General features: G+C 72.8%; 44 protein-coding genes, 9 tRNA genes and 1 pseudogene (1 of these 54 running past the window's edge). 23 read left to right on the top strand and 31 right to left on the bottom strand.

Features of this window, described 5'->3' with window-relative positions:
- A protein-coding gene (locus ACFTXQ_RS27505; protein ID WP_382645305.1) for an NAD(P)/FAD-dependent oxidoreductase crosses the window boundary here: on the bottom strand, positions 1-560 show its beginning. The gene continues 772 nt to the left of window position 1, outside the view; the window shows 560 of its 1332 coding nt (coding positions 1-560); its start codon is at positions 558-560; the stop codon falls past the left edge of the window.
- 427 nt (positions 561-987) lie between these two features.
- Between ACFTXQ_RS27505 and ACFTXQ_RS27500 the strand changes: the two genes are divergently transcribed.
- Both ACFTXQ_RS27500 and ACFTXQ_RS27495 read left to right on the top strand, forming a co-directional pair.
- A complete protein-coding gene (locus tag ACFTXQ_RS27500) occupies positions 988-1761 on the top strand; it encodes a TetR/AcrR family transcriptional regulator (protein ID WP_382645293.1) in 774 nt (257 codons plus the stop codon).
- Positions 1762-1945: 184 nt separating this feature from the next.
- Entirely contained in the window at positions 1946-3943 is a 1998-nt protein-coding gene (locus tag ACFTXQ_RS27495; protein WP_382645290.1) for a sigma-70 family RNA polymerase sigma factor, read from the top strand.
- On the opposite strand, the gene ACFTXQ_RS27490 is transcribed toward ACFTXQ_RS27495, so the two are convergent.
- Positions 3930-7295 (bottom strand): BTAD domain-containing putative transcriptional regulator, encoded by a 3366-nt coding sequence (locus ACFTXQ_RS27490; RefSeq protein WP_382645287.1) that lies wholly within the window; start codon positions 7293-7295, stop codon positions 3930-3932. The two genes, ACFTXQ_RS27495 and ACFTXQ_RS27490, sit on opposite strands and share 14 nt — an antisense overlap.
- A gap of 73 nt (positions 7296-7368) precedes the next feature.
- A complete protein-coding gene (locus ACFTXQ_RS27485; protein WP_382645285.1) occupies positions 7369-7875 on the bottom strand; it encodes a MarR family winged helix-turn-helix transcriptional regulator in 507 nt (168 codons plus the stop codon).
- 159 nt (positions 7876-8034) lie between these two features.
- On the opposite strand from ACFTXQ_RS27485, the gene ACFTXQ_RS27480 reads away from it, so the two are divergent.
- Complete coding sequence (locus ACFTXQ_RS27480; protein WP_382645282.1) at positions 8035-9282, top strand: MFS transporter; 1248 nt, start codon at positions 8035-8037, stop codon at positions 9280-9282.
- 13 nt (positions 9283-9295) lie between these two features.
- On the opposite strand, the gene ACFTXQ_RS27475 is transcribed toward ACFTXQ_RS27480, so the two are convergent.
- Entirely contained in the window at positions 9296-11563 is a 2268-nt protein-coding gene (locus ACFTXQ_RS27475; protein ID WP_382645280.1) for an asparagine synthase-related protein, read from the bottom strand.
- A 629-nt stretch (positions 11564-12192) separates the two neighbouring features.
- Here ACFTXQ_RS27475 and ACFTXQ_RS27470 point away from each other — a divergent pair.
- The 4 genes from ACFTXQ_RS27470 (at position 12193) to ACFTXQ_RS27455 (ending at position 17406) form a co-directional block, all read left to right on the top strand.
- Positions 12193-13827 carry a sporulation protein gene (locus ACFTXQ_RS27470; protein ID WP_382645278.1) on the top strand — a complete coding sequence of 545 codons (1635 nt, stop codon included), beginning with the start codon at positions 12193-12195 and terminating at the stop codon, positions 13825-13827.
- A gap of 44 nt (positions 13828-13871) precedes the next feature.
- Positions 13872-15107: an L-2-hydroxyglutarate oxidase gene (lhgO, locus tag ACFTXQ_RS27465; RefSeq protein ID WP_382645275.1), complete on the top strand. Its 1236-nt coding sequence runs from the start codon at positions 13872-13874 to the stop codon at positions 15105-15107.
- 144 nt (positions 15108-15251) lie between these two features.
- The gene (gene trmB / locus ACFTXQ_RS27460) at positions 15252-16064 is read left to right on the top strand and encodes a tRNA (guanosine(46)-N7)-methyltransferase TrmB (RefSeq protein WP_382645302.1); all 813 of its coding nucleotides are present in this window, start codon (positions 15252-15254) and stop codon (positions 16062-16064) included.
- Between the two features lie 43 nt (positions 16065-16107).
- Positions 16108-17406 carry a PrsW family intramembrane metalloprotease gene (locus ACFTXQ_RS27455; protein ID WP_382645272.1) on the top strand — a complete coding sequence of 433 codons (1299 nt, stop codon included), beginning with the start codon at positions 16108-16110 and terminating at the stop codon, positions 17404-17406.
- Here the strand turns inward: ACFTXQ_RS27455 and ACFTXQ_RS27450 are convergent.
- The 3 genes from ACFTXQ_RS27450 to ACFTXQ_RS27440 all read right to left on the bottom strand — a co-directional run bounded on the left by ACFTXQ_RS27450 (position 17403) and on the right by ACFTXQ_RS27440 (position 20188).
- Complete coding sequence (locus ACFTXQ_RS27450; RefSeq protein ID WP_382645271.1) at positions 17403-18449, bottom strand: M23 family metallopeptidase; 1047 nt, start codon at positions 18447-18449, stop codon at positions 17403-17405. The two genes, ACFTXQ_RS27455 and ACFTXQ_RS27450, sit on opposite strands and share 4 nt — an antisense overlap.
- Positions 18450-18741: 292 nt before the next feature.
- Positions 18742-19914, bottom strand: coding sequence for a PP2C family protein-serine/threonine phosphatase (locus ACFTXQ_RS27445; RefSeq protein ID WP_382645299.1), 1173 nt, complete (start codon positions 19912-19914; stop codon positions 18742-18744).
- A 200-nt stretch (positions 19915-20114) separates the two neighbouring features.
- Positions 20115-20188: transfer RNA gene (locus tag ACFTXQ_RS27440), tRNA-Met, on the bottom strand.
- 301 nt (positions 20189-20489) lie between these two features.
- Here ACFTXQ_RS27440 and ACFTXQ_RS27435 point away from each other — a divergent pair.
- A complete protein-coding gene (locus ACFTXQ_RS27435) occupies positions 20490-21743 on the top strand; it encodes a hypothetical protein (RefSeq protein WP_382645268.1) in 1254 nt (417 codons plus the stop codon).
- A gap of 83 nt (positions 21744-21826) precedes the next feature.
- On the opposite strand, the gene ACFTXQ_RS27430 is transcribed toward ACFTXQ_RS27435, so the two are convergent.
- The 6 genes from ACFTXQ_RS27430 to ACFTXQ_RS27405 form a co-directional block, all read right to left on the bottom strand.
- A tRNA-Lys gene (locus ACFTXQ_RS27430) sits at positions 21827-21899 on the bottom strand.
- 150 nt (positions 21900-22049) lie between these two features.
- Entirely contained in the window at positions 22050-24161 is a 2112-nt protein-coding gene (locus ACFTXQ_RS27425; RefSeq protein ID WP_382645265.1) for a DEAD/DEAH box helicase, read from the bottom strand.
- 311 nt (positions 24162-24472) lie between these two features.
- Positions 24473-25057: a hypothetical protein gene (locus ACFTXQ_RS27420; protein ID WP_382645262.1), complete on the bottom strand. Its 585-nt coding sequence runs from the start codon at positions 25055-25057 to the stop codon at positions 24473-24475.
- A gap of 86 nt (positions 25058-25143) precedes the next feature.
- Positions 25144-25518 (bottom strand): fluoride efflux transporter CrcB, encoded by a 375-nt coding sequence (gene crcB / locus ACFTXQ_RS27415; protein ID WP_382645259.1) that lies wholly within the window; start codon positions 25516-25518, stop codon positions 25144-25146.
- A complete protein-coding gene (locus tag ACFTXQ_RS27410) occupies positions 25515-26006 on the bottom strand; it encodes a CrcB family protein (RefSeq protein WP_382645256.1) in 492 nt (163 codons plus the stop codon). The genes crcB and ACFTXQ_RS27410 overlap by 4 nt, the downstream gene beginning before the upstream one ends.
- Positions 26003-26353, bottom strand: coding sequence for a metallopeptidase family protein (locus ACFTXQ_RS27405; protein ID WP_030012899.1), 351 nt, complete (start codon positions 26351-26353; stop codon positions 26003-26005). The genes ACFTXQ_RS27410 and ACFTXQ_RS27405 overlap by 4 nt, the downstream gene beginning before the upstream one ends.
- A gap of 127 nt (positions 26354-26480) precedes the next feature.
- On the opposite strand from ACFTXQ_RS27405, the gene ACFTXQ_RS27400 reads away from it, so the two are divergent.
- The 3 genes from ACFTXQ_RS27400 (at position 26481) to ACFTXQ_RS27390 (ending at position 26762) form a co-directional block, all read left to right on the top strand.
- Positions 26481-26553 (top strand) — tRNA-Glu (locus ACFTXQ_RS27400).
- 39 nt (positions 26554-26592) lie between these two features.
- Positions 26593-26666: transfer RNA gene (locus tag ACFTXQ_RS27395), tRNA-Asp, on the top strand.
- A gap of 22 nt (positions 26667-26688) precedes the next feature.
- Positions 26689-26762: transfer RNA gene (locus ACFTXQ_RS27390), tRNA-Phe, on the top strand.
- A gap of 40 nt (positions 26763-26802) precedes the next feature.
- Here the strand turns inward: ACFTXQ_RS27390 and ACFTXQ_RS27385 are convergent.
- From ACFTXQ_RS27385 to ACFTXQ_RS27375, 3 genes are read right to left on the bottom strand one after another with little or no spacing between them, the layout of a single operon-like run.
- Positions 26803-27639: a cytochrome c biogenesis CcdA family protein gene (locus tag ACFTXQ_RS27385; RefSeq protein WP_382645253.1), complete on the bottom strand. Its 837-nt coding sequence runs from the start codon at positions 27637-27639 to the stop codon at positions 26803-26805.
- Entirely contained in the window at positions 27636-28361 is a 726-nt protein-coding gene (locus tag ACFTXQ_RS27380; RefSeq protein ID WP_382645252.1) for a DsbA family protein, read from the bottom strand. Before ACFTXQ_RS27380 ends, ACFTXQ_RS27385 begins: the two co-directional genes overlap by 4 nt.
- Positions 28362-28409: 48 nt before the next feature.
- Positions 28410-28802 carry a hypothetical protein gene (locus ACFTXQ_RS27375; protein WP_382645249.1) on the bottom strand — a complete coding sequence of 131 codons (393 nt, stop codon included), beginning with the start codon at positions 28800-28802 and terminating at the stop codon, positions 28410-28412.
- Positions 28803-28913: 111 nt separating this feature from the next.
- Between ACFTXQ_RS27375 and hrpA the strand changes: the two genes are divergently transcribed.
- Both hrpA and ACFTXQ_RS27365 read left to right on the top strand, forming a co-directional pair.
- On the top strand, positions 28914-32837 hold the full coding sequence (gene hrpA / locus ACFTXQ_RS27370; RefSeq protein WP_382645246.1) for an ATP-dependent RNA helicase HrpA: 3924 nt from the start codon (positions 28914-28916) through the stop codon (positions 32835-32837).
- A gap of 69 nt (positions 32838-32906) precedes the next feature.
- Positions 32907-32980, top strand: a tRNA-Asp gene (locus tag ACFTXQ_RS27365).
- 622 nt (positions 32981-33602) lie between these two features.
- Here ACFTXQ_RS27365 and bldC read toward each other — a convergent pair.
- Positions 33603-33809: a developmental transcriptional regulator BldC gene (gene bldC, locus ACFTXQ_RS27360; protein WP_003949541.1), complete on the bottom strand. Its 207-nt coding sequence runs from the start codon at positions 33807-33809 to the stop codon at positions 33603-33605.
- A gap of 566 nt (positions 33810-34375) precedes the next feature.
- A complete protein-coding gene (locus tag ACFTXQ_RS27355) occupies positions 34376-35218 on the bottom strand; it encodes a hypothetical protein (protein WP_382645244.1) in 843 nt (280 codons plus the stop codon).
- A gap of 209 nt (positions 35219-35427) precedes the next feature.
- Between ACFTXQ_RS27355 and ACFTXQ_RS27350 the strand changes: the two genes are divergently transcribed.
- Together ACFTXQ_RS27350 and ACFTXQ_RS27345 are read left to right on the top strand one after the other, a co-directional pair.
- A complete protein-coding gene (locus ACFTXQ_RS27350; protein WP_382645241.1) occupies positions 35428-36522 on the top strand; it encodes a Leu/Phe/Val dehydrogenase in 1095 nt (364 codons plus the stop codon).
- A 287-nt stretch (positions 36523-36809) separates the two neighbouring features.
- Positions 36810-37064 carry a DUF3073 domain-containing protein gene (locus ACFTXQ_RS27345; protein WP_215014111.1) on the top strand — a complete coding sequence of 85 codons (255 nt, stop codon included), beginning with the start codon at positions 36810-36812 and terminating at the stop codon, positions 37062-37064.
- An 80-nt stretch (positions 37065-37144) separates the two neighbouring features.
- Here the strand turns inward: ACFTXQ_RS27345 and purM are convergent, their stop codons facing one another.
- Together purM and purF are read right to left on the bottom strand one after the other, a co-directional pair.
- Positions 37145-38215, bottom strand: a complete 1071-nt coding sequence (gene purM, locus ACFTXQ_RS27340) for a phosphoribosylformylglycinamidine cyclo-ligase (RefSeq protein WP_382645238.1) — start codon at positions 38213-38215, stop codon at positions 37145-37147.
- 124 nt (positions 38216-38339) lie between these two features.
- Positions 38340-39857: an amidophosphoribosyltransferase gene (purF, locus tag ACFTXQ_RS27335; RefSeq protein WP_382645236.1), complete on the bottom strand. Its 1518-nt coding sequence runs from the start codon at positions 39855-39857 to the stop codon at positions 38340-38342.
- A 148-nt stretch (positions 39858-40005) separates the two neighbouring features.
- On the opposite strand from purF, the gene ACFTXQ_RS27330 reads away from it, so the two are divergent.
- Positions 40006-40101, top strand: a complete 96-nt coding sequence (locus tag ACFTXQ_RS27330) for a putative leader peptide (protein WP_350325720.1) — start codon at positions 40006-40008, stop codon at positions 40099-40101.
- Between the two features lie 116 nt (positions 40102-40217).
- Positions 40218-41642, top strand: a complete 1425-nt coding sequence (locus ACFTXQ_RS27325) for a sulfatase-like hydrolase/transferase (RefSeq protein WP_382645231.1) — start codon at positions 40218-40220, stop codon at positions 41640-41642.
- Positions 41643-41648: 6 nt separating this feature from the next.
- Here the strand turns inward: ACFTXQ_RS27325 and ACFTXQ_RS27320 are convergent, their stop codons facing one another.
- From ACFTXQ_RS27320 to purS, 6 genes are all read right to left on the bottom strand, one after another.
- Positions 41649-42467, bottom strand: a complete 819-nt coding sequence (locus ACFTXQ_RS27320) for an META domain-containing protein (protein ID WP_382645229.1) — start codon at positions 42465-42467, stop codon at positions 41649-41651.
- 38 nt (positions 42468-42505) lie between these two features.
- Positions 42506-43297 (bottom strand): sterol carrier family protein, encoded by a 792-nt coding sequence (locus tag ACFTXQ_RS27315; RefSeq protein ID WP_382645226.1) that lies wholly within the window; start codon positions 43295-43297, stop codon positions 42506-42508.
- Between the two features lie 9 nt (positions 43298-43306).
- Positions 43307-44572, bottom strand: coding sequence for a hypothetical protein (locus ACFTXQ_RS27310; protein WP_382645223.1), 1266 nt, complete (start codon positions 44570-44572; stop codon positions 43307-43309).
- Positions 44573-44681: 109 nt separating this feature from the next.
- Positions 44682-46931 (bottom strand): phosphoribosylformylglycinamidine synthase subunit PurL, encoded by a 2250-nt coding sequence (gene purL / locus ACFTXQ_RS27305; protein WP_382645220.1) that lies wholly within the window; start codon positions 46929-46931, stop codon positions 44682-44684.
- The gene (gene purQ / locus ACFTXQ_RS27300; RefSeq protein ID WP_382645217.1) at positions 46928-47608 is read right to left on the bottom strand and encodes a phosphoribosylformylglycinamidine synthase subunit PurQ; all 681 of its coding nucleotides are present in this window, start codon (positions 47606-47608) and stop codon (positions 46928-46930) included. Before purQ ends, purL begins: the two co-directional genes overlap by 4 nt.
- Before the next feature lie 2 nt (positions 47609-47610).
- Positions 47611-47862: a phosphoribosylformylglycinamidine synthase subunit PurS gene (purS, locus tag ACFTXQ_RS27295; protein WP_008740952.1), complete on the bottom strand. Its 252-nt coding sequence runs from the start codon at positions 47860-47862 to the stop codon at positions 47611-47613.
- Between the two features lie 323 nt (positions 47863-48185).
- Between purS and ACFTXQ_RS27290 the strand changes: the two genes are divergently transcribed.
- The 6 genes from ACFTXQ_RS27290 (at position 48186) to ACFTXQ_RS27265 (ending at position 50986) form a co-directional block, all read left to right on the top strand.
- Complete coding sequence (locus tag ACFTXQ_RS27290) at positions 48186-48503, top strand: Lsr2 family protein (protein WP_362309594.1); 318 nt, start codon at positions 48186-48188, stop codon at positions 48501-48503.
- 88 nt (positions 48504-48591) lie between these two features.
- Positions 48592-48663, top strand: a tRNA-Gly gene (locus tag ACFTXQ_RS27285).
- A gap of 77 nt (positions 48664-48740) precedes the next feature.
- Positions 48741-48816: transfer RNA gene (locus ACFTXQ_RS27280), tRNA-Gly, on the top strand.
- Between the two features lie 237 nt (positions 48817-49053).
- Positions 49054-50283 (top strand): sensor histidine kinase, encoded by a 1230-nt coding sequence (locus ACFTXQ_RS27275; RefSeq protein WP_382645214.1) that lies wholly within the window; start codon positions 49054-49056, stop codon positions 50281-50283.
- Positions 50280-50891, top strand: coding sequence for a response regulator (locus tag ACFTXQ_RS27270; protein WP_382645211.1), 612 nt, complete (start codon positions 50280-50282; stop codon positions 50889-50891). The genes ACFTXQ_RS27275 and ACFTXQ_RS27270 overlap by 4 nt, the downstream gene beginning before the upstream one ends.
- Before the next feature lie 22 nt (positions 50892-50913).
- Positions 50914-50986, top strand: a tRNA-Gly gene (locus ACFTXQ_RS27265).
- A 53-nt stretch (positions 50987-51039) separates the two neighbouring features.
- Here the strand turns inward: ACFTXQ_RS27265 and ACFTXQ_RS27260 are convergent.
- The 5 genes and pseudogenes from ACFTXQ_RS27260 to ACFTXQ_RS27240 form a co-directional block, all read right to left on the bottom strand.
- On the bottom strand, positions 51040-51945 hold the full coding sequence (locus ACFTXQ_RS27260; protein WP_382645208.1) for a phosphoribosylaminoimidazolesuccinocarboxamide synthase: 906 nt from the start codon (positions 51943-51945) through the stop codon (positions 51040-51042).
- A gap of 74 nt (positions 51946-52019) precedes the next feature.
- Positions 52020-53507, bottom strand: coding sequence for a N,N-dimethylformamidase beta subunit family domain-containing protein (locus ACFTXQ_RS27255; RefSeq protein ID WP_382645206.1), 1488 nt, complete (start codon positions 53505-53507; stop codon positions 52020-52022).
- Between the two features lie 183 nt (positions 53508-53690).
- Positions 53691-55460: a hypothetical protein gene (locus ACFTXQ_RS27250; protein WP_382645203.1), complete on the bottom strand. Its 1770-nt coding sequence runs from the start codon at positions 55458-55460 to the stop codon at positions 53691-53693.
- Between the two features lie 289 nt (positions 55461-55749).
- Positions 55750-57003: a phosphoribosylamine--glycine ligase gene (gene purD, locus ACFTXQ_RS27245; protein WP_382645200.1), complete on the bottom strand. Its 1254-nt coding sequence runs from the start codon at positions 57001-57003 to the stop codon at positions 55750-55752.
- 60 nt (positions 57004-57063) lie between these two features.
- A pseudogene (locus tag ACFTXQ_RS27240) lies at positions 57064-57671 on the bottom strand (DNA polymerase III subunit gamma and tau); the annotation flags it as partial.

Here is a 57671-nt window from a genome sequence, read left to right as displayed (position 1 = left end):
TCGGGCTTGATGTTGTGGTAGTACCGCGCGGCGTAACGGGCCATGTCCTCCAGTTCGCCGAGGGCCTCGACGCCGGCGTATCCGCCGCCGACGAAGACGAAGGTGAGGGCGGCGTCGCGGAGGGCGGGGTCGCGGGTGGAGGAGGCGATGTCCATCTGTTCGATGACGTGGTTGCGCAGGCCGATGGCCTCTTCGACCGTCTTGAACCCGATGCCGTAGTCGGCGAGTCCCGGGATGGGGAGGGTCCGGGAGATGGAGCCCGGGGCGAGGACGAGTTCGTCGTACTCGATCTCCTGCGGGCCGGCGCCCTCCTCCGGGGTGGCGAGGGTGGAGACGGTGGCGGTGCGTTTGGCGTGGTCGATGTGCCGGGCCTCGCCGATGACGATGCGGCACTTGTCGAGGACGCGGCGCAGCGGGACGACGACGTGGCGGGGGGAGATCGAGCCGGCGGCCGCTTCGGGGAGGAAGGGCTGGTACGTCATGTACGGATCGGGGGTGACCACCGTGACCTCGGCTTCTTCGGATCTCAGCTTTCGCTGGAGCCGGAGTGCCGTGTACATGCCGACGTAGCCGCCGCCGACGACCAGGATGCGCGTGCGGGGCGGGGTACCGGGGGCCGTGCCCCGGGAGTTAGCAGCCTTCACCACCCCATGACGCAACGTGGCCGGGAGTTTGTCCACAGGCCTGACAAATTGTGTGACCGGAGGTGGGGGTGGGGCGGGGTGGAAGCGGACCTTCGGTGGGACTGGAAACGCCCAGGTCAAAGGGTGCGGAACGGTTGATTCCGAGGGCACGGATCGGAAAAGTGGGGGTGAATGCTCCGATCGGGCGGTGCTCCGTCCGGGGCTGCCTCTTCTGAATTGACTCTGGCTCAACTATGTTCGTATCTCGTCGAGGAGTAGAACCGGGCCCACATGACCGTGGCCCCCTCGACGTGAAGGCGGGGAGTGTCTCCGGGGGGAGACAAATGATTACCGGGGGAAACATATGAACATTTCCGATTTCCATGGTTCTGCGACCGCACTCTCGGTCGAGAACAACGGTCGCGGTATCGCGGGCGGCACCACGCACGGCGTGGGCCGGTCCACGCCGCTGCGCGTCGACGCACAGCGCAATCTGGAGCACGTCCTGCGAGCGGCCCGCGAGGTGTTCGGCGAGCTGGGCTACGGGGCTCCGATGGAGGATGTCGCGCGGCGCGCGCGGGTCGGCGTCGGGACGGTGTACCGGCGGTTCCCGAGCAAGGACGTGCTGGTCCGACGGATAGCCGAGGAAGAGACCGCCCGGCTGACCGAGCAGGCCAGGACGGCGCTGGGCCAGGAGGAGGAGCCGTGGCAGGCGCTGTCGCGCTTCCTGCGCACCTCCGTGGCCTCGGGCGCCGGGCGGCTGCTGCCGCCGCAGGTGCTCCGGGTGGGTTCGCCCGGCGAGGACGGCGTCGAGGAGGCGGAGGCGGCGCGGGTTCCGCACCAGCGCCAGGCCGTCACGGCGGGCACCGCTCCCGAGCTGCGGGTCGTGGGCGCGCGGGCGCCGATCGAGGACGAGCCTTCGGACGACGCCGGCGCGGGTGCGCTGCTGGAGGTCGTCGGACGGCTGGTGGACCGCGCCCGGGAGGCCGGTGAGCTGCGTACGGACGTCACGGTGGCCGATGTGCTGCTCGTGATAGCGACGGCGGCGCCCGCGCTGCCCGACCCGGCGCAGCAGGCGGCGGCTTCGACGCGGCTGCTCGACATCCTGCTCGAAGGGCTGCGCTCCCGCACGGCGTGATCGGCCGGGGCGGTGCGCCCGGCTCGTTGTCCGCGTTCGTCATCCGTGGCGGGTTCGTCAGTACGGCGATTCGCCGAATTGTGCCCGGATGAGTGGAAGGTGAGCAGACGGGTCCGGCGCGCGCCCTCCGTGTGACACGCTTGAACGGTGGACCGGTTCAGTGTGTCGTGCGGGGGCTGCCGCGATGGGCGTTGACGGGCGGGACGAGTCACTCGGGGGCGGCGTCGGCGGCGAGGCCGAAGTGGCCGGTCTGCCCGCCCGTCAGGTGCCGGCCCAGCGCGAGCGCGGCGGGCGGCATGCCGTCGGCTCGGGCGGCGGGAGCGATCTGCCGCCGTCCGACGGTGACTTGATCGCCCGGATGCGGGCCGGTGACGACAGGGCCTACGAGGAGCTGTTCCGCCGCCACGCCGATGCCGTACGGCGCTACGCGCGCACCTGCTGCCGGGACGGGCACACCGCCGACGACCTGACCGCCGAGGTGTTCGCACGGACGCTCCAGGCGGTACGGGGCGGGGCCGGCCCCGACCAGTCGGTGCGGGCCTATCTGCTCACCACCGTGCGCAGGGTCGCCGCGGCCTGGGCGAAGACCGCCAGGCGGGAGCATCTCGTCGAGGACTTCGCCGTGTTCGCGGAGCAGGCGGCCACGGGTACGGAGGGTGGCGGCGGGCTGTCCGGGCTGGCCGGGGACGACACGCTCGAACTGGGTGCGGATGTCCGGGCGATGCACGAGGCCGAGCAGTCACTCGCGATGCAGGCCTTCCGGAGCCTGCCCGAGCGGTGGCAGGCCGTGCTGTGGCACACCACCGTCGAGGAGGCTTCGCCGAGTGCGATCGCGCCGCTGTTCGGGCTGAGTGCCAACGCGACGGCCGTGCTGGCCAGTCGTGCCCGTGAGGGGCTCAAGCAGGCCTATCTGCAGGCCCATGTGAGTTCGGCGCTGAGTGAGGGCGGCGACTGCGCGCGGTACGCGGACCGGCTGGGCGCCTACGCGCGCGGCGGGTTGCGGATGCGGGCGGAGCGGGGGCTGCGCAAGCACCTGGAGGAGTGCGCGAAGTGCCGGCTGGCCGCCGGGGAGCTCAAGGACGTCAACGCCGGTATTCCGGCGCTGCTTCCGGTCGCGGTCATCGGGTGGTTCGCCGCCGGGTACGCGGCCAAGGCGGCCGGGGTGGTGGCCGGTGGGGCCGTCGCCGCGGGAGGGGCCGGGGCCGCCGCGGCTGCCGCCGGCGGCGGGTCGACCGCGGGGGCCGGGGCCGCGGGTGGTGCTGCCGGTGGTGGTGCGGCCGGTGGGGCTGCCGGGGCGGGGGGTGCCGGTGGGGCCGGGTCCGGGGTCGGGGGTGCCGTGGTCTCCGAGGGGCTCGGGCTGCCGGCCAAGGCTGCCCTCGCCGCCGGGATCGCGGTCGCGGCGGCCGCCGGGGTGGTGTTCGCGCTGGCCGGGGACGACACCGAGCCTCAGGTCCAGGCGAAGCCCGCCCCCCGTGCGGTGGCGCCGGTGCTGCCGGATGCGCCCGCCCCGCCGACGCCCGAACCGAGCCCGCCCGTCGAGGAACCGCCGCCCGTGCAGGGCTCCGTACCGCCGCGGCCGGGCGGGACGCCGTCGGCGCCGGCCGCTCGCCCGGCGCCGGCGCCCTCGGCCTCCGCGTCTCCCTCGCCCTCGCCCTCGCCGAGTCGCGAGAAGCCCGCGCCGTCGCCGAGTCCGTCGCCGGTCAGCCCTTCGCCGAAGCCGACCCCGCCGCCTCCGGCGAAGCCGCCGCAGGGGTACCAGCTGGCCCGGCTCGACCACTCGGCGTACGGGGACCACAGCGAGCCGGAGCTCCAGACCTGGCGCAGCAGCTGGGTATGGCAGCGCTGGGGGCTGGAGGTGGGCGACCGGCGGTTCGGGAACGGGATCACGGTGAACTCCCGTTCCTCCGTGGAGATCGCCCTGAACCGGCAGTGCACGGCCTTCTCGGCGAAGGCCGGGGTGGACGGCCTGTCGCTGTGGACCGACGGGGCGGTGCGGTTCTCCGTGTACGCCGACGGGCAGCGGCTGTGGCAGTCCGGCGCTCTCGGGTACGGCGATCCGCCGGCGTCCGTGAACGTCTCCCTGTCCGGACACAAGACGCTTCGGCTGGTGGTGGAGCGGGCCGGGGTCGGCCGGCTGCCGACGCTCGCGAGCTGGGCCGACTCGGTGATCAGCTGCCGGTGAGGGCCGCCGCGACGTCGGCCGGGGTGAGCGCGGCGCCTGCGGCCTCCTCCCGGCCGTGGTCCGCCGGGCCGAGCAGGGCTCGGGTGCGGGCCGGAAGCCCGGCCACAGCGGCCTCCTCGGGCACCGAGCGCGGATGGCCCGCGCGCCAGGCGGTGGCCGCCGCGAGGGCCCGTACGGCCTCTGCGGGCCGGTCGGTGTCGGCGAGCAGCCGGGCGGCGGTCTCGGCCAGCGCGGCCAGGACCCGCTCGGCGCAGTGCGCCTCGACGGCGGCGGCGAGGGCGGGCCCGATCACGGCGAGCCCGGCCTCAGGACCGTTCCGGTGGGCGGTGAGGACGGCTTCGAGGTCATCCAGGGCGGCGGTCAGCTGCGGGGGCACGAGGATCTCCGCCGCCACCGCCCGGGCCTCGTCGTAGGCGGCGCGGGCCCGGTCGAAGTCGCCGCGGTGGATGTCGATCAGCGCGGACAGCATCCGGTTGAAGGAGCGGACGTCGACGACCCCGTACCGGTCGGCCTCCGCGTCCGCCTCCGCGATCAGCCGCTCGGCGTCGTCGACGTCCCCGGTGCAGTAGGCGGTCTCGGCGATGCGGGCGATCGCGAAGGGAGCCTCGATGTGGGCCCCGACCTCGCGGGCCAGCCGCAGGCATTCCTCGTACTCGGTGCGCGCCCAGTCGTAGCGGCCGCGGGAGAGCGCGACCTCGCCGGCGGCGCTCGCGGCCTGGGCGCGGGTCCAGCGGTCGCCGACGCGGCGGGCGATGTCGCGCAGCTCGGCGAGGTCCGCGTCGACGCCGGAGAGACCGCCGGCGAGGTCGATGGCGACGTGCGTGCGGAGCATGAGCGTGACGCCGAGCTCCCAGTCGCCTGCGTATCGGCGGCAGTTGGCGACGGCCCGGTCGAGGTTGGCGTGGAAGGCGCGGGCGTCACCGGTGAGGAAGGCGGTCGCGGGCCAGAGCATGCCGGGGAAGCGGGTGGTCTCCGGGGAGCCGTCGCGGAACGCCTCCTCGATGCGGACGGCGCGGGCCTGGTACTCGGGGGTGCGGAAGGTCTCGGCGGAGTTGCTCTCGGCGAGCAGGAAGATGTGGAGGACCTGGAGCCGCATGAACCGCCAGTACGCGGGCGAGCCCTCGGGCGGCTCCGTGGGGATGGCGGCGAGGATCAGCGAGGTCCATTCCGCGCCCTCGCCGCGGTAGTTGCGCAGCCACCAGAACCAGCCGAGGGCGAAGGCCAGGCGCTGGGCGGTCTCGGTGTCGGGCTCGTCGACGACGGTGTGGTGGAGGGCGGCGCGGAAGTTGTCGAGCTCGGTCTCGATGCGGCGGATCCACGGGAGCTGGGCGGCGGAGCGCAGGAGGGGCTCGGCCCGGTCGGCGAGGGCCAGGAAGTGGGCGGTGTGGCGGCGGGCGGTGGCGGCCCGGTCGGCGGGGTCTGCGGAGGCGCGCTCGGCGGCGTACTCGTGGATGGTTTCGAGCATGCGGTAGCGCATGACGCCGGCGCCTGCGGTGGCTCCTGTGCCGTGGGTGCCGTCGGCGGCTTCGGGATCCGGGGCCGGTTCGGCCAGGACGAGGGACTTGTCGACGAGGGAGCCGAGGGTGTCGGCGACGTCGAGGGCGCTGCCGTCCGCGCAGACGGCTTCGGCGGCGGCGAGGTCGCAGCCGCCGGCGAAGACGGACAGCCGGCGCAGGACCGTGCGCTCGGGTTCGTCGAGGAGCTCCCAGGACCAGTCGACGACGGCGCGCAGGGTCTGCTGGCGGGGCAGGACGGTACGGGAACCGCTGGTCAGCAGACGGAAACGGTCGTCGAGGCGGTCCGCGATCTGGCGCGGGGTCAGCAGCCGCAGCCGGGCGGCGGCCAGCTCGATGGCCAGCGGCAGGCCGTCGAGGCGGGCGCAGATCTCGGCGACGGCGGCCGGATCCTCGTCGGGGGTGAAGCCGGGACGGGCCGAGGCGCCGCGGTCGGCGAAGAGGCGGTGCGCGGGGTCGGGCGGCAGGGGCTCGACGGGGCGGACGGTCTCGCCGGGGACACCGAGGGGTTCGCGGCTGGTGGCGAGGATCCGTACGCCGGGGCAGCGGGTGAGGAGCAGCTCGGCGAGCTCGGCGGCGGCGCCGATGACGTGCTCGCAGTTGTCGAGGACGAGGAGCAGGCTGCGGTGCGCGCAGTGCTCGACGAGTTGGGTGGCGGGATCGGCGCGGGCGGTGTTCTCGCGGGCGACGAGGGAGTTCTCGCGCAGGCCGAGGGCGCTGAGGACCGCCCCGGGGACGGCCGCGGGGTGGTCGAGGCGGGCCAGCTCGACGATCCAGCCGGCTTCGGGCTGGTCGGCGGCCGCGTGCTCGGCGAGACGGGTCTTTCCGGAACCGCCGGGCCCGGTGAGGGTGATGAGGCGCAGGCGCGCCAGGTCGCCGCGCAGGGCGGCCAGTTCGGGCTCGCGCCCGACGAAGGAGGTGAGGCGAGGGCGGAGGTTGCCGCGCGCCTCCGGCGGGGGTTGGCGGTGGGGGGTGGTCTCGGGGGCGTGCGGTTCCCGCGGCGGCTGCGGCTGGAGGGGCGCCGCCCGCTCGGCGTTGGCGTAGGGGTAGGGGTAGGGGTGCCGGGTGTGGTGCCGGGCGCCCCCGAAGGCGTGCGGGTCCCGCCGCGGATCGAGGAGTTCCGCGTGGAGGGTGCGGAGTTCGGGGCCCGGGTCGGTTCCGAGGGCGTCGGCGAGGATGCGGCGGGCGCGCTCGTAGGCGGCGAGGGCGTCGGCGGGGCGGCCCGCGGCGCGCAGGGCTCGGAGGTGCTGCGCGCGCAGTGGTTCGTCGTACGGATGGTCGTGGATCAGCGCCTCCAGCTCGGGCAGGAGTGCGGCCGGGGCGGAGGCACCGCTTCGCAGGTCGGCCTCGATGCGGTCGCGGAGGGCGGCGCCGCGTCGGGCCTCGGGGCCGGCGGCGTGGGCGGCGCGCCCGGGCTCGGGAAGGTCGGCGAGGGCCGGTCCGCGCCACAGGGCCAGGGCGGTGCCCAGGGTGCGGGCGGCGGCCGCCGGGTCGGCGGCCAGCTCCTGGGCACCGCGCACGGCGAGCCGGGTGAAGCGGTGCAGGTCGATGTCGTCGCGGTCGGCGGCGAGGCGGTAGCCGCCGGCGGGGTCGGCGTGGACGGTGTCCCGGCCGCCCAGGGCGCGGCGGAGCCGGGCGACCAGGGCCTGGAGGGCGGCGGGCGCGTCCAGGGGCGGGTCGTCACCCCAGACCTCGTCGACGAGGACGGCGACGGGGGCCGGCCCGCCGGCGCGCAGGGCGAGGGCGGCGAGGAGTGCGCGCAGGCGGGCGCCGCCTATCGGGAGGGGGGCGCCGGTCTCGTCGCGTGCCTCGGTGACGCCGAGGATCAGATACCGCACCTGCCAATTCTGCCTGGTCCGCCCGCGGGTGGCAGGGGATTTCGGGGGCGGTCCCGGGGCGCCCGCGCGCGGCTCAGGTGATCGAGGTGTCGCCGTTGGCCTCGAGGAGGGTGCGCAGGGCGCCCGCGACCGCGGTGCAGGTCTCCCGGTCCAGCGGGGCGAGGAGTTCCGCGTACTGGCGCAGGTGGTCGGCCATCAGCGCCTCGGTGAGCTCGATGCTGTGCTCGGTCAGCCGGATCCGGACCGAGCGGCGGTCCTGACCGTCGCGGACCCGTTCGACCAGGCCCTTGGCCTCCATGCGGTCGATGCGGTTGGTGATCGCGCCCGAGGTCACCATGGCGGCGGGGATGAGGGCGCCGGCGGTCAGCGCGTACGGGGGGCCGGAGCGGCGGAGGGTGAAGAGGATGTCGACCTCGCCCACCTCCAGGTCGCGTGCGGCCGCGAAGGCCTTGATCTGCTTCTCGATGACCCGGTTCATGCGCTGGATGCGGGCCAGGACCTCGACGGCCCACATGCCTTCCGCCAGGTCGGGGCGCTCCGCCTGCCACTGGCCGACGATCGCGTCCACTGCGTCGCTCATCTCGCGTCCTCTTTCGGTTCCGTGCTCGCCATTCGCCGCGCCGCCGCCCATCACCACCCAAGAATATCTCAACGTTGAGACACTTGACGTTGAGAGGACCCGGTGTTTTTATCTCAACGTTGAGATTCTGAAGCTTGAGATGGATCGGAGCGGGCACCCATGAGCACGACCGTGACCACGAGCACGAGCACGAGCACGAGCACAGCCAAGGCCGACAGGGCCGACAGGGCCGACAGGGCCGCCCCCGTCCCCGTGATCTGGCTGGCCCTGCTCGCCACCCCGGTCGCCGCCGGGGCCAACGCCCCCGTCCTGATCCTCCCCGACATGGCCCGCTCCCTCGGGGTGACCGCCTCCACCGCCGCCTGGCTCGTCGCCTCCTTCGCCTGGGCCATGGCCGTCGGCATCCCGCTGATGGCCGGGCTGCTCCGCCGCCGCGGGCTGCGCCCGGTCCTCCGGCTGAGCGGCGCCCTCCTGCTGCTCGGCACCCTCCTCGTCGCGGCCTCCCCGTGGCTGGCGCTGACCCTCCTCGGGCGGGCCGGGCAGGCCGCGGGCGGGGCCGGGCTCGTCGCGGCCGCCATGAGCCTGGCCGGTTCGGCCCGCCGCATGGGCGTCATCAGCGCGGGCTTCGGCATGCTCGGCGCGGCCGGCCCGCTCCTCGGCGTCCAGCTCGCGCAGTCGGTCTCGTGGCGGCTCTCGCTCGCGGTGTCGGTGGTCTCGCTCCTGGCGGTCCCGGCGGTGAGCCGCTACGCGACCCGACCGGCCCCGGCGGAGGGCAGGTTCGACGCCCGCGGCGCCGCGCTCCTGACCGTGCTGGCCACCGCCCTGGTCCTGCTGCCCAACGCCCCCGCCGCCGCCCTGGGTTCCGCGGCCGTCGCCGCGCTCGCCCTCGCCCTGCACGTACGCCGGCGCCCCGACGGCTTCGTGCCGCTCGCGCTCGTGCGCAAGCCGCTGTTCCTCGGCTCGGCGCTGCTGGCGCTGACACTGTCGGGCTCGTACTTCACCCTGCTCTTCGCGGTGCCGCGGCTGCTCTCCGAGCGGGCCGGCTGGGACCGCGGCGCGGCCGGGGCCGGGCAGCTCGTGGCCCTGCTCACCGGCTCGGCGCTGTCGTGGCTGCTGGCCGCCGCCTCGGCGCGCATGGGCCGGACGGCCGTACGCACGGTCCTGGCCGGGGTATGCGCGCTGGCCGTGGGGACCGCGGTGTTCGTCGACCGGGGCCCGCTGCTGCTGACCGCCACCCTCGGCGCCGTGTTCGCCGCCACCGGGGCCAACGCGGTCCTGTCGACGCACGCCGCCTCGGCCGCCCCCGAGGCCCAGCGGCCCACGGCCATCGGCCTGTTCACCCTCTGCTACCAGCTCGGCGGCGCCTTGGGCCCGGCCGTCGCGACCGCCCTGGTGCTCGGCGCCTGAGCCGCTCCCGGGCTCACGACAGGGCCGGGCGGTGTACGGGGACCCCCTCGGGCACCGCCCGGCGGCGCGCGCTGGAGGTGCCGGTCCAGCAGGTGCCGCGACGGGCCAGCAGGCGGCGCAGCCACAGCTCCATCGAGACGAGCTCCGCCAGCCCGTCCAGCGGGACCGGGCGGCCGTCCGCCGCGTCGAGCAGGGCCTGGCGCACCACCCGGGCCTCGATCAGCCCGGCGTCCGCGAGCAGCGGCGAGGAGAACAGGTCGAGCAGCTCGGTGAGGGCGGCGCGCAGCCCCAGCCGGGTCGCCGTCTCGTTCGGGGTGTGGGCCGGGGCGCCCCAGCCGGGCGGGAGTTCGCGCACTCCGGCCGAGTTCAGGACGCTGCGCAGGATCGCGGCCCGGGCCCCGGGCTGCACGCGCAGCGATTCGGGCAGGGCGCGGGCGGCCCGCACCACCTGGTTGTCGAGGAAGGGTGCGTGCAGGCGCTGGCTGCGGACCTCCACGGCCTGCTCGAAGACCCGGTGGTCGGCGGCGTGCCGGGCGAGCACCGCCCGGGCGCGGGCCTCGCCGGGCCGCAGCGACAGCGGGGGCCGGCCGGCGGCCGCCGAAAGGCGGATCGATACTTCCGCCAGCGCCTCGCCCGTGAGCCAGCCCGCCGCAGGGCCCGGCCGGGACCAGGTCAGGGCGGCGAGGGAAGCGTCCACCGGACCGGAAGAGCGCACGGTGACCCCGCCCTCGCGGAGCCGGGCCGCGGCGGCTTCCATGCCCGCGCGGTACGTCGTACGGGAAAGTCTGCGGGCCGCGGAGTACACGGTCAGCGGCACCAGCAGGGACTCCCCGGAGGCTCCGGAGGCGGAGGCCGAACGGGCCAGCGCCGCCACCGGGCGCAGCAGGTGGCGGCGCCGGCGGTCCATCAGGAGGTCGGCCATGCGGGCCGGGTGCGCGTCCAGGACCTGGCGGGCGCCGTGGCCGGTGAAGTGGTCGGCGGAACCGGCGGCCAGCCGGCGGCGCTCGCGGGCGGCGGAGACCAGCGAGGGACCCGGTTCGTCGGTGAGCGGACCGTCGAGCTCGGCGTACGGAAGGGCCTCCTCGGCGGCGGCGACCACGACATGGTGCAGCCGCGGGTCGGCCGCGATGGCGTGGGCCCGCTCCAGTTCGGCCTCGCGGCCCTGCGGGGTGGCCAGGTCGTTGAAGGTGACCGCCAGCAGGCGCGCCCCTGCGGGGCTCAGCAGGGTGCCCGGGGCCCCCGGCAGGCCGGCCGCGAGCAGCGCGAGGGTCGCGGAGGCGCTGCCGCCGGAGAGGTCCGCGCCCACCCCCGGGGCGGGGGCGCCGCGGGCCGCGCGCCGGTCGGCGGGGCCCATGCCGGGCACGGGGCCGGGATCGTACGGCGGCAGGATGTCGGGAGCATGGCGGGGCGCCGTGAGCCGGGCGCGCACGGCATCCACCAACGCTTCCCGTACGCCCTCCACCGCGCGGGCCGGATCGGACTCGGGCGCCGCCACCGCGAGGGAGGCGACCTGCTCGTAGCCGGTGATCTCCCGGGAGCCCTCGCGCAGGATCAGCGCGTGGCCGGGCGGGATGCGGCGGACACCGGCGTACGGGGTGCCGTCGCCCAGCGCCTCAGGGCTGTCGGGGCAGGCCAGCAGGGCGGCGAGGTGGCCGATGTCGAGCTGCGCCTCGATGAGGTCGGCGAGCGGGAGGGCGGCGGTGGCGTAGGCGGTGCCGCTGGCCCAGGGCGTGTAGAAGACGGGGCGCGCGCCCGCGAGGTCGCCGACGACGGTGATCCGGCGGCCGGCCTGGACGACGGCGGTGTAGCTGCCGGACCACTGGGTGAGGTGGCGCAGCGCCCCGCCGCGGGCGGCGTACAGGGCTCTCCTCAGCTCGGCGTCGGTGGCGCCGCAGCAACCGAGGACGGCGAGCCGGGTGAAGGGGTCCGCGGGGTCGGCGGTGAGGGTCCGGATCTCGTCGGGGCGCCAGTCGCCCACGGCCCAGAGGGGGTCGGGGTCTCCCCAGAGCAGCTGGGCGCCCACGGGATGCACGGTGCGCTCGGCGTCCGCGCCGGGGTCGTCGGGGTGGGCGGCGTCCGCGATGCCGCCGTGCAGGGGGGCGCCGCCCTGGCCGTAGGCGCCCTGGCCGTAAGAACCCTGACCGTAGGCGCCCTGGCCGGAGCCGTGGCCGGAGCCCTGCCCGGAGCCCTGAGCTGGGCCTTGCCCGTTCCGGTGTCCCGAGACGCGGCCGGCCGTGCCGAAGCTCGCGGCGATACTGCTCCAACCCACCAACCAGCGCACCGCCGCCTCCCCAGCCTGTGGGCACATGACCGGGGCACGGGCAGCACGGACGGCGCTGAGCGCGCGGTCGGCGGGACCCCGGATGGCTCGGGTCCATGCTGCCACGGGACAGGCGTGCGAGAGTGGTTAAGGGGGGCGCGCATGCAAACGAACACGCCCCCGCCACGCGGTATTTGGTGTTCCGTTCCCCCCGCCCCATAGGCCGGTTTCAGCCATTCTTCGGCCGCCCTGAGAGCCTTCCGGCGGGGTCGGCCCACGGTGCGCGGGCGCGGTCCGGGAGGCGGAACCCACCCCCCGGACCGTTCCGCCACCCGCGGGGATTGAGGCAGCGGCATCCCCCGACCCGCCCGATCCGCGCAGCGGGCCGACCCACGCACCGCACATCGAATCGCCGGGCCCCGCGAGCGGCCAGAGCGCACGGGCGGGCGCACGGCACCACGCACGGAGCACGCGATGACACGTGCGCCCCGGTATGGGCCCGCGCGGGACTGTGCAAACGGACAACAATCCCGCCATACGGAAGTCGAGGCCTTAACGCTTGGGAGGCGGGGAACTACGCTGGGTTTACGAAATGCCGGGTGCCTATGCCCCGGCGGCGTCTGCGTTCCGCGTGTGACGAGGGGTGGCGCATGTCCAGGGAGCTCCGCGAGCCCAATGAGAAGCTCGGCGCCGTCCTCGCCCTCGCGGGCATCAGCAACGCGGGGCTGGCCCGGCGGGTCAACGACCTCGGCGCGCAGCGCGGTCTGACGCTTCGGTACGACAAGACGTCGGTGGCCCGGTGGGTGTCCAAGGGGATGGTGCCGCAGGGCGCCGCCCCGCACCTGATCGCGGCCGCCATCGGCGCGAAGCTGGGGCGGCCGGTGCCGCTCCACGAGATCGGCCTGGCGGACGCGGACCCCGCGCCCGAGGTGGGTCTGGCCTTCCCGCGCGACGTGGGCGCGGCCGTGCGGTCGGCCACGGACCTGTACCGGCTCGATCTCGTCGGCCGCCGCGGCGGTGGCGGGATCTGGCAGTCCCTGGCGGGTTCGTTCTCGGTGGCGGCGTACGCGACGCCCGCCTCGCGCTGGCTGATATCTCCCGCCGACGGCTCGGTGGCGCGCGAGCCGTCCGCCCCCGCGACGCAGCACGGTGCACCGGCCGGTGGGGCCTCGGGCCATGACGTCCCGGCACACGGCATCCTTGCTCAGACCCCCTCGGCTCACGAGGTCCCGCCGCACGACGCGCCCGCCCCGGAACCCCGCACACCGGCGTCCCTGCCGGTGTCGGGCCGGGCGGGAGGCCGTACGGCTCCGCCGTCCACCCTTGTGCCCGCCCAGCCCGGAGCCGAAACGCCGCGCGACCACGGGCAGCGCGTCGGGCACAGCGATGTGGCCAAGCTGCGCGAGGCCGCCGAGGACGCCCGCCGCTGGGACTCCAAGTACGGGGGCGGGGACTGGCGTTCGTCGATGGTGCCCGAGTGCCTGCGGGTGGACGCGGCGCCGCTGCTGCTCGGCTCGTACACCGACGAGGTGGGCCGCGCCCTGTTCGGCGCGACGGCCGAACTGACCCGGCTCGCCGGGTGGATGGCCTTCGACACCGGCCAGCAGGAGGCCGCCCAGCGCTACTACATCCAGGCGCTGCGGCTCGCCCGCGCCGCCGCGGACGTACCGCTCGGCGGGTACGTGCTGGCCTCGATGTCCCTCCAGGCGACCTACCGCGACTTCCCGGACGAGGGCGTGGACCTCGCGCAGGCGGCCGTCGAGCGCAACCGCGGCCTGGCCACCGCCCGCACGATGAGCTTCTTCCGGCTGGTCGAGGCGCGGGCCCACGCGAAGGCCGGCGACTCCGCGGCCGCCGGCGCGGCGCTGCGGGCGGCGGAGGGCTGGCTGGAGCGGGCGCGCGCGGGCGATCCGGATCCGACCTGGCTCGGTTTCTACTCGTACGACCGTTTCGCGGCGGATGCGGCGGAATGCTACCGCGACCTGAAACTCCCGCGGCAGGTCCGGCGCTTCACCGAGCAGGCCCTGTCGCGGCCCACCGAGGAGTACGTACGGTCGCACGGGCTGCGGCTGGTGGTGAGCGCGGTCGCGGAGCTGGAGTCGGGCAACCTCGACGCGGCGTGCGCGGCGGGCACCCGGGCGGTGGAGGTGGCGGGCCGGATCTCCTCGGCGCGGACGACCGAATACGTACGGGACCTGCTGCACCGCCTGGAACCGTACGGGGACGAGCCGCGCGTCGCGGAGCTGCGCGAACGGGCCCGGCCACTGCTGGTGGCGCAGGCGTAAGGCCTGCCGTGCGGGGGCCGCGTGGCCGCGTTGTCGGTGGCGGGGTGCAGTATGCAGGGGTGGGAGGTGTTGTCGACGTGGGCGGTGGCGTGGACTGCGATGTGCTGGTGATCGGCGGCGGGATCGTCGGCCTGTCGACGGCGCATGCCCTGTCGCGCCTGGCTCCGGGGACCCGAGTGGTCGTCCTGGAGAAGGAGGACGGACCGGCCCGGCACCAGACGGGCCGCAACAGCGGCGTGATCCACAGCGGGATCTACTACCGGCCGGGATCGCTCAAGGCGCGCTTCGCGGTGCGCGGGGCCGCCGAGATGGTCAAGTTCTGCGCGGAGCACGGGATCCCGCACGAGGTGACGGGCAAGCTGATCGTCGCCACCGAGCGGGAGGAGCTGCCGCGGCTGCACGCGCTGGTCCAGCGGGGCCGGGAGAACGGCATCCCGGTGCGCGAGCTCGGCCCGGCGCAGATCGCCGAGTACGAGCCCGAGGTGCGGGGGCTGGCCGCGATCCACGTCGGCAGCACGGGGATCGCGGACTACGGCCGGGTCACCGCCCAGCTGGCGGAGTCCTCGGGCGCGGAGATCGTCTACGGCGGTGCGGTGGACCTGATCTCCCGCCGCCCCTCGGCCGTCGCGGTGCGCACCACGTCCGGCCTGGTGGTCCGGGCCCGGATGCTGGTGAACTGCGCGGGGCTGCAGTGCGACCGGATCGCGCGGCTGGCCGGGGACGACCCCGGGATGCGGATCATCCCCTTCCGGGGGGAGTACTACGACCTGGCCCGCCCGGACCTGGTCCGGGGGCTGGTCTACCCGGTGCCCGACCCGGCGTTCCCGTTCCTCGGCGTCCACCTCACCCGGGGCATCGGCGGCGGCGTCCACGTCGGCCCCAATGCCGTGCCGGCGCTGGCGCGCGAGGGGTACGGCTGGTCCGTGATCCGGCCGCGTGACGTGGCGACCGAGCTGGCCTGGCCGGGATCCTGGCGGATGGCCGCGCGGCACTGGCGGTACGGGGCGGGCGAGATCCACCGCTCGCTGTCGAAGCGGGCCTTCACCGAGGCGGTGCGGCGCCTGCTGCCGGCCGTCACGGCGGGGGACCTGGTGCCCGCCGCGGCCGGGGTCCGGGCGCAGGCCGTCCTGCGGGACGGGACGCTCGTGGACGACTTCCTGATCCGGGAGGCGCCGCGCACGGTGCACGTCCTGAACGCCCCGTCCCCGGCCGCCACCGCCTCGCTCCCGATCGGCCGCGAGATCGCCACGCGCGTCCTGCGCACCCTCGCCACGGCCTGACCGGTCCAAACGGGCACGCAGCGCACGTACGGGGTCCGGGGCGGAGCCCCGGTGGAAGGGCGGGTAGGGTACGGCTCCGCGCAGCGGCGGCACCTGCACCCCCGACCCCCGGGGTCGTAGAATCGGCGCATTGTGTCTGAGCCCATGAACCCCCAGTCCCCCACCGTCCCGGACGCCGTGCCCACGCCCGCGCCGGAGGCGAACTCGTACGTGCCCCCGAAGTGGCGCACCGAGCCCCGCTTCCCCGACGGCCCCGCCCCCGACCCGGCCGGCTCGCACCACGAGCGCCGGATCCGGAGCTTCCAGCCGCGGCGCAGCCGGGTCACCACCGGCCAGGGCGAGGCCCTGAAGCGGCTGTGGGGCACCTGGGGTCTGGACATCGACGGCCATGACGTCATCGACCTGAAGGCCCTCTTCGACGGCCTCCCCGTCGTCCTGGAGATCGGCTTCGGCATGGGCGAGGCCACCGCCCAGATGGCCGCCGCAGACCCCGGCACCGGGATCCTCGCCACCGACGTGCACACCCCCGGCCAGGGCAACCTGCTCGCCCTCGCGGAGCGCGGCGGCCTCACCAACATCCGCGTGGCCAACGGCGACGCGATCATCCTGCTCCGCGAGATGCTGCCGCCCGACTCCCTGGCCGGCATGCGCGTCTACTTCCCGGACCCGTGGCCCAAGGCCCGCCACCACAAGCGCCGGCTGATCCAGCCCGACTTCCTCACGCTGGCGGCGACCCGTCTGGCCCCCGGGGCCGTGCTGCACTGCGCGACCGACTGGGAGCCGTACGCCGAGCAGATGCTCGAAGTCCTCACCGCGCACCCGGACTTCGAGAACACCCAGCCCGACGGCGGCTACGCGCCGCGCCCCGACTTCCGGCCGGTCACGCGCTTCGAGGGCCAGGGCCTCGACAAGGGTCACGTCGTACACGACCTCCTCTTCCGTCGCACGGAGAACTGACAACGTCACTGCGCGTGTCAGACCGGCTCGGTAGGGTCATCATGTGTTCCGAGCGCTCGCGTCTGTGCTCGCACGTCCGTCGGGCACGGTCCGCACGTGCGTGCTCCTCGTCCTGCTCGCCGGCACCGGGATCGCGATCCTCGAACTCGTGCGGGAGCAGACCGGTACCCCCGGCTTCTTCGTCGGTCTCGGTCTGGCCCTGGTGCCGGTGCCGCCGCTCATGGCGGCCTTCCGGTGGCTCGGCCGGGCCGCGCCCGCGCCCTGGCCGCAGTTGCTGTTCTGCTTCGGCTGGGGTGCCTGCACCGCGGCGCTGATCGCCATACTGGCCAACAGTTTCGCCACCCAGTGGATAGCCGCGGCCACCGCCGACCCCTCCGACGCCGACCAGCTCGGCTCGGTGGCGATCGCCCCGGTGGTGGAGGAGACGGCCAAGGCGGCGGCCCTGCTGCTGGTGTTCGCCTTCCGAAGACGGCAGTTCACCGGACCGGCCGACGGTTTCGTGGTGGCCGGCTTCACCGCCACCGGCTTCGCCTTCACCGAGAACATCCTCTACCTCGGCAACGCCTTCGGTGAGGACGTCGCCGAGGGCACCGGCGTCCTGGACTCGGTGACGGCCGCGACCTTCTTCGTCCGAATGGTGCTCTCGCCGTTCGCGCACCCGCTGTTCACGGTGCTCACCGGGCTCGGTTTCGGCGCGGCCGCGGTCAGCGCCCGCCGCATCCGCAGGATCGGGCTGCCGCTGCTGGGCCTGGCGCTCGCCATGGGGCTGCACGCGCTGTGGAACTGCTCCTCGCAGTTCGGGGAGTACGGGTTCTACGTGGTCTACGGCTGCGTGATGGTCCCGGTGTTCGGGCTGCTGGTGGGGCTGGCCGTGCGGATAAGGCGCCGCCGGCTGCGGGCCGTCGCCGGGGAGCTGGCGGTGTATGCGGCCTCCGGCTGGCTCGGTCCGGCCGAAGTGCCGGCGCTGGCCTCGATGCCGGCCCGGGCGCTGGCCCGCAGCCTGGCCCGGAGCAGCGGGGGCCGGGCCGCCGGCCGCGCGGTCGCCCTGTACGAGGCGGACGCGGCGGCGCTGGCCCTGCTCCGCAACCGGGCCCGTCGCGGCGGCCCGCCGGGGGAGCCGGATTTCGCCGGGCGGGAGCGGGAGTTGCTCCACAGCCTGTGGATGCGCCGGGCGACGGCGGGTCCTGCGCTCTCGCGCGCGGCGGTCATGGAGGAGCTGCTGCCGCCCTGGTTCGACCCCCTGCCCCAGAGGCCCGGCCCCGTCCCCACGAGAGCACCGGCGGGCGTACCGGCTCCGAGGCGAGAGCCCCAGCCGACCGGCTCACACGGCCCCGGCCGCTAGACGTTCAGGCCCTTGGACTCCAGCCAGGCCAGCGGATCCACCGTCGAGCCGCCCTTGCGCACTTCCAGGTGGAGATGCGGTCCGGTGACGTTCCCGGTGGCGCCGACCCGGCCGATGGTCTCGCCCGGGGCCACCGAGCCGGAGGTCACCGCCATCGAGGACAGGTGGCAGTACCAGATCTCCGTGCCGTCCTCGAGCTCCAGCACGATGCGGTAGCCGTACGCCCCGGACCAGCCGGCCGAGGTGATCTTCCCTGCGGCGACGGCCTTGGCCGGGGTGCCGGTGGGGGCGGCGAAGTCGAGGCCGGTGTGGTGGCCGGAGGACCACATGGAGCCGGAGTCCCCGTAGTGCGAGGTGAGGGTGTAGGCGGAGGTCGGCAGGGAGTAGCTCCCGGCCAGCCGGTCGAGGCGCTCCTGCTCGGCTTTCGCCTCGGCGGCCTCCCTGGCCTCCTTCGCCTCCTGCTCCGCCTTCGCCGCGGCTTCCGCCGCTGCCGCCTCGGCCGCCTTGCGCGCGGTCTCCGCCTTGTCCTTGGCCTCCTGTGCGGCGGCTTCGCGGGCGAGCCGCTCGGCCTCGGCGCGGGCCTGCGCCTCGGCGGCGCCCTGCTGGGACTCGGCCTGCTGGAGGATGCGGTTGCGCAGCACCTCGCCGGCGTCGGCGCGGTGGTCGGACTGCCGCGGAATGATCCCTGTCCGCGCGGCCGTCCCGGCCTCGGTCCCGGAACCGTCGTCCGCGTGGCGGCCGTTGTCCTCGGCGTCCGCCGCACCGGAGTTGCCGCCGGTCATCAGATCGGGCAACGAGGGCAGGGATATCGCCACTTGGGGCCGGTCCTGCGCGGTGGCGATCCCACTGGCACCGACCGCCGCGATCACACCGACGCCGAGCACGGTGGAGCTGCGCGCAAGTCCCCCGCGCTGCTTGGCCACTCGGTGCTTGCCCCGGACCGGACGGACCGAGTCCTCGGTGGGATTCCACTCGCCCCAGGCACCCGCGGCGGGCGGCTCCTGGATCTCGGTGCCTTCAGGGGCAGGCAAGTTGGAGGCCACCGGGGCACGCTCCTCATTGACACGCACGCGCACGGCGCCGTCTCTTGCGACGGCTGGGACGACCGCACTGCGTTATCGAAAGGTAATAGACGCGGGGGAATGATTCCAAGCTGTTGCGATTGATCGTTCCCACGAATCAGCCACTCCCCGATGGGCTCTGGCCTGCACTTTTACCCACAAATAGGTATCAAGTCAGGCAAAAATCAGCCGACTCGCCCACCCCCGCAGCCACACAAGCAATATGACGGTTCGTCAATCACCTTGCACAGAGCGGCGTTTCGACTACAGACCGTCACGCGTCGCCGTTGCGGCGTACGACCGGCACCGTCCGCCGCCTCCGCGGCTGGCCCTGCCCCGGCCGGCTCACCGCGAGCAGGGCCATGTCATCCGTCGTCCCGCCCCCCGCGTGCCGGCGCACATCGCTGCTGAGCGCGCTGAGCAGCTCCGCCGGCCCGGGGAAGACCCGCCCGCGCAGCCGGTCCGCCGGATCGTAGAAGACCCCCGCCCGGTCACGGGCCTCCGTCAGCCCGTCCGTGTACAGCAGCAGGGTCGTCCCGGCCGGGAAGTCCCACTCCTCGGCGAGGTCCGGCCACGCGCCCAGCTCGCCCATGCCGAGCGGCAGCGCGTGCTCCGTCGGGGCGAGGACGGCCAGCTCCCCGTCCGCGTACAGCAGCAGCGGCTCGGGGTGCCCCCGGTTGAGGAGCCGCAGCAGCCCCGCCCCCGGCGGGATCTCGCCGAGCACGCACGTCGTGAACCCCTCCACCGCGTCGAGGCTGTCGCGCCGGGTGCCCTCCCTGGCCAGGGCCCGCTCCAGCCGGTGCGCCACCGCCTCCAGCGTCGGCTCGCTCTCCGCCGCCTCCCGGAAGGCGCCGAGGACCACGGCCACGGCCTCCACCGCCCCCAGCCCCTTGCCCCGTACGTCGCCCACCGCCAGCCGCACTCCGTACGGGGTCTCCTGGACGGCGTACAGGTCCCCGCCGATGAAGGCGTCGGCCTGCGCGGCCTCGTACCGGGCCGAGACGTGCAGGCCGCCGATCCGCTCGGCCGGGGTGGGCAGCACCGCCCGTTGCGCCGCCTCGGCGATCCCGCGCGCGGAGGCGAGCTGCTCGCCGCTGCGCCGCACCACCCGGTTGATCAGGAGCGCAAGCCCCGAGACGGTCAGCACGGTGACCAGCTCGGTCAGTGCCTCGACCTTCCAGCTGGTGCCGTTGTGGATGTGCAGCAGGATCACCGCGAGCGAGGCCAGCACCCCGGTCGCGGCGGTGGCGCGGAGGCTGAACAGCGGGGCGGCGATCAGCGGGGCCGCGGAGAAGAAGGGGGAGCCGGTGAAGCTCGGCGGGGTCAGTACGTCGAAGACCAGCCCGAGCAGGATGAGCACGCCCGGCAGCGCCCGGAGCACCCGGCGGGCCACACCGTTGCCGGAGCCGCCCGCGCGTCCCCCGTCGTCCTGCCGGCTCAGCCCCACCACGCTGCCCTCTCCTGCCGCCCGGTCCCTCGCACGGGTGCGGGCCCCGACGACACCGCCTCGCCCTCAAGGCTGGCGGCACGGGCGCCCGTACGGCGACCCGCCGGAGGCCGATCGGGTGACGGGGCGGGAGCCAGCGTCCACGCCCGAGAACACGACGAAGGCCCGGTTCCACAAGGGAACCGGGCCTTCGTACTGAGTAGCGGGGACAGGATTTGAACCTGCGACCTCTGGGTTATGAGCCCAGCGAGCTACCGAGCTGCTCCACCCCGCGTCGGTAAACCCAACTCTACGCCATCCGGGGAGACCCTCCCGCCAATTAACGCCCGCCCCACCCCTAGAACCCCCATAACCCCTGGTCAGAGGCACAAAACCCGTCCGGAACCGGGCCTTGCGGACCAAGATCGTCTCTGTTGCCCGGCGGTGACACAGCGGGGATCGTTCCGGGATCGGTCGCGGGCGAAGATTCACCTGTCGCCAAGGCCAGGGGGAACACGAACCGGCCGGGCGCACCCACCGAACCCACCGGCCCGGCGCTCTGCCGTTGCCCTTGTGATTCCTGAGGGGAGTCCACCATGTCCGTTCGCACCGCAGCCGCCATCGCAGTCGTCGCCGGCGTCGTCACCACTCTGCTGCCGCTCTCGGCCACCGCCGCGTCCGCCGCCGACGACCAGGCCGTGCTGCGTACGGAGATGAGTGCTCCCGTTCCCGGCGGTCCGCTGACCCGCGGCGGGGCCACCGAGGCCTTCGAGCTGACGGTTCGGAACCTGACCGGCAAGCCGGTCGAGTACAAGCCGTGGATGCCGGTGGAGCAGACCGGTCCGAGCCCGCTGCAGGCCGATGACATCACCTTCGAGGTCGAGGCGGTGAACGCGCCGACGACCGGGTTCTCGGTCGGCCGGCAGGACGGCGGATGGCAGGGGCTGTTCTACCCGGCGGCCTCCGGCCGGTCGGGCCACGGCTTCGACATCCCCGCGAACGGCAAGATGACCTGGAAGGTCACCATCGGGCTCGGCGCGAAGTACCCGACCAACGACGGGGACTTCAAGCTCACCGCCGCTCCCTCCAACTCGCAGGCGTCCGGCGCCGGCGCCTCCCGCGTCTTCAAGGTCGACCCGCAGATCAAGACGGGCGAGCTGAAGACGTGGATCGAGCAGGGCCCCTCCGGCAAGGACGACCCGGAGCACCTCGCGTACCTGAACCTGAACTACCGGGCGACCGGCGAGGGCACGTTCGACGAAGCCCTCGACACCGCCCTGACCCTCTCGCACCCGGGCAACGAGGCCGCCGAGTTCCAGATCCAGGCGCTGATCGACGGCCGGTGGCAGCACCTGACCGGCGACTACGGCCGCTACCGGCTCCCCCGGATCCCCCAGGGCTTCGGCGCGGCCTCCGGTGTGCGCACGCAGCCGCTGCGGGTGTCCCTGGGCACCAACACCAAGCTGACGAAGAAGACCGAGATCACGGTGAACGCCGAGGTTTCGCTCGCCAAGGGCAACACCCACCCGTTCAACGGCGCCTCCCTGAAGTTCCCGCTCGCCCCGATCGGTGACCCGGGTCCGGCCCCCACTTCGGCCCCCAAGCCCTCCACCACCCCGTCGGCCGACCCGACCGGCAAGGCCCCGGCCTCCGCCGCCCCGGTGCGGCAGGCCGTCGCCCCCGCGGGCAACACCAGCCTGACCACCACCACCGGTTCGGCCACCGGCTCCCTCGCGAGCACCGGCTCCTCGGGCACCGGCCCGTACGCGGGCCTCGCCGCCGCCCTGGTCGCCCTCGGCGCGGGCGCCGCCTGGCTCGGCGCCCGCCGTCGCCGCGGCACCTCGGCCTGAACCGCCCGACCGCCTGACGGTCCGCCCCTGGCACGACGAAGCGCCCCACCCGATGACCGGGTGGGGCGCTTCGCTCTGAGCGGTAGGCCATGTCGGACTCGAACCGACAACCAACGGATTAAAAGTCCGCTGCTCTGCCAATTGAGCTAATGGCCCTCCACGTGCTCACCCCAGAGCATAGCCGGACACCGCCGGTCAGCCGATCGGGTATCCGGCTACCGGCCTGTCGCTCGGCCGCCGGACGCACAACAGGGCCCCCACGACGGTGTCGTGGGGGCCCTGTCGGTGGTTCAGCTCAGGCCGGGATCAGCCGTTGCGCTTCCAGCGCGGCTTGTCGTCGCGGCGGCCGCCGAAGGAGCCGGTGGAACCGGAACCGGAGGGACGGTGGTCGTCGCGGCGGCCGTACGGGCGGTCGCCGGCGCCGCCGGAGCGGAAGCCACCGGACGGACGGTCGTCGCGACGGTCGCGGTTGAACGGACGGTCGCCGCCACCGGAGCGGAAGCCACCGGAGGGACGGTCGTCGCGGTTGAAGCCACCGGACGGACGGTCGTCACGGCGGAAGCCGCCGCGGTCGCCACCACGGTCGTCACGGTTGAAGCCACCCGACGGGCGGTCGTCACGGCGGAAGCCACCGGACGGACGGTCACCACCGGAACGGAAACCACCGGACGGACGGTCGTCGCGACGGAAGCCGCCACGGTCACCGCCGCGGTCGTCACGGCGGTCGTCACGGCGGAAGCCGCCGCGGTCGCCACCGCGGTCGCCCCGGTCGTCACGGCGGAAGCCGCCACGGTCGCCGCCGCGGTTGTCGCGACGCTCGAAGTTGCCGCGCTCGTCGCGCTGGGCGCGCTCCTCGCGGCGCTCCTGTGCGGCCAGCTCGGCGGCAGCGGCAGCGGCGGCAGCCGCGACCTCGGCCTCGGCGGCCTCGGCCACCTCGGCGACAGCGGCCTCCGGGTCCTCGCCACGCTCACGCGCGGAGCGGGCGACCAGGCGGTCGGCCTCCTCGCGCAGTTCGGCGGCGCGGCGCGTCAGGCGCTCCAGCTGCTTGGTGAGTTCGGCGACCTCGCGCTCGGCCTGCTTGGCGGCGTTGTTCGCGGAGTCGGCCTGGACCTCGGTGAGCGAGCGCGCACCGGTGATCTCGGCGACCTCGGGCTCGAAGGCACCGGCGCCCTGGACGATGTGGCGCGAGGCGTCGACGCCCGCGTCCTCCATCAGGCGGAAGATCTGGCGGCGCTGGTGCGGCAGGGCGAGGGAGACCACGACACCCGACTTGCCGGCGCGGGCGGTACGGCCCGAGCGGTGCAGGTAGTCCTTGTGGTCGCCGGCCGGGTCCACGTTCAGGACCAGGTCGATGCCGTCGACGTGGATGCCGCGGGCGGCGACGTCGGTGGCGACGAGCGCGTTGACGTAGCCGTCCTTGAAGTCGGCGAGGACGCGGGTACGGGCGCCCTGCGTCATGCCGCCGTGCAGCGCGTCGGCCTTCACGCCGGCCTCGACGAGCTGCTCGGCGATGCGGTCGGCGCCCAGCTGGGTGCGGACGAAGATGATGGTGCGGCCCTTGCGGGCGGCGATGGCGGCCGTGACGGGCGCCTTGTCCTTCGGCTTCACGACGAGGACGTGGTGCGTCATGGTCGTGACGTTGCCCTGCGCGCTGTCGACCTCGTGCGTGACGGGGTTGGACAGGTAGCGCTTGACCAGGGTGCCGATCTCGTTCTCCATGGTGGCGGAGAAGAGCATGCGCTGGCCGCCCTCGGGGATCTGGTCGAGCAGCTCGGTGACCTCGGGCAGGAAGCCCAGGTCGGCCATCTGGTCGGCCTCGTCGAGGACCGCGACCGAGACGTTCTCCAGGGAGCAGGCGCCGCGGTTGATGATGTCGCGCAGACGGCCCGGGGTGGCGACGAGGATGTCGACACCGCGCTCCAGGGCGTAGATCTGGTTGCTCATCGAGGTGCCGCCGCAGACGACCTTCATCTTCAGGCCGAGCACGTCGCCGTAGGGCTGGAGGGCGTCCGCGACCTGCATCGCGAGCTCACGCGTCGGCGTCAGGATGATCGCGCGGGGCTTCTTCTTGTCGGTGTAGCCGCCGGCCAGCTGGGCCAGGGTCGGCAGACCGAAGGAGAGGGTCTTGCCGGAGCCGGTGCGGCCACGGCCGAGGATGTCCTTGCCGGCCAGGGCGTCCGGGATGGTCGCGGCCTGGATCGGGAAGGGGGTGGTGACACCGTTCTGGGCGAGCTTGCGCACGACGCCCTCCGGCAGACCGAGGTCGGCGAAGGTGATCGTGGGCTCGGCGTCGGTGTCGGCGTCGGCCTGGCCGTCCGCGTCGAAGTCGGCGGAGTCCTCGAAGGACTCGATGATCTCGTCCGCCTCGATGAGCGTCTCGACAACGTCGACGATCTCGTTGGAGTCGTTCTCGGGCATGACGGAACGGTCAGAACTGGAAATGGACATGCGAAATGCGAAACCTTCCGGAGTCTCGGCACGCGCCCAAACTCCGTGAATCGCAAATCGACCGCCTCAATGCGGTCAGCCACGGCTAGGGAGAGTACGCGCCACGCGGCGCTCTTCGGATTCGGCGCCGGGCAATGGGATCAAACGATCTATAACCATACGCACCCTCCCCCGGGTCTGGCAAGTCACTCCACCCGAAGCACCTCTGACCTGCGCAGACACCTCGGGTCGCCCGCGCGCCCGAGGGGCCGGGCCGGGGGTAGGGACCGGCTCCGACCAGGCTAGGGCTGCGGTACGGGCTGGGTGGTCGGCTCCGGCTGCGGGCTCGGCGGAGGAGTGGTTTCCGTCACAGGGGAAGGGGTCGGAGCGGGCGGCTCCGCGGTCGGCCCGCTCGTCGGCTGGCCGCCGCCACCGGAGCCACCCGATCCACCGGAGCCGCCCGAGCCCCCGGAACCACCCGATCCACCCGATCCACCGGCTCCGCCCGACCCGCCGGAGCCTCCCGAGGGCGGCTGCTGGGGGCCCTGGCCGCCCGCGCCGCCACCCGGTCCCGCCGACGGCGCGGGAGCTCCCGGCCCGGCGCTCGGCGCACCCGGGCTGGGCGAGCCCCCGGTCGCGCCGGACGCCTTGCCGTCCTCCTTGGGCCGGCCGTCCTGGTTCCCCGTACCGTCCTTCGTGCCGTGCCCGTTGCCGTGGATCCCGGAGCCCCGGCCGGCGGCGCCCCCCGACCCGGCGCCGGCCTTGCGGTCCGCGGCGGAGGAGGGCCCGGGCTTCGCCGCGTCCTCGCCGACGCTCATGCAGCCGGCCATCGCCGCGACCGCGAGCGCGGTGACGGCCAGTCGGAGGGAAGCGGACAACTGGCGCACGGGGGCACCTCCGGAGCCTGAGGGGTGAGAGTCCGCATGAGCGGGTCAATGTGCCCAACTCCCTTTGACCCGTAAGAGACACGCCCTCAGCCGAACAGCTGCCGCGCCACCTGTGACCCGAGGTGTACGGAGCCCAGCCCGACCAGCACCGAAACCACCACGTTCGCCCCCGCGAGGAACCTCCGGCCGGTCTCGGCCAGCCGCAGGGTCTCGTACGAGAACGTCGAGTACGTGCTCAGCGCCCCGCACAGCCCGGTCCCCAGCAGCAGGTCCAGCCGCGCGGAGGAGGCCCCGGCCAGGGCCGCGCCGGCCAGCCCGCCGAGCACGAGGCAGGCGGCCGCGTTGACCACGAGGGTGCCCCAGGGGAAAACGGCGTCGTGCCGGGCCTGCACCGCACGGTCCGTCAGGTAGCGCAGCGGGGCCCCGACGACCGCGCCCACCACCACGACCAGCCAGTTCACCGGGCCCCCGACGGGCCCCGGTGCCGGTCCCCGAGCACCCGCCGCGTCACCGAGGCCGCCATCCACACCGCGCCCAGCGCCGCCGCCACCGTGAGCCCGGCGTACGCCAGCGCGAGCGGGGCCTCCCCCTCGTCCAGGAGCCGTGAGAAGTCCACCGCGTAGGCCGAGAAGGTGGTGAACCCGCCGAGCACCCCCGTCCCGGCGAAGGGCCGCACCAGCGGATGCGCCGTGCGCCCGCCCTCCCCGATCAGCACCATCAGTACGCCGATCAGCGCACATCCGCCCGCGTTGATCCAGAAGGTCGCCCACGGGAAGGTCCCTGGCGCGGCCGGCCACAGCAGGGAGATCCCGTACCGCGCCGAGGCCCCGACCGCCCCGCCGGCCGCCACCGCCGCGAGCACCCGGCCCTGCGGCTCGGCGGCCTGGGCGGGCACGTGCAGGTCGACGTCCGGGTCGATCGCCTCGGCGCCCTCGGCCGGCCGGGTCATCCGTAGCCCAGGGCGTGCAGCCGCTCGTCGTCGATCCCGAAGTGGTGCGCGATCTCGTGGACCACGGTGACCTCCGTCTCGGCGACCACGCTCTCCCGGTCCTCGCACATCCGCAAGGTGGGGTTCCGGTAGATGGTGATCCGGTCCGGCAGCACCCCGGCGTACCACTCGCCGCGGTCCGTCAGCGGGGTCCCCTCGTACAGGCCGAGGAGCTCGGGGTCGTCGGCCGGCGGCTCGTCCTCGACGAACACCGCCACGTTGTCCATCAGCCGCGTCAGCTCCGGCGGGATACGGTCCAGGGCCTCTGCGACGAGCTCTTCGAACTCCTCGCGCGTCATCTCCAGCACGCCGTCATTGTCCCTCCGGTGGAGGCGCCTCCCGCTCGGCCGGGAGAAACCGTTTTGGCGATAGCTCCCCGGATCCCATATGCTTCTCACGTCCCCGACGCGCTGGAAAGTGCCCGGCGGGCCTTTAGCCCTCATCGTCTAGTGGCCCAGGACGCCGCCCTTTCAAGGCGGTAGCACGGGTTCGAATCCCGTTGGGGGTACGCATTACCGTGTGCAAGACTTGTTCTCGCACACTGCAAGGTCCTGTGGAGCAGTTGGTTAGCTCGCCACCCTGTCAAGGTGGAGGTCGCGGGTTCAAGTCCCGTCAGGATCGCTGAAACCGGAAACGGTTTCGTGGCTGGGTAGCTCAGTTGGTACGAGCGATCGCCTGAAAAGCGATAGGTCGCCGGTTCGACCCCGGCCCCAGCCACAACCGGAAGGCCCCGTCCATCGGACGGGGCCTTCCTGCGTTACCCGGCCCCGCCCTCGGGGCGCGAGCGGCGGCGCCACTGCATCAGCCCGAAGGCCGCCGCCCCCGCCGCGACCAGGCCGAGCAGAGCCCAGTCCGGGACCCCGGCCGCCAGGGACCGCACCCGCTGCTCCACCGCGAACGAGTCGTCGACGTCGAGCAGCCCCGGCAGCGCGCTCGCCCCGTCGAAGACGAGGAACAGCGTGCCGAGCGCGATGAAGAACAGCCCGGACAGCGCCGAGGTGGTGTGCAGCTCGAAGCGGCCCACCGTGAAGGCCCGGCCGCGCAGCCAGCGCCGCCGGCCCAGCTCGAAGCGCTCCCACAGCAGGGCCAGCAGGAAGAGCGGGACGGCCATCCCCAGCGCGTACACCGCCAGCAGCAGGCCCCCGTAGACGGGACGGCCGCTGACCGCCGCAACGGTCAGGATGCTGCCGAGGATCGGGCCGGCGCAGAAGCCGGCCAGGCCGTAGACCGCGCCGAGGGCGTACACCGACAGGGCGGTCGTCGGTCGGATCCTCCCCGACAGCCCGGAGATGCGGCGGGAGGCGAAGCCGAGGCCCAGGATCTGGGCGAGGCCGAGCGCGATGATCAGCCAGCCGCCGGCGAGGACCAGCGCGTCGCGGTTGCCGTGGAAGAACCGGCCGGCGGTCGAGGAGGCCGCCCCCAGCGGTACGAGGGTGCTCGCGAGGCCCGCGTAGAAGATCCCGGTGCGGGCCAGCAGCCGGGAGGCGGAGTCGATCGAGTAGGCGAAGAACGCCGGGAGCAGCAGGGCGCTGCACGGGCTGAGCAGGGCGAGGAGGCCGCCGAGGAGGGCGGCCAGGTATCCGATGTCGGTCACGGCTTCACCGGCCCGGCGGCCCGGGCCCGGTCCTTCGCCTCGGCGATGGCGGCCGTGAAGGCGGCGGTGGGCTGGGCGCCTGCGATCGGCTGCCCGTTGACCAGGAAGGACGGGGTGGAGCTGACGCCGATGCGGTAGCCCTCGCTCTGGTCCTTCCGCAGGGCCGCGGCGGCCTGCTCGCCGGCCATGTCCTTCCTGAAGCGCTCCAGGTCGGGGACCCCGGCCTGCTGGGCCAGTTCCACGAGGCGGGCCTCGCCGAAGCCCTTCTCCTTGGAGCCTTCGGCGTACGCGGCCGCGTGGAACTGCGCGAACCGGTCCTGCTGCCCCGCGGCCCAGGCGGCCTTGGCGGCGGCCTCGGACTCGGCGCCGAAGATCGGGAAGTTGCGCCACTCGATGCGCAGGGTGCCGTCCTCGACGTACTTCTTCACCAGTTCGGGCTCGGTGTCGCGGGCGAACTTCCCGCAGTAGCCGCACTTGAAGTCGGAGTACTCGATGAGGACGACGGGCGCGTCGGCGCGGCCGAGGGCGAGCTTGTCGCCGGGTTCGCGGCGGGCGAGCGCCTTCAGCTCCGCGGCCGGGTCCGCCTGGGGCGCGGCTGCCGATGCGGACCGGTCGGGCTTGCCGGCGGGCGCGGTGGCCTGCCAGGACACGAGACCGAGGGTGACGGCGGCGAGGGCGACCCCGGCGGAGATCAGCAGGGGCTTGCGGGAGGAAGAGGACATACGGGTGCTCCAGGGCTACGGGTGAAGGGGGACGGGCGCGGCCGACCCCTACACCCGCATCACCGCGAGCTCCACCGGCCCCGGCGCCGCCCGGTCGGGCCCCCGTACGAGGGCTCTCGCGGGTATCGGCCGCTGCGGCCGCACCCCCTCGGGCAGGCCCGTCCCCGCCGAAAGCTGCGCGTGCTCCCCGCCGGCCCGCACCGGCACGCCGGGCACGCCGTCCCGGTCCGGGCCGGCCGGGGCGCAGGCGGGTCCCTTCTGCGGGGCGACGGCCGGATGCGGGGCCGGCTCCGGAGCGAAGGCCCCCGTCGCCGCCCGAACGGCGGCGGGGCCCGGGTCCGTGTGCTTCGGACCGGCCAGGGCGAGGGAAAGGGCGAGGGTGCCCAGCAGCAGCGCGAGTACGGCTGCCGGGAGGCACCACGTACGGCGGCGGCGGGACACGGATGGGCTGCCTCTCACTCGCACAACTGGGGGACTCGTCCCGAAATGGTACGGGGAGGGGCACAAATGCGTTCGCCACCCGGCGGGACCAGGTGAGATCCTCGACCAGGTATGTCTACTTCCTTCGCCGCCCTGCAGACGCTTCTCGGTGAGATCTCCCTCCGTGACGCGCACCGCCTCGGCCGCCGCCTCGAAGGCGCCCGCCGTATCCGCAAGCCCGAGGCCAAGCAGGCCGTGCTCGACGAGATCGCCGCGGAGGCCGCGAAGGCCGCCGAGCGACTGGCCGGCCGTGCCTCGCGGATGCCCGAGGTCACGTATCCCGAGAACCTGCCCGTCAGCCAGAAGAAGGACGAGATCGCCGAGGCGATACGCGACCACCAGGTCGTGATCGTCGCGGGCGAGACCGGCTCCGGCAAGACCACGCAGATCCCCAAGATCTGCATGGAGCTGGGCCGCGGGGTCCGGGGCATGATCGGGCACACCCAGCCCCGCCGGATCGCCGCCCGCACGGTCGCGGAGCGGATCGCCGAGGAGCTGAAGTCCGAGATCGGCCGGACGGTCGGCTGGAAGGTCCGCTTCACCGACCAGGTGGACCCGGACGCGACCTTCGTGAAGCTGATGACCGACGGCATCCTGCTCGCCGAGATCCAGACGGACCGCGAGCTGCGCGCGTACGACACGATCATCATCGACGAGGCCCACGAGCGGTCCCTGAACATCGACTTCCTGCTCGGCTACCTGGCCCAGCTGCTCCCGAAGCGCCCCGACCTCAAGGTCGTGATCACCTCGGCGACCATCGACCCGGAGCGCTTCTCCCGCCACTTCGGCGACGCCCCGATCGTCGAGGTCAGCGGCCGGACCTATCCGGTGGAGGTGCGCTACCGGCCCCTCCTCGAAGAGGAGAGCGAAGAGAGCGACCGGGACCAGATCACCGCCATCTGCGACGCGGTCGACGAGCTGCAGGCGGAGGGCTCCGGCGACATCCTGGTCTTCCTCTCCGGCGAGCGCGAGATCCGCGACACCGCGGACGCGCTGATCAAGAAGAACCTCCGGTTCACCGAGGTGCTCCCGCTCTACGCCCGCCTCTCCCACGCCGAGCAGCACCGCGTCTTCCAGCAGCACACGGGCCGCCGCATCGTCCTCGCGACGAACGTCGCCGAGACCTCCCTCACGGTCCCGGGCATCAAGTACGTGATCGACCCGGGCACCGCCCGCATCTCCCGCTACAGCCACCGCACCAAGGTCCAGCGCCTGCCCATCGAGCGGATCTCGCAGGCCAGCGCCAACCAGCGCAAGGGCCGCTGCGGCCGTACCTCGGACGGCATCTGCATCCGCCTCTACTCCGAGGACGACTTCAACGCCCGGCCGGAGTTCACGGACGCCGAGATCCTGCGCACGAACCTGGCCTCCGTCATCCTCCAGATGACCGCGGCCGGCCTCGGCGAGATCGAGAAGTTCCCCTTCATCGACCCGCCGGACCACCGCAACATCCGCGACGGCGTGCAGCTCCTCCAGGAGCTCGGCGCCTTCGACCCGGCGCAGAAGGACCCCCGCAAGAAGCTGACGCCCATGGGCCGCCAGCTCTCCCAGCTGCCCGTGGACCCGCGCCTGGCCCGGATGGTCGTCGAGGCCGACAAGAACAACTGCGTCCGCGAGGTCATGGTCATCGCGGCGGCCCTGTCCATCCAGGACCCCCGCGAGCGGCCCTCGGACAAGCAGACCCAGGCCGACCAGAACCACGCCCGCTTCAAGGACGAGACCAGCGACTTCCTCTCGTTCCTCAACATGTGGCGCTACATCCGCGAGCAGCAGAAGGAGCGCGGCTCCTCCTCCTTCCGCCGGATGTGCAAGCAGGAGTACCTGAACTTCCTGCGGATCCGCGAGTGGCAGGACATCTACTCGCAGCTGCGTACGGTCGCCAAGGGCATGGGCATCCACGTCAACGAGGCGGACGCCCCCGAGACGAGCGTCCACATCTCGCTGCTGGCCGGTCTGCTCTCGCACATCGGGCTGAAGGACACCGACAAGAACGAGTACCTGGGGGCGCGGTCCGCCAAGTTCGCGATCTTCCCGGGCTCGGCGCTGTTCAAGAAGCAGCCGAAGTTCCTGATGTCGGCCGAGCTGGTGGAGACCTCGCGGCTGTGGGCGCGGGTCAACGCCAAGGTGGAGGCCGAGTGGGTCGAGCCGCTCGCGCAGCACCTGATCAAGCGCACGTACAGCGAGCCGCACTGGGAGAAGGACCAGGCGGCGGTGATGGCGTACGAGAAGGTCACGCTGTACGGCGTCCCGATCGTGGCCCAGCGGAAGATCAACTACGGCCGGATCGACCCCGAGGTCTCGCGCGAGCTGTTCATCCGCAACGCGCTGGTCGAGGGTGACTGGCGCACGCACCACAAGTTCTACGCCGACAACCGCAAGCTCCTCACCGAGGTGGAGGAGCTGGAGAACCGGGCCCGGCGCCGCGACATCGTGGTCGACGACGAGACGCTCTTCGACTTCTACGACCAGAAGATCCCGGAACACGTCGTCTCGGGGGCGCACTTCGACTCGTGGTGGAAGCACAAGAAGCGCGAGGAGCCCGAACTCCTCGACTTCGAGCGCGAGATGCTGCTGACCGAGAAGGCGGCCGGGGTCACCAAGGCCGACTACCCGGACTCCTGGCGGCAGGGGCAGCTGAAGTTCCGGGTGACCTACCAGTTCGAGCCGGGCGCGGACGCGGACGGCGTGACCGTGCACATCCCGCTCCAGGTGCTGAACCAGGTCACCGACGAAGGCTTCGACTGGCAGATCCCGGGCCTGCGGGAAGAGGTCGTCACCGAATTGATCCGGTCCCTCCCGAAGCCGATCCGCCGGCACTACGTGCCCGCCCCGAACTTCGCGACCCGGTTCCTCGCGACGGCGGCGCCGCTGCAGGAGCCGCTGCCGGTCACCCTGGCGCGCGAGCTCCAGCGGATGGTCGGGGTCCCGGTCTCGGCCGAGGACTTCGACCTGACCCGGATCCCGGACCACCTGAAGATCACTTTCCGGATCGTCGACGAGCGGCGCAGGAACCTCGCCGAGGACAAGGACCTGGAGTCGCTGCGGCTGAAGCTGAAGCCGAAGGCCCGCCAGGCGCTGTCGAAGGCGGCTGCGGCCACCGCCGAGCGGGCGGGCGGGGAGTCGGTGGAGCGCACCGGGCTCACCGACTGGACCATCGGCACGCTGACCAAGGTCTTCGAGACCCGGCGGGCCGGCCAGCCCGTGAAGGCGTATCCGGCACTGGTGGACGAGGGCAAGAGCGTCTCCGTACGGCTCTTCGACACGGAGGCCGAGCAGCAGCAGGCGATGTGGCTGGGCACCCGGCGGCTGATCCTGCTCAACATCCCGGTGAACCCGGCGAAGTTCGCCTCGGACCACCTCACCAACCAGCAGAAGCTGGCCCTGTCCAGGAACCCGCACGGCTCCATCCAGGCGCTGTTCGACGACTGCGCGACCGCGGCCACCGACAAGCTGATCGCCGACCACGGCGGGCCGGCCTGGGACGAGGCGGGCTTCCGCAAGCTCTACGAGGCCGTCCGCGCCGACCTGGTGGACACGACCGTCCGCACGATCGGCCAGGTGCAGCAGGTGCTGGCCGCCTGGCAGGCCTGTGAGCGCCGCCTGAAGGCCACGGGCAGCCTGGCGCTGGTGGCCAACATCCAGGACGTGAAGACGCAGCTGGCGGCCCTCATGCCGGCCGGCTTCGTGACCCTCACCGGCCTGCGCCGGCTGCCGGACCTGATGCGCTACCTGGTGGCGGCGGACCGGCGGCTCCAGCAGATGCCCACGGGCGTCCAGCGCGACACCACGCGCATGGAGAAGGTCCACGAGATGCAGGACGAGTACGCCTGGCTGCTGGAGCAGTTGCCCAAGGGGCGCCCGGTGCCGGCCGCGGTCACGGACATCCGCTGGATGATCGAGGAGCTGCGGGTCAGCTACTTCGCGCACGCCCTCGGGACGGCGTACCCGATCTCCGACAAGCGCATCGTGAAGGCGGTGGACGCGGCGGCCCCCTGATCCGGTTCGACCGCACCCCCTGAGCTGCTGTACAGTCTGATTCGCAGCCGCCCGACGGCCGCAAATCAAGGTCCTGTGGAGCAGTTGGTTAGCTCGCCACCCTGTCAAGGTGGAGGTCGCGGGTTCAAGTCCCGTCAGGATCGCAACAACGTCAGGGCCCGTATCCCCCAGGGGATACGGGCCCTGACGCGTTGACGGGCCCGCCGAAGGGTCCGGAGCCCGTCCCGGCGCCCCAAGGGCCTGCCGAGGGCGGTGCGGTGGCCTCCCCAGGGCCTCTCAGGGGCCGTTGGAGACGGTCACGGCCCGCCGGCGGGACGCCGGGGGCCCCGCCGGCCCGACGAGCCCGCGCGGGGCCGTCCCGGGGCGGCGCGCAGTCGTACGGACCGCCGACAGAATCCCTCTTTCGCATGATGCGCCCGACCGCGCGCGTCCCCTTACGGGGTGCATTACCGGAAATACAAGAGTGATCATCTGTGACGGGAGTCACCGAACCAGTTTCTGAGACTCGCACATTTATGGCACCCCTACGCGTGCTCGATTTAATATGTGCAATGGCACCCACTCGCCAGCGGCCCCGCACCGACGCGATACCGCCCTGACCTGGGCATAAAAAAGATCGCGCTGGACCCGGCGGAGTCCAGCGCGATCGAACGACTGAGAACCTGTTGGGGCAGGCCCGGCCGTATGAAGCTATGTGGGTTTCATCGGATTGGGGGACCCGATATAGACCCGTTAAAACGGGGTGCTGCGTGGTGCTGCTGAACCTCAGGCCTCGCTGCGCTGCTGCGGAATTCCCGCAAGCAGTGCGCGAACCTCGGCCTCGCGGTAACGGCGGTGTCCACCCAGGGTGCGGATGGACGTGAGCTTGCCAGCCTTGGCCCAGCGGGTGACCGTCTTCGGGTCCACGCGGAACATCGTGGCAACCTCAGCCGGGGTCAGCAGCGGCTCGGCATCAGGGGTGCGAGCGGTCATGAGCGGCCTCCTCGGGAGAACCGAACCATCTCGGTTCTTTCCTCTAAATTCTGCACCTTGGCCCGCGTTGCCCGAAATGGACATACGCGGGCCGAGTCGGTTATAGGACGAACGGCTTGTCCTCGGCACTACAACTACACCATCCGTCCAGCCTCAAGGGCCAAACCGACGGAATTGCCCTCCGAGGTGTTCATCAGCGGCGGAAGCCGATGGACCGTCCCATAACGGACAGTCACCCCACTGTGACGATCAGTCACAGAGCGATCAGGAGTCGTCAGACCCCCCGTAGAGCGCAATGCCGAGCATTCCGCCCTTAGTTGGACGGAAGGAACCCTCCCCGGACTCCTTGTCCTATTTTGGCACGAGGGTAGGGGAAGGGCGCAAGGGTGTAGATAGTGCGGTCCGTCACGCTTGGGCCAATGGCCCGTATCGGGACGTAGGTCCTGGTACTACGTCCCAAATGCCATGATCAAGCCTCTGATCAGCCATTTATGGCCGATCGGCCGATAGGAATCGGTACGTACTGATCCCGCGCGACCTCTCGCAGCATGATCCGCTCTCTCGGCCTAATTCGCGAACAGTCTCTCCCGGACCGCCCGCCACCGGTCCGCCAGCTCCGCGTACGCCTCGGCCGCGCCCTCGGCGTCGCCCGCGCGCAGGGCCGCGATCCCCTCCGCCAGCTCCCCGGCCGACCGGTCCGCCGCCAGCCCGGCCGCCGGCAGCGCGTGCAGCAGCCCGCCGTAGTCGAGTTCGACCATCGAGCGCGGATGGAACTCCTCCAGCCAGCTCCCCACCTCCACCAGGCCGTCGGCGAGCAGTCCGTAGCCCTCGGCCTCCCGCAGGGTCCGCAGCGCCCGCGCCAGGCGCCGCCTCGCCTGCACCATCGGCGTCCGGTAGCGCAGCCGTTCGCCCGGCAGGTACTCCCGCTCCTCCTCGGCCACCAGCACGAACCAGCGCAGGGGGATCTGCCACACCCCGGTACGGATCCACGGGCGCGCGTCGGGGTTCCGCTCGCGCCAGCGCTCGTAGTCCTCGGCCGCCCGCCGGCGCGCGGGCGGCGGGAGCGCGGCGTCCAGCACCGGGCGCGGGAACGACTCGACCAGCTCCTGGAGGGCCAGCCAGCCGCGCAGCCTGGTCCGCCACGGGCAGACCAGCAGCACCCCGTCGACCTCGGCCGTGAACGCGTCCGCGCTCTCGTGCGCCGGGACCCCCACCACGGGTACCCGTACCAAGTCCGTGAGCGACCTGCGCAGTTCGTCCTGTGCGGTCGGGGCGGTCCCGCGCCGGGCGTAGTCGGCCCAGTGGGTGCGCTCCGGCTCGGGGAAGGCGGCCAGGGGCTCGTAGACGCGCAGGTAGGAGGCGTACGGAACGGTCGGCGCCGAGCGCGCGGAAGGAGGGGATTCGCTCACGCCTCGTACCTGCCCTTCCTGAAGGTCCGGTTCACCTCCGGGGCCGCTCCGGCCCGCCCGGACGGGGCCGCCCGTCCCCCGGGAGTGTTCCGATCTCCGGACAGGTCGACTACGGACCCCCCGCAGGTCTTACTCTGCTCCCAGCACGCCCTCCCCCACCCGCAGGGCGGGCGTCATTCCGCCGCATCTCTTCCATGGGAGTCACCACCGTGACCGAAATGACCGACGGCGTCCTGCACACCCTGTTCCGTACGGAGCAGGGCGGCCACGAGCAAGTCGTGCTGTGCCAGGACCGAGCCACGGGCCTGAAGGCCGTCATCGCCATCCACTCCACCGCCCTGGGCCCCGCCCTCGGCGGGACGCGCTTCCACGCGTACGCCTCAGACGAGGAGGCCGTCCTGGACGCGCTGAACCTCTCGCGAGGCATGTCCTACAAGAACGCCCTCGCCGGTCTCGACCTCGGCGGCGGCAAGGCCGTGATCATCGGCGACCCGGACGTCCTCAAGTCCGAGGAACTGCTCCTGGCCTACGGCCGGTTCGTCGAGTCCCTCGGCGGCCGCTACGTGACCGCCTGCGACGTCGGCACCTACGTGGCCGACATGGACGTCGTCGCCCGGGAGACCCGCTGGGCCACCGGCCGCTCCCCCGAGAACGGCGGCGCGGGCGACTCCTCGGTACTCACCGCCTTCGGTGTCTTCCAGGGCATGCGCGCCAGCGCCCAGCACCTGTGGGGCGACCCGACCCTGCGCGGCCGCAAGGTCGCGGTGGCGGGCGTCGGCAAGGTGGGCCACTACCTCGTCGAGCACCTCCTCGAGGACGGCGCCGAGGTCGTGATCACGGATGTCCGCGAGGAGTCCGTCCAGCGGATCCTCGACAAGCACCCGGGCAAGGTCACCGCGGTCGCCGACACGGACGCGCTGATCCGCGTGGAGGGCCTGGACATCTACGCCCCCTGCGCGCTCGGCGGCGCCCTGAACGACGAGACGGTGCCGGTCCTGACCGCGAAGATCGTCTGCGGTGCGGCGAACAACCAGCTCGCCCACGCCGGCATCGAGAAGGACCTCGAAGACCGCGGGATCCTCTACGCCCCGGACTACGTGGTCAACGCGGGCGGCGTGATCCAGGTCGCCGACGAGCTGGTCGGTTTCGACTTCGACCGCTGCAAGGCCAAGGCCACGAAGATCTTCGACACCACCCTCGAGATCTTTGCTCGCGCGAAGGTGGACGGCATCCCGCCGGCCGCGGCCGCGGACCGGATCGCCGAGCAGCGGATGGCGGACGCCCGCGCCGCGCGCCGGGTCTGACCTTCCGGGGCTGACGGGCGGGCCCGCCGGGGCGCGGCGAGACGGAACTCACTGCGCTTCGGCGGGTCGTCCGCCAGGAAAGGGTTAAAATCGCGGTTGACCAGCGAGGACGGGGCGCCTTGTTGGTTCTGCACCAAGGCGCGTCATGCGGGCGGCGTACCGTATGGCCGCGGAAGCAGGTACCGTTAAACCCCTACGGACGGTCTCTCCACGGAGAGCCCGCTCCGAACCATGAACGCGTGTCAGACTCTGGGGCCGTCGAGCCCCGTCACCGAGGGGGTCGAGCCATGGGGCGCGGCCGGGCCAAGGCCAAGCAGACAAAGGTCGCCCGCCAGCTGAAGTACAACAGCGGCGGGACTGACCTCTCGCGTCTGGCCAATGAGCTGGGCGCATCGCCGACGGAGCCGCTGCCTGTCAGCGAGCCGGTCGAAGTCGATGACGATCTGGACGACGACGACCCGTACGCCAAGTACGCGGCTCTCTACAACGACGACGATGAGGACGAAGAGTCCGGTCCGTCGGCACAGCGTCGCGGCGCTTGACGTCCTAGGGCGTCTGCACAGCAGGTCATATAGCTGAAACCCGGTCCAGGGCATCGCCCCGGGCCGGGTTTCAGTGCTGCTCAGCTCGCGTAGGTACCGGTGAGGGTCGCGCCCTCGGTGTGGTCGCCGCGGTCCAGGATCTCTCCCGCGACCCAGGCGTCGACGCCCCGGTCGGCCAGCGCGGTCAGCGCCACCTCGACCGACTCCTGCGGAACGACGGCCATCATGCCGACGCCCATGTTCAGGGTCTTCTCCAGCTCCAGCTGCTCCACCTGTCCGGCCTTGCCGACCAGGTCGAAGATCGCGCCGGGGGCCCAGGTCGTACGGTCGACCGTGGCGTGCAGGTGATCCGGGATGACCCGGGCCAGGTTCGCCGCGAGGCCGCCGCCGGTGATGTGCGAGAAGGCGTGCACCTCGGCCGTACGGGTGAGGGCGAGGCAGTCCAGCGAGTAGATCTTGGTGGGCTCCAGGAGCTCCTCGCCGAGGGTGCGGCCCAGCTCCGCGATCTCCTGCTCCAGGGACATCCCGGCCCGGTCGAAGAGGACGTGCCGGACCAGCGAGTACCCGTTCGAGTGAAGGCCGGACGATGCCATCGCGATGACGGCGTCCCCCGTACGGATGCGATCGGCGCCGAGCAGGCGGTCGTACTCGACGACACCGGTGCCGGCGCCCGCCACGTCGAAGTCGTCCGGGCCCAGGAGGCCCGGGTGCTCGGCGGTCTCGCCGCCGACGAGGGCGGTGCCGGCGAGGACACAGCCCTCGGCGATGCCCTTGACGATGGCCGCGACCCGCTCGGGGTGCACCTTGCCGACGCAGATGTAGTCGGTCATGAAGAGCGGCTCGGCACCGCAGACCACGATGTCGTCCATGACCATCGCGACCAGGTCGTGGCCGATGGTGTCGTACACGCCCATCTGGCGGGCGATGTCGACCTTGGTGCCGACCCCGTCGGTGGCGGAGGCGAGCAGCGGGCGCTCGTAGCGCTTGAGGGCGGAGGCGTCGAAGAGGCCGGCGAAGCCGCCGAGGCCGCCGAGGACCTCGGGGCGCTGCGTCTTCTTCACCCACTCCTTCATCAGCTCGACGGCGCGGTCTCCCGCTTCGATGTCCACGCCTGCGGCTGCGTAGCTGGCACCGGTGGTCTTCTCTGTCATGACAGGAGAGAGCTTTCGTGTCGTTACTGCGTAGGGTGCCGGGCCCCCGGATAAGCCTCAAAGACAGGGCCCGGCGCAGGTTGAGCCTGGGGGTCCCCCCGGACGGAGTCCGGGGGGCTCCGGGTTACGGGCGGCGGAGCGCGTCGGCGGCGTCCGTGCCGCCGGCCAGCTCGGACTCCAGCAGCTGCTTGCCCAGGAGCTGCGGGTCGGGCAGCTCCATCGGGTACTCGCCGTCGAAGCAGGCACGGCAGAGGTTGGGCTTCTGGATGGTGGTCGCCTCGATCATCGCGTCGAGCGAGATGTACGAGAGCGAGTCCGCGCCGAGCGACGTGGCGATCTCGTCGACCGTCATGCCGTTGGCGATCAGCTCGGCCCGGGTGGCGAAGTCGATGCCGAAGAAGCACGGCCACTTCACCGGCGGCGAGGAGATCCGGATGTGGACCTCGGCCGCACCGGCCTCGCGGAGCATCTTGACCAGGGCGCGCTGGGTGTTGCCGCGGACGATCGAGTCGTCGACGACCACCAGGCGCTTGCCCCGGATGACTTCCTTGAGGGGGTTGAGCTTCAGGCGGATGCCGAGCTGGCGGATCGTCTGCGAGGGCTGGATGAAGGTCCGGCCGACGTAGGCGTTCTTGACCAGGCCGGAGCCGTACGGGATCCCGCTGGCCTCCGCGTAACCGACGGCGGCGGGCGTGCCGGACTCCGGCGTCGCTATCACCAGGTCGGCCTCGACAGGGGCTTCCTTGGCCAGGCGGCGGCCCATCTCGACGCGCGAGAGGTAGACGTTGCGGCCGGCGATGTCGGTGTCCGGGCGCGCCAGGTAGACGTACTCGAAGACACAGCCCTTGGGCTTCGCTTCCGCGAAGCGCGAGGTGCGCAGGCCGTTCTCGTCGATCGCGATGAGCTCGCCCGGCTCGACCTCGCGGACGAAGCTGGCGCCGCAGATGTCGAGGGCGGCGGTCTCGCTCGCGACCACCCAGCCGCGCTCCAGGCGGCCGAGGACCAGCGGGCGGATGCCCTGCGGGTCACGGGCGGTGTAGAGCGTCCCCTCGTCCATGAAGACGAGCGAGAAGGCGCCCTTGACCTGCGGGAGGACCTTGGCGGCCGACTCCTCGATGGTCAGGGGCCTGCCGTCCTCGTCGATCTGTCCGGCGAGCAGGGCGGTGACCAGGTCGGTGTCATTGGTGGCGGCCACCTGGGTGGCGCGCCCGTCCTGACGGGGGAGGTCGGCGACCATCTCGGCGAGCTCGGCGGTGTTCACCAGGTTGCCGTTGTGACCCAGGGCAATGGAGCCGTGGGCGGTCGCGCGGAAAGTGGGCTGCGCGTTCTCCCAGACGGAGGCTCCGGTGGTCGAGTAGCGGGCGTGACCGACCGCGATATGACCCTGGAGCGAGCCGAGAGAGGTTTCGTCGAAGACCTGGGAAACGAGGCCCATGTCCTTGAAGACGAGGATCTGGGAACCGTTGCTCACAGCGATGCCCGCGGACTCTTGTCCGCGGTGCTGCAATGCATACAGTCCGAAGTAGGTGAGCTTGGCGACCTCTTCACCCGGAGCCCAGACACCGAAGACGCCGCAAGCGTCCTGGGGGCCCTTTTCGCCGGGGAGCAGGTCGTGGTTGAGTCGTCCATCACCACGAGGCACGCCACCGAGTGTAGGCGAGATCGACCACTGGTCCGAATTCGGGAGCCCCGGGAAATCTCACAGCACAGAGGGTGACCGCGTGCCCCCGTCTCGGTATGCGGATGCCTTTGTTGACAGCTACAAGGGCATTCGGACAGGCTCTCGACCCATGCAGCCCCTCGGTGACCGTTCCGTCACCCTCGTCGAGCGCCGGCACGTGGACCTGGTCCGTGTCGCGAGCGCCATCTGTCGCTGTTCCGCGTAGCCACAACTCTTCCGCTTCCTTTCTCGTTTCGCTCCGCCCAGCCCCGCCCTGCCGTGCCGCGCGCCGTCCCCGCGCCCGCCCGGGTCGGGGTGGCCGAGCTGTGCCTTGGAGTACCTGTGTCTTCGTCCAACAGCAAGCTGTCCCGCCGTGCCTTCGGGGGCGCCGTCGGAGCGACCGCGGCCGCCGCCGCGGTGGGTCTGGGGGCCGGCCCGGCCGACGCCGCCGAGGCCGATCGGGCCGCCCCGGAGGAGCGCCCGTTCCGGGCCGCGCGCGGCCGGCAGTCCCGCCGCCCGAACATCCTGTTCATCCTGGGTGACGACCTGGGCTGGGCGGACCTGTCCTCGTACGGCTCCCCGCACATCAAGACCCCGAACCTGGACCGCCTGGCCCGCCAGGGCGTCCGCTTCACCGACGCCTACTCGGGCTCCGCGACCTGCTCGCCGACCCGGTTCAGCCTGTACACGGGCCGCTACCCGGCCCGTACCAAGGGCGGGCTCGCCGAGCCGATCGCCGACAAGTCGGCGGGCCTGGAGCCCACGCACCCGACGCTGGCCTCGCTGCTGAAGGAGTCCGGCTACGCCACCGCGCTGATCGGCAAGTGGCACGCGGGCTACCTGCCCGACTACAGCCCGACGAAGTCCGGCTGGGACGAGTTCTTCGGCAACTTCGGCGGGGCCCTGGAGTACTACTCCAAGCTGGGTCTGGCCGGCGAGTACGACCTCTACGAGGGCGACGCCGAGTACAAGGACCTGCGCTACTACACGCGGATCATCACGGAGCGGGCGAGCGAGTACGTCTCCCGCGACCACCACGGCAAGCCGTGGCTGCTGAACCTGAACTTCACCACCCCGCACTGGCCGTGGATCGCCGACGGGGACACGGAGCAGAGCGCCGAGATCGTCCGGCGGATCAAGGCGGGCGACGGGCGCGCCCTGTGGCACCAGGACGGCGGCTCCGTCGAGAAGTACAAGCAGATGGTCGAGGACCTCGACCGTTCGGTCGGCGAGGTGCTGCGCGCCCTCGACCGCTCCGGGCAGGCCCGCGACACCATCGTGGTCTTCTCCAGCGACAACGGCGGCGAGCGGTTCTCCTACAACTGGCCGCTGTCGGGCAACAAGGCCTCGCTCCAGGAGGGCGGGATCCGGGTGCCGAACATCGTGCGCTGGCCCGCGCGCCTGGACGGCGGGCAGGTCAGCCACGTCCCCGTCTTCAGCCCGGACTGGACGGCGACGCTGCTGGAGGTCGCCGGGGCCCGGCCGCACCCGGCGTACCCGCTGGACGGGGTGAGCCTGGCCGGGTACCTGCTGCGCGGGGAGGAGGTCGCCGAGCGGAACCTGTTCTGGCGGGTCCGCGGGGAGCGGGCGCTGCGCCGCGGCGACTGGAAGTACTACCGCGGCAAGGCGGGCAAGGACCAGCTGTTCAACCTGGCCGGCGACGTCCGCGAGCAGGCCGACAGGGCCGCGGTGGAGCCGGCCCGGCTGGCGGAGCTGCGGACGGCCTGGGAGTCCGTGAACGCGGGGCTGCTGCCGTACCCCGCCTGAGCCGCGCTATTCGGCGGCGGAGCCCGCCCTGGCGGTCAGGCCCTTGCCGTCGGCGGCGGTGAGGGTCAGCGCCCGGTCGTGGATCTTCCAGGTGAGCGGGCCGCTGCCGAACAGGTCGGTCAGCGCCCGCTCCACCTCGCCCGCCGGGCCCTCGCAGGCCATGCGGGTGGAGGTGACCGGCCCGAAGGTGAGCGTGGATCCCTCGACGGTGGCCTTGGCGCTGAACCGGTTGCAGCCGAGGACGCCGCTCGCGGTGCCGTCGGCGGCCAGGGTGAACCGGGCCCTGCCGGCCGCCTCCGCGGGGATCGAGGAGGCGGTCTCGCCGCTGATCAGCGACTCGACCGTCCACTGGGTCGCGGTCAGCGGGGCGTCCGCGGCCGGGGGCTTGGGGGTCATGGCGATGGTGTTCCCGTCGGCGGTCTTCAGGGTCAGGCGGTCGGGCCCCCGGTCGATGGTCAGCCGACCCTTGAAGAGCTTCGCGAACTCCGTCTCGAATTCGATGTTCTCGCAGGCCATGGCGGTCGTGGGACCGGGGGTGACGGTCACCGCGGAGGTCCCGGAGAACACGACCGCGGCCATGAAGCCGTTGCAGCCGTAGTTGCCCTTGGCCTCGTGCTCCGCGAGGTCGACGCGGGCGCTGTCGGGCGCGTGCAGGGTGCGGCCGCCGGAGGTCAGGGATTCGACGGCCCAGGATCCGACCGGGTCGGGGAGCGTACGGGACCCGCTCTCCGTGCTCCGGCCGCAGGCGGTGAGGGCCAGGGCGAGGGCCGGTACGAGAGCCGGTACGAGGGCCAGGCGGACGGGGACGTGCCGGAGGGTACGCATGTTCCTGTGACGGGCCGGACCGGCGGGCGGTTCCACCCTCAGCTCATCAGGGGCAGCAGCGCCGACAGGTCGGCCCGCTCGCCGCTGGCGCTGACCCGCGCCGCGTCCAGGGCCTGCGCCCATCGCGTACGGCCCGTCGCGAGGCGGAGCCAGGTCAGCGGATCGGTCTCCACCACGTTCGGCGGGGTGCCGCGGGTGTGCCGGGGGCCCTCGATGCACTGGACCACCGCGAAGGGCGGGATCCGCACCTCGACGGAGCCGCCGGGCGCGGTGAGGGCGAGGTAGTCGGCGAGCAGCCGGGTGCAGGCGGCCAGGGCCTGGCGTTCGATCGGGATGTCCAGTCCGGTGGCCCGGTTCAGGTCGTCGGTGTGGACCACCAGCTCCACGGTCCGGGTGACCAGGAAGTCGGCCAGGGTCATGGCCCCGATCCACAGGTCCAGGACGCGCTGGTCCGGATGGGCCGCCAGTGCCTCGGCCATGCGGGCGGCCGCCCGGTCGAACAGCTCGGGCAGCGGGGCCCCGTCGAGGGTCTCCCGGGCGGCCTCGGAGATCTGCCCGGCGAGCGAGGCGGTGGCGGAGGGCCACTCGACGGCCGTCAGCTCGGCGATGGCGGCGGGCGGGCGGGCGAGGCCGCCGGCGAGCGAGTCCGCGATCCACGCGATGTGCGCGGCGAGCTCGGCCACGGTCCACTCCCCGAGCCCGCTCGGCCGCGCCAGCTGCTCGGGGCTCAACTCCCGAACGGCCCGGGCCACATGCCCGAACTGCGCGGTGACCGCGGCACGGATCTTCGCGGAGTCGTAGGTACGCGGCTTCTTCTTGGCGGGCGGCATGTCCCGACCCTACTCGGGCGCGGGCAGCACCAGTTCGGTGCATCCCCGCCGCTGAGCGGTGTCGGTGGCGTAGGCCTTGAAGACCTCGTCGAAGCGGGGGCCGAGCACCGTGTCGTACCGGAAGGACGCGGTCATGCCGAGGACGGCGGGGCGGCCCTGGCAGGTGGCCGAGGCGTACAGGAGGCGGTACCCCCGTCCCGCCTGGCCGGCGGCGATCGCGGTGGCCTTGGTCGCACCCGCTTCCCACTGGGTTCCGGCCGCGTCGTCGCCGAAGGAGGAGAAGGTCCGCAGCCACCAGGGGTTGGTCCAGCGCTCGCTGGGGCCGCCGTAGGCCACACCCTCCGCGAGGAGCCGGGGCTCGACGCCCTTTCGGGTGTCGGTGTCCATGGCCAGCACGCAGGACTCGATCCCGCCGTGCTCCGACACCGGTACGCCGAGTGCCTTGTCGGGGAGCCGCTCCCTGTCCTGGCGGCCGCGCAGGAAGGCCGCGTACCAGGCGCAGCTGCCGGTGCCCTGCTCCGCGGGGCCGAGGGCGCGCCCCTGCGCGGGCAGGGCGGCGGGCAGTTCGGGCGCGGTGGCGGCGCAGCCGGCGCGCTCCGCCGCCGTGAGGGCCGCCGTCCGGGCCAGCACGGCCAGGGCCTTGCGGTCCTGGTCGGTCGGGTCGCCGTACCGGGCGGTCGCGGTGGCACGGAAGGAGGTCACCCCGGCGACGGGCTGCGCGCAGACGGCGGTGACGGAGACGGTTCGGCCGGAGTAGGTTCCGGCACGGCCGTCCCCGAGGGGGGCGGGCAGCGGATCGGCCACCTCGTCGGTGAGGTCCGTCCCGGCGGCCCGTTGGCTCCACGTGCGGAACGGATCGTCGTCGGTGTCGAGCACGTGCAGACCCTGCTGGGGCAGCGAGTGCACCTTCAGTCCGAAGTACGTGGTCCACCGGGTCTTGCCCCCCTCGTCGTACGAGGAGAGCAGCATGCACTCGTCCGGCAGCTGCCCCAGGTCCAGCTGCTTGCGGCTCTTGACCTCGCTCGGCACCAGCCAGTCCCGGCCCCCGTCCAGCCGCATCACCGCATCGGGATCCAGCAGGTCCGCGCACGCCGCGCGGATCGCGGTGCGGCTCTCCCCCCGGTGCTGCCAGGACTGGTACGAGTCGTACAGCGCCCAGCCGCCGAAGGCGAGGCCGCCCACGCCGGCCAGGCAGACCAGCGCGTTGACCGCGTTGCGCCACCGGCCCCGGTCCGGCAGTGGACCCCCGCTCGACGGCTGCAGTGGTTCGAACATCCCCGACCCCCGTTCGTACACCAGCGACGACGCGGGCGACGCTACCAACACGGCCGAGCCCCCGCCCGGAGGGAATCCGGGCGGGGGCTCGTGCGCGTTCGGCGGCGGATCAGGCCAGCAGGGCCGGGATCGTCGCCTCGTGGGCCTCGCGGAGCTCCGCGAGGGGAAGGGTGAACTCGCCCTGGACCTCGATCTCCTCGCCGTCCACCACGCCGATGCGGGCGACCGGCAGGCCCCGCGCACCGCACATGTCGGTGAAGCGGAGCTCCTCGCTGCGCGGAACCGCCACGATGGCACGGCCCGCGGACTCGGAGAACAGGAAGGTGAAGGCGTCCAGGCCCTCGGGGACGACCACGCGCGCGCCGTTGCCGCCCTTGAGGCAGGACTCGGTGAGCGCCTGGATCACGCCGCCGTCGGACAGGTCGTGCGCCGCGTCGATCATGCCGTCGCGGGAGGCGGAGATCAGGATCTCGGCCAGCAGCTTCTCGCGCGCCAGGTCCACCTTCGGCGGCATGCCTCCGAGGTGGTCGTGGACGACCTGGGACCAGGCCGAGCCGCCGAACTCCTCGGCCGTGTCGCCCAGCAGGTACAGCAGCTGGCCGGCCTCCGCGAACGCCATCGGCGTGCGGCGGTTGACGTCGTCGATGACACCGAGGACCGCCACGACCGGGGTCGGGTGGATCGCGATGTCGCCGGTCTGGTTGTAGAGCGAGACGTTGCCGCCGGTCACCGGGGTGCCCAGCTCCAGGCAGCCGTCCGCGAGACCGCGGGTGGCCTCGGCGAACTGCCACATGACGTCCGGGTCCTCGGGGGAACCGAAGTTCAGGCAGTCGGAGATCGCGAGGGGCTTGGCTCCGGTCGCGGCCACGTTGCGGTACGACTCCGCGAGCGCCAGCTGCGCGCCCGTGTACGGGTCGAGCTTGGCGTAGCGGCCGTTGCCGTCCGTCGCCATGGCCACGCCGAGGTTCGACTCCTCGTCGATGCGGACCATGCCCGCGTCCTCGGGCTGCGACAGGACGGTGTTGCCCTGCACGAAGCGGTCGTACTGGTCGGTGACCCACGACTTCGAGGCCTGGTTCGGGGAGGAGACCAGGGCCAGGACCTGCGCGCGCAGTTCCTCGGAGGTCTCCGGCCGCGGCAGCTTGCCCGCGTCGTCCGCCTGGAGGGCGTCCTGCCAGGAGGGGCGCGCGTAGGGGCGGTTGTAGACCGGACCCTCGTGGGCGACGGTGCCCGGGGGCACGTCCACGATCTGCTCGCCGTGCCAGAAGATCTCCAGGCGCTCGCCGTCGGTCACCTCACCGATGACGGTGGCGATGACGTCCCACTTCTCGCAGATCTCCATGAAGCGCTCGACGTGCTGCGGCTCGACGATCGCGCACATGCGCTCCTGCGACTCGCTCATGAGGATCTCCTCGGGCGAGAGCGTCGCGTCGCGCAGCGGGACGGTGTCCAGCTCGACGCGCATGCCGCCGGAGCCCGCGGAGGCCAGCTCGGAGGTGGCGCAGGAGAGCCCGGCGCCGCCGAGGTCCTGGATGCCGGCGACCAGCTTCTCCTTGAAGATCTCCAGGGTGCACTCGATGAGGAGCTTCTCCTGGAAGGGGTCGCCGACCTGCACCGCGGGGCGCTTGGTGGGCTTGGTGTCGTCGAAGGTCTCGGACGCGAGGACCGAGACTCCGCCGATGCCGTCGCCGCCGGTGCGGGCGCCGTAGAGGATGACCTTGTTGCCGGGGCCGGAGGCCTTGGCGAGGTGGATGTCCTCGTGCTTCATCACGCCGATGCAGCCGGCGTTGACGAGGGGGTTGCCCTGGTAGCAGGCGTCGAAGACGACCTCGCCGCCGATGTTGGGCAGGCCCAGGCAGTTGCCGTAGCCGCCGATGCCCGCGACCACGCCCGGCAGCACGCGCTTGGTGTCGGGGTGGTCGGCCGCGCCGAAGCGCAGCGGGTCCACGACGGCGACCGGACGGGCGCCCATGGCGAGGATGTCGCGGACGATGCCGCCGACGCCCGTGGCCGCGCCCTGGTAGGGCTCGATGTACGACGGGTGGTTGTGCGACTCGACCTTGAAGGTGACCGCGTAGCCCTGGCCGACGTCCACGACACCGGCGTTCTCGCCGATGCCGACGAGCATGGCGTCGTTCTCCGGGGCCTTCTCGCCGAACTGCTTCAGGTGGACCTTGCTGCTCTTGTACGAGCAGTGCTCGGACCACATGACCGAGTACATGGCGAGCTCGGCGCCGGTGGGCCGGCGGCCGAGGATCTCCCGGATGCGGGCGTACTCGTCCTCCTTGAGGCCGAGTTCCTTCCAGGGCTGCGCCGCCTCCGGGGTCTCCGTGGCGTGCTTGACGGTGTCGAGGCTCATGCGTTGACCAGCTTCTTCAGGATCGAGGTGAAGAATCCGAGGCCGTCGGTGCGGCCCGTCCCGATCAGCGGCTCGACCGCGTGCTCGGGGTGCGGCATGAGGCCGACGACGTTGCCCGCCGCGTTGGTGATGCCGGCGATGTCGCGGAGGGAGCCGTTGGGGTTCACGTCGAGGTACCGGAAGGCCACTCGGCCTTCGGCCTCCAGTTCGTCGAGCGTGCGCTCGTCGGCGACGTAGCGGCCGTCCATGTTCTTGAGCGGTACGGAGATCTCCTGGCCGGCGGTGTAGTCGCCGGTCCACGCGGTCTCCGCGTTCTCCACCCGCAGCTTCTGGTCGCGGCAGATGAAGTGCAGGTGGTTGTTGCGGAGCATCGCCCCCGGCAGCAGGTGGGCCTCGGTGAGGACCTGGAAGCCGTTGCAGATGCCGAGGACGGGCATGCCCGCCCTGGCCTGCTCGATGATGGTCTCCATCACCGGCGAGAAGCGGGAGATGGCTCCGGCGCGCAGGTAGTCCCCGTAGGAGAAGCCGCCCGCGAGGACGACCGCGTCGACCTGGTGCAGGTCCTTGTCGCGGTGCCAGAGCGAGACCGGCTCGGCCCCCGCGAGGCGGACGGCGCGCAGCGAGTCACGGTCGTCGAGCGTTCCGGGGAACGTGACGACTCCGATGCGTGTGGTCACCGTCAGGCCTCGACCTTCACGGTGAAGTCTTCGATGACGGTGTTGGCGAGGAACGTTTCGGCCATCTTGTGGATGCGGTCGAGGGCGGCCTGGTCGACCGGTCCCTCCACTTCCAGTTCGAAGCGCTTCCCCTGGCGGACGTCGGCGATGCCCTCGAAGCCCAGGCGCGGCAGTGCACGCTGCACCGCCTGGCCCTGGGGGTCGAGGATCTCCGGCTTGAGCATGACGTCGACTACGACGCGTGCCACTGGCACTCCCGATGAGGTGGTTGGTGCGAAGGCGGTTCCCTCAGCGTACCCGGCCGAAATTTCTACGCGGGTAGATATCCATGGAGCGTGATCGCCGAGCGGTTTCGGCTTCACCAACGCTTCGCAAAATCCCCCGGAAAACCACGTGCCCGGGATTGCGGCGGGACACGCGGAGACAATTAACTGGGCTTCGCAATGCAATGGGAATCGCGGTACAAAGGAATCACCCGGGATTCCCGTGGAAAGATGCATTGCCCCGAAACATCCACACAGGCGACATCGCCGCACGTCAGCAGGTGGCGGCGGGTCGCGCGAAGGGACCGATATCCGTGGCGCAGCGCGTAGTGGTCACCCTCTCCGATGACATCGACGGCGGGGAAGCGGCGGAAACGGTCGTGTTCGCTCTGGACGGTAAGTCGTACGAGATCGACCTCAATGTGGCGAACGCAAAGAAACTGCGGAAGGGCCTGGCCCCGTTCGTGGCCGCCGGCCGCCGGCAGTCGCGCTCGGGGAAGACCTTCAAGCACACCTCCATCGCGCCGGACCCGGCGGTCGTCCGGGCCTGGGCCCGGTCCAACCAGTACGAGGTGCCGCCGCGCGGCCGCATCCCCAAGAAGATCTACGAGGCCTACAACGCGGCGCACTGAGGGCCGATTTGCCATCCACCCCCATGGGTCGGCTAGAGTCTGGATCACGCCGAGGGGCGAGGCCGCAAGGTCGAAGCCCCGAAGTCGTGCGGGTGTAGTTCAGTAGCAGAACATCCTCCTTCCAGGGGGAAGGCGCAGTGTGCGATCCCTGTCACCCGCTCTGCATCGGTTTACCGACCACCACGGTGGATCAGGTAGAGTGATGCACGCATTGCCCAGGCAGTGCACGCAGTACATGCGGACGTAGCTCAGTTGGTAGAGCACCACCTTGCCAAGGTGGATGTCGCGCGTTCGAGTCGCGTCGTCCGCTCCACAAGGAGAAGGCCCCGGTCATTACGACCGGGGCCTTCTTCGTGTTTCCCTCCGGCCGCTGACAAATGTCATGGCGGATCATGACGGCGCGCACTGCCGGCGCCGCCCGGACGGCGCGAGTCTGGATTCCGGCAGCCGCGCTCACCACATTGGCCCGGATCGTGATCACCGTGTTTGCTGTCCGGCGGTGGTTCCGCCGGGAACGCGCCGCTGGGAAGACCGCCGGGGGGACGAGGACGTGTCGAAGCTGACGGGTTGGTGGACGGGGCGCAGCAGCGCGGCGAAGGTCGAGCTGTACACCCGCTGGTCGTTCCACTTCCTCGTGGCCCTTGAGGCCCTCGCGGTCCTGCTCGGGTTGGCGCCGGTGGGCGGGGGCGTCGTCACCGCGGCCCTGGTGCTGCCCCTGCTCGCGCAGATCGCGCTGTGCGGAGTGCTGTCCTCCAGGGCGCTGGACTGGGTCCTGGAGCGCCGGGAGCGGCCCGTGCGGCTGACGGTGGCGGTGCTGGTGGTGACGGTCGCGAGCTGCCTGGCCGTGCTGGCGCTGCGCTCGGCCCGGATCATCGAGAGCGAGCACGTGGCTCCCACCCTCGTGGTCAACATGCTGGGCTTCGGGACGGGTTCGCTGACCCTGAGCACGCGCAGGGTCCGCCACATGATGCTCATACCCCCGGGTGCGACGGCCATCGCGGCGGGCGGGGCGCTCGCCGCCGGGCATCCGGCCGTGGAGGCCGCCGGCTACGGGCTCGGGGTCCTGTTCGTCAGCCTGCTGATGACCCTGGCCTGCGGGTTCTCCTCGTGGCTGCTGAGGACCGTCTACGAGCTGGACCGGGCCCGGGAGCTCCAGGCGCAGCTGGCGGTGGCCGAGGAGCGGCTGCGGTTCGGGCGGGACCTGCACGACGTGATGGGCCGCAACCTGGCGGTGATCGCGCTCAAGAGCGAGCTGGCCGTACAGCTGGCGCGCCGCGAACGCCCGGAGGCGGTGGACCAGATGATCGAGGTGCAGCGGATCGCGCGCGAGTCGCAGCGGGAGGTGCGCGACGTCGTGCGCGGCTACCGGGAGGCGGATCTCACGGTGGAGCTGGAGGGCGCCCGCGGGGTGCTGAGGGCGGCCGGGATGGACTGCCGGGTCGAATACGGGGCGGGTGCGCGGGCACTGCCCGCCGAGGTGCAGTCGGCGCTCGGCTGGGTGGTGCGGGAGGCGACGACGAACGTGCTGCGGCACGGGAACGCGCAGAGCTGCCTGATCCGGCTGACAGCGCCCGAAGGGGGCTCCGTGACGCTGCTGGTGGAGAACGACGGGGCGCCCGAGACCCCGGCCGGGCCGCCCGGCTCGGGACTGGCGGGGCTGCGCGAGCGGCTCGCGGCGGTGGAGGGGACCTTGCTGGCGGGACCGGCCGAGGGCGGCCGCTTCCGGCTGCGGGCCGAGATCCCGGAACCGCGGACACGACGACTGGAGGTGCGGGCGTGAGCCTCGTACGGGTACTGCTGGCCGATGACGAGCACCTGATCCGGGGCGCGCTGGCCGCGCTGCTGGCCCTGGAGGACGATCTGGTGGTCGTCGCCGAGGCGGCCTCCGGGCCGGAGGCGCTGGCCATGGCGCGGGCCCACCGGCCGGACGTGGCGGTGCTGGACCTGCAGATGCCGGGCGCGGACGGTGTGAGCGTCGCCACATCGCTGCGGGCCGAGCTCCCCGACTGCAAGACCATGATCGTGACGAGTCACGGCCGGCCGGGACACCTGAAGCGGGCTCTGGCGGCGGGGGTGCGGGCCTTCGCGCCGAAGACGGTCTCGGCGCAGCGGCTGGCGGAGCTGATCCGCACCGTGCACGCCGGAGGACGCTACGTGGACCCGGAATTGGCGGCCGACGCGATCAGCGCGGGGGACTCGCCGCTGACCGCCCGGGAGGCGGAGGTGCTGGAGCTCGCGGCGGACGGGGCGCCGGTCGCGGAGATCGCCGAGCGGGCCTCGCTCTCGCAGGGCACCGTACGGAACTACCTGTCCTCGGCGGCGACGAAGCTGGGGGCCGAGAACCGGCACACGGCGGTGCGTCTCGCACGCGAGCGAGGTTGGGTATAGTGGGTCCCGCGCTACGGCGCATGCGGACATAGCTCAGTTGGTAGAGCACCACCTTGCCAAGGTGGATGTCGCGAGTTCGAGTCTCGTTGTCCGCTCAGAGTGCGAAGGCCCCGATCACCGATCGGGGCCTTCGTCGTGTCCGGACCGCTCAGCTCCAGGTCAGGCCGGTGAGGCGCTCGTAGGCCTCGACGTACTTGGCGCGGGTCTGCTCGACGACCTCCTGCGGGAGGGGCGGCGGCGGGAGTTCGCCCTTCGCGTTCCAGCCGGAGGCCGGGGAGGTCAGCCAGTTGCGGACGTACTGCTTGTCGAAGGAGGGCTGCGTGCGGCCCGGCTCCCACTGGTCGGCCGGCCAGAAGCGGGAGGAGTCGGGGGTCAGCACCTCGTCGGCGGCGACCAGCGTGCCGTCCTTCGGGTCGAAGCCGAACTCGAACTTGGTGTCCGCCAGGATGATCCCGCGCTCGCGGGCGATGTCCCGGGCGCGGCCGTATACGGCCAGGGTGGTCTGGCGCAGCAGCGCGGCCGTCTCGGGGCCGGCGGTGCGGGCGACCTCCTCGTAGGAGACGTTCTCGTCGTGCTCGCCGACCGCGGCCTTGGCGGCCGGGGTGAAGATCGGGGCGGGCAGCTCGGAGCCGTCGACGAGCCCCTCGGGGAGCGCGAGTCCGCAGACGGTACGGGTCTGCACGTACTCGGCGAGGCCGGAGCCGGTGAGGTAGCCGCGGGCCACGCACTCCACCGGGACCATGTCGAGGTTCTTGCAGATCAGGGTACGGCCGGCCCAGTCGGCGGGGGCGCCGGCGGGCAGGTCGGTGGAGAGGACGTGGTTCGGGACGAGGTCCGCGAGCTGGTCGAACCACCACAGGGAGAGCTGGGTCAGGACGCGGCCCTTGTCCGGGATCTCGGTGGGGAGCACCCAGTCGTAGGCGGACATCCGGTCGCTGGCGACCATGACGAGACGGTCGTCCTCGTCGCGGTAGAGGTCGCGGACCTTGCCGGTGTGGAGGTGGACGAGGCCGGGCACCTGGACCGGCTCGGGCTTTTCGACGAATCCGGACACGGGGTCTCCCTGTGGTTCTGTACGAGCGCCAGACCATTCTCCCGTACGGGCGCTCCTGCCCCGGCCAGGGGGTGTCAGTCCCTCTTGCAGATCCGGTCGAGGAGGTTGGCCGTGGCCCGCTGGACCCGCTCGTCGACGTGCCCGGGGCGGTCGAGAGCCGGGGACCAGGCGAAGGTGCCGGAGGCGAAGACCAGGGCGCCGCTGGGTGCCCGGTAGAGGGAGGTCTCCTGGTGGCGGCGGTGGTTCTCGCTGTCGAGGTACGGGGAGTGCGCGAGCAGGATGCGGTCCTGGTGCTCGGGGAGCTGGGTGCGCGGGAAGTACCGGTCGGCCTCGCCGGCGACCAGGCCGGGCAGTTCGTCGTTCTCGGCGGCGCCGGTGGAGTCCCAGAGCCAGTGCGTGGCGTTGCGCACGATCAGGGGCGCGGGCTCGGGGACCCGCCCCGCGTACTGGATGCCGAGCAGCTGCTGCTCCGGGCGGTCCACCTCGCGCCAGAGGCTGGGGCGGCCGGGGCCGCGGCGTTTTCGACAGGTGAGGAGCCGGTCGTCGACGCCGGAGGGGGAGGGGGCGAGCTCGACCTGCCAGTACATGGTGTTGGCGGAGAGGAAGACGAGGGAGGTGCCCTGGTCGCGGGCGCGCTCGACGGTGCGGCGCATGGGGGCGGACCAGTACTCGTCGTGGCCGGGGAAGACCAGGCCGCGGTAGCGGGAGGGGTCGACGCGGCCGGCGTGCAGGTCGCGGGCGTCGGCGTAGGCGAGGTCGTAGCCGTAGCGCTCGGCCCAGCGGATGAAGTCGTAGGCGTGACCGACGTGGAGGGGCAGGCCGGCGCCGGCGTAGGGGCGGTCGAAGGAGACCGTGATGGCGGCGTCCTGCTCGCCGAGGAGCCGGCCGTCCTCGTCCCAGGCGTGGTAGAGGCTGGCGCCGGTGCGGCCGTCCTCCGGGTAGAGGTTGTAGGCCTGCCAGGTGATGTCGGGCAGCAGGAGCAGGAGGTCGGCGGGGTGGTCGTCGCGGACCGTGAAGGGGATGTGGGAGCGGTAGCCGTCGGCGGTGGTGAGGACGGCCACGTACGCGCCGACGCTCCAGTAGGACGGGACCTGGAGGCGCCACGACAGCCACCAGTGGTGGCAGGAGACGGTGCGGTCGGCGGCGAGGGGGGCCGGCTGGACGATGCCGGAGAGGCGGGGGCTGGTGGTGATCTTGGAGGCGCCGTCGCCGCCGTAGTGGCCGATCCGGTAGACGTCGACGGAGAACTGCTGGGGCGGGTCGACGGTGATGTGGAAGTCGATGGCCTGGCCGGGGGCGACGGCTCCGGTGGAGGTGAAGCCCTTGATCTGGCGGTGCACGTCGTCGGCGGTGCGGGGGCCGCCGGTGCCGCGGGCGCGGGGGATCTGGCCGGTGCCGGCGGCCGCGGCGGCCGGGTCCACGTACCAGGGGACGACCTGGCCGGTGTCGTCGAAGTAGAGCTCGCTGCCCCGGAACCAGGGCAGGGGGCCCTGGCCGAAGGGGTCGGTGACCGCGTGCGCGAGCGCACCTGACTCCCAGCGCCGGATCTGGTCCGCACCCATGACCGCTCCCCTCCCTCGCTCCCCCGAACGGGCATTCATCGGACCCAGCACATCACATAACGCATGCAGTCCGTCACCGTTCGTCGCGAATTGACGTGACCGGAACATTGGCGTCCGGTTTTTTGTGCGAGGCGTAGCCCTTCGGAGCGGCCCTTGCCGGGCACGCGGGGCGCGCCCGGATCCTCAGACCAGGCGGACCGGCTTCTCCGGGCGGACGCCGAGGTCGGCGAGCCAGTCGCGCAGGGGTTCCGGGTCCCCGTCCTCCACCAGTGACAGCACGCGCGGCGCCAGGTCGGAGCGGCGCTCGCCGCCGACCAGCAGGACCGGGCCGTCGAGCCAGTCCAGCCCCGGGGCGGCCCCTGCGGAGTCCACGGCGGCGCAGCACACCATCGCCGTCACGTGGTCGGCCAGCAGGTCCCGGCCGGTGCGGGGCGGCTGGAGCGGGAACAGCGGCACGGCATCCGCGCCGCGCGCCTTCCCGGCCCCGGCGCCCGGGCCCGCGGCTTTCTCCTCCCGCGCCAGGTCCCCGGTGAGCCGGCCGGCCAGCGCCTCCCCTGCCGCGCCTTCGCCGGCGGGGTCGGTCAGGTAGCCCAGCACCCGCTCCAGCGTGGGCCCGGCGAAGCCGTCCGCCTCCGGCGGGCCGAAGACCTCGGGGTCGAGGGTGGTGGATCCCGCCGATCGGGGTCCCGCCCCGGCGGGGCCGGGTGCAGCCGCCGGACCGGGCGGTACTGAGGACGGGCTCGCGGGACCGGCCGGCAGGCCCGCCGGGACGGACAGGGCGTCCAGCGCGGTGTGCAGGCGGGCCGCCTCCGTGCGCCACTTGCGGTCCACGACCTCTTCCGGATACGCCGTCCAGTCCACCGGGGACCACTCCGGCCCGGGCTCGGCCGGACCTCCGTGGAAGAGCCGGGCGGCCAGCAGCGAAGCCGCCTCGTCGACGACTCCGGGCTGCTCCAGCAGGTCGCAGGCGGGGCGCTCGCCGAGCCGCGAGGTGAACCCCTCGGCCAGCCGGTCCCGCCGGGACAGCTCGGTCAGCGCCGAGACCACTCCGGCGTCCAGGCGCGCCGGCCAGCGGCCCATCCGCCAGGCGGGCAGCGCGACCCGGGTCAGCAGCCGGTCCCAGCCCGCGTAGGCGAGGCCGACCTGCTCCTGGGCGACGATGCGCAGCCCGTAGTCCACACCCTGTGCACGCTCCGAGGCGGCCGCGGCCACCCCCCGCTCCATCTCGGCGGCATCCACCCGGCACAGTCTCAGCAGCAGCCGGGCGGGCCCGGCGATCCAGCCGAGGCCGGGCCGGTTGCCCACGTCCACCGCGGCGTCCAGGCCGCGCACGAAGCCGCGGGCGTCGGCTATGTCCGGATGCGCCGAAGGGCCCGTACCGGCGACGACCGGCGCGAGCACCGCCCGCAGCTCCGCGACCCGCATCCACCACAGGAACGGCGACCCGATCACCAGCACGGGGGCCGCACCGGGCTCGGACTCCGGGCCGGCGGGGCCGGATATGCCGGCGGACGTCCGCGCGCCGCCGCGGCGGTGGGCCGCGTGGGTGCGGTCCTCCAGCCAGCTGTCGCAGTCCGGCGTCAGGGCTATCGCGGAGGGGGCCGGGACGTCCATCCGGTCGGCCAGATCCCGCACGAGCCGGTAGAGGTCGGGCGCGGCGGCCTCGGTCAGCGGCACCGTCGGGGTCACGGCGGGGCCTGCCCGCAGCACCACCGCGGCGAAGATCCCGCCGACGAGCAGCACCAGCGCGGCGACCGCGCACACCGCCAGGGTCACCACCGGCCAGGGATCACCGGCCAGCCGGCCCGTCATCCGGGCGGCCACCAGCACCACCGCGAGGGCGGCGGGCAGCAGCCCGAGGGCCAGGGCCCTGCTGCGCACGCGCAGCACGGCCAGGGCGCGGGACCGCGCGGACGGCACGCCCACTTCCATGATCGAACCGGTTCCGGACACGGCCGGACCTCACCCCCTCTGCCCTGCGACGGCTTTGCTCACTCCCCCACTGTGACACCCGCCACTGACATCGCAATGCCGGTGGGCCAAGTGCCGGAATGCTTGGCATCGCACCCTAGTTGGGGCGCGCCCGGCCGTCAGGCGGACCGGGTGACGATCACCCGATGGAATGGCTTTGGGCAAAGGTGGGTGCGTTCGAACGCGGCTGGATGCAGTCGCAGGCGGGCACGCGCGCGGGCCCGGCGCGCACCTCGTGCGCACCGGGCCCGCGGGATCACGGAGCCGCAGTTCAGCGCCCTTCGGCCGCCTTGGCCGCAATGTCCGTGCGGTGCTGCGAACCGGCCAGCCGGATGCGCGAGACGGCCTTATACGCCTTCTCGCGGGCCTGCGCCAGATCGGAACCGGTCGCCGTCACCGACAGCACGCGGCCACCCGCGCTGACGACGGCGTCGCCCTCGCGCCGGGTCCCGGCGTGCAGCACGTACGCATCGGGTCCGTCCTCGGCGGCCACCTCGGCCAAGCCCTCGATCGGGTCCCCGGTGCGCGGGGTCTCGGGGTAGTTGTGGGAGGCGATGACCACCGTGACGGCCGCGTCATCGCGCCAGCTGAGCGGGGGTTCGGCGTCCAGGGTGCCGCGGGCGGCGTTCAGCAGCACGCTCGCGAGCGGGGTGCGCAGCCGGGCCAGGACCACCTGGGTCTCGGGGTCGCCGAAGCGGGCGTTGAACTCGATGACCCGCACCCCGCGCGAGGTGATCGCGAGGCCGGCGTAGAGCAGCCCGGAGAAGGGCGTGCCGCGGTGGCGCAGTTCGTCGACGGTCGGCTGGAGCACGCTCGCCATGACCTCGTCGACCAGCTTCGGGTCGGCCCAGGGGAGCGGGGAGTAGGCGCCCATGCCGCCGGTGTTGGGGCCCTCGTCGCCGTCGAGCGCGCGCTTGAAGTCCTGCGCGGGCTGGAGCGGGAGGACGGTGACGCCGTCGGTGATGGCGAAGAGGGAGACCTCGGGGCCGTCGAGGTACTCCTCGATGACCACGCGGTCGCAGGCGAGGGCGTGGGCGCGGGCGGCGGCCAGGTCCTCGGTGACGACGACGCCCTTGCCGGCCGCGAGCCCGTCGTCCTTGACGACGTACGGGGCGCCGAAGGCGTCGAGGGCGGCGTCCACCTCTTCCGGGGTGGTGCAGACGTAGCTGCGCGCGGTCGGGACCCCGGCAGCGGCCATCACGTCCTTGGCGAAGGCCTTGGAGCCCTCCAGCTGCGCCGCCTCGCCGGACGGGCCGAAGACGGGGATGCCGGCCGCGCGGACGGCGTCGCCGACCCCGGCGACCAGCGGGGCCTCCGGGCCGACGACGACCAGGTCGGCGCCGAGTTCGGTGGCGAGAGCGGCGACGGCATCGCCGTCGAGGGCGTCGACCGGGCGGAGCTCGGCCACCTCGGCGATGCCGGCGTTGCCGGGAGCGCAGTACAGCGCGGAGACGTCGGGGTCGAGGGACAGAGAGCGGCACAGGGCGTGTTCGCGGGCGCCGCCGCCGATGACGAGGACCTTCACGCCGCCCAGGGTAGCCCGGACGGGGTGGCGCGTTTCGTGCGGCCACCCAATGTGGAGGGGCTACTCGTTCGTGTATTCCTCCACAACGGTGGCCCCGAGCTCGCGCACGATCAGGTCGTGTCCGGTCAGCGCGCTCTCGACGAGGTCGGGATCGTCCTCCTCCGCGAAGTCGTCCTCGGGCGCGACCGGCGGGGGCGCCTGCTGTACGGGAGGCTGCGGGGCGGGAGGCGACTGCTGGGGCTGCTGTGACTGCTGCGGGGGCTGGGGCTGCTGCGGCGGGTACTGCGGGGCGGACGGGGCCGGGGGCGGGGGCGGCGGGCTGTACGCGGGGGCGGCCGGGGCCGCGTAGGAGGCCGGACCGGCCTGACCGGCGGGGGCCGCCGGGCCACCGCCGCCCACCACGGCGTCGATCTTCCAGTTGACCTGGAACTGCTCGGCCAGGACCGCCTTCAGCACGTCCTCGCTGCCGCTGCTGGCGAAGTTGTCGCGGGCTCCGGCGTTGGGGAACCCGAGCTGGAGGGTGGTGCCGTCGAAGCCGGTGACCTGGGCGTTCTGGCTGAGCAGGATCCAGGTGAAGCGGCGGCGGTTCTTGACGGCCTCCAGGACGCCCGGCCACATCGCCTGGACCTGCCCGGCGCCTGCGGCCATGCCGGGGGAGGGGGCCGCGG

The organism is Streptomyces sp. NPDC057010 (assembly GCF_042673805.1).
In the GTDB taxonomy this organism is placed as follows: domain Bacteria; phylum Actinomycetota; class Actinomycetes; order Streptomycetales; family Streptomycetaceae; genus Streptomyces.
The sequence above is the reverse complement of the archived record's forward strand: the minus strand, read 5'-3'. Positions and strand labels throughout refer to the sequence as shown.

Excerpts from the sequence above, each read along its gene's own strand:
- ACFTXQ_RS27500 (WP_382645293.1), top strand. The coding sequence starts at position 988 with ATGAACATTTCCGATTTCCATGGTTCTGCGACCGCACTCTCGGTCGAG.
- ACFTXQ_RS27495 (WP_382645290.1), top strand. The coding sequence starts at position 1,946 with ATGGGCGTTGACGGGCGGGACGAGTCACTCGGGGGCGGCGTCGGCGGC.
- ACFTXQ_RS27485 (WP_382645285.1), bottom strand. The coding sequence starts at position 7,875 with ATGAGCGACGCAGTGGACGCGATCGTCGGCCAGTGGCAGGCGGAGCGC.
- ACFTXQ_RS27480 (WP_382645282.1), top strand. The coding sequence starts at position 8,035 with ATGAGCACGACCGTGACCACGAGCACGAGCACGAGCACGAGCACAGCC.
- ACFTXQ_RS27470 (WP_382645278.1), top strand. The coding sequence starts at position 12,193 with ATGTCCAGGGAGCTCCGCGAGCCCAATGAGAAGCTCGGCGCCGTCCTC.
- trmB (WP_382645302.1), top strand. The coding sequence starts at position 15,252 with ATGAACCCCCAGTCCCCCACCGTCCCGGACGCCGTGCCCACGCCCGCG.
- ACFTXQ_RS27435 (WP_382645268.1), top strand. The coding sequence starts at position 20,490 with ATGTCCGTTCGCACCGCAGCCGCCATCGCAGTCGTCGCCGGCGTCGTC.
- ACFTXQ_RS27425 (WP_382645265.1), bottom strand. The coding sequence starts at position 24,161 with ATGCCCGAGAACGACTCCAACGAGATCGTCGACGTTGTCGAGACGCTC.
- ACFTXQ_RS27410 (WP_382645256.1), bottom strand. The coding sequence starts at position 26,006 with ATGACCCGGCCGGCCGAGGGCGCCGAGGCGATCGACCCGGACGTCGAC.
- ACFTXQ_RS27380 (WP_382645252.1), bottom strand. The coding sequence starts at position 28,361 with ATGTCCTCTTCCTCCCGCAAGCCCCTGCTGATCTCCGCCGGGGTCGCC.
- hrpA (WP_382645246.1), top strand. The coding sequence starts at position 28,914 with ATGTCTACTTCCTTCGCCGCCCTGCAGACGCTTCTCGGTGAGATCTCC.
- bldC (WP_003949541.1), bottom strand. The coding sequence starts at position 33,809 with ATGACCGCTCGCACCCCTGATGCCGAGCCGCTGCTGACCCCGGCTGAG.
- ACFTXQ_RS27345 (WP_215014111.1), top strand. The coding sequence starts at position 36,810 with ATGGGGCGCGGCCGGGCCAAGGCCAAGCAGACAAAGGTCGCCCGCCAG.
- purM (WP_382645238.1), bottom strand. The coding sequence starts at position 38,215 with ATGACAGAGAAGACCACCGGTGCCAGCTACGCAGCCGCAGGCGTGGAC.
- ACFTXQ_RS27330 (WP_350325720.1), top strand. The coding sequence starts at position 40,006 with ATGCAGCCCCTCGGTGACCGTTCCGTCACCCTCGTCGAGCGCCGGCAC.
- ACFTXQ_RS27320 (WP_382645229.1), bottom strand. The coding sequence starts at position 42,467 with ATGCGTACCCTCCGGCACGTCCCCGTCCGCCTGGCCCTCGTACCGGCT.
- ACFTXQ_RS27315 (WP_382645226.1), bottom strand. The coding sequence starts at position 43,297 with ATGCCGCCCGCCAAGAAGAAGCCGCGTACCTACGACTCCGCGAAGATC.
- ACFTXQ_RS27310 (WP_382645223.1), bottom strand. The coding sequence starts at position 44,572 with ATGTTCGAACCACTGCAGCCGTCGAGCGGGGGTCCACTGCCGGACCGG.
- purL (WP_382645220.1), bottom strand. The coding sequence starts at position 46,931 with ATGAGCCTCGACACCGTCAAGCACGCCACGGAGACCCCGGAGGCGGCG.
- ACFTXQ_RS27255 (WP_382645206.1), bottom strand. The coding sequence starts at position 53,507 with ATGGGTGCGGACCAGATCCGGCGCTGGGAGTCAGGTGCGCTCGCGCAC.